This is a genomic window from Chryseobacterium sp. RU33C (assembly GCF_900156015.1).
Classification (GTDB): Bacteria; Bacteroidota; Bacteroidia; order Flavobacteriales; family Weeksellaceae; genus Chryseobacterium; species Chryseobacterium candidae.
The window spans coordinates 57,672-115,342 of record NZ_FTMT01000003.1; the positions used below are offsets into that span (position 1 = coordinate 57,672).

General features: G+C 35.2%; 57 protein-coding genes (2 of these 57 cut by a window edge). 16 read left to right on the forward strand and 41 right to left on the reverse strand.

All coding sequences use genetic code 11. From position 1 onward, the window contains the following. The 4 genes from BW946_RS03645 to tsf form a co-directional block, all read right to left on the reverse strand. Positions 1 to 781, reverse strand: partial view of a hypothetical protein gene (locus tag BW946_RS03645; RefSeq protein WP_076594880.1) — the 5' portion only. Its footprint begins 14 nt before the window's first position; the window shows 781 of its 795 coding nt (coding positions 1–781); its start codon is at positions 779 to 781; the stop codon falls past the left edge of the window. A 205-nt stretch (positions 782 to 986) separates the two neighbouring features. After that, entirely contained in the window at positions 987 to 4,385 is a 3,399-nt protein-coding gene (locus tag BW946_RS03650) for a T9SS type B sorting domain-containing protein (RefSeq protein ID WP_076594881.1), read from the reverse strand. 224 nt (positions 4,386 to 4,609) lie between these two features. Next, positions 4,610 to 7,435 (reverse strand): T9SS type B sorting domain-containing protein, encoded by a 2,826-nt coding sequence (locus BW946_RS03655; protein ID WP_076594882.1) that lies wholly within the window; start codon positions 7,433 to 7,435, stop codon positions 4,610 to 4,612. 298 nt (positions 7,436 to 7,733) lie between these two features. Beyond that, positions 7,734 to 8,558 (reverse strand): translation elongation factor Ts, encoded by an 825-nt coding sequence (gene tsf / locus BW946_RS03660; protein ID WP_076594883.1) that lies wholly within the window; start codon positions 8,556 to 8,558, stop codon positions 7,734 to 7,736. 143 nt (positions 8,559 to 8,701) lie between these two features. Here tsf and BW946_RS03665 point away from each other — a divergent pair, with 143 nt between their 5' ends. Beyond that, complete coding sequence (locus tag BW946_RS03665; RefSeq protein WP_076594884.1) at positions 8,702 to 9,484, forward strand: DUF6759 domain-containing protein; 783 nt, start codon at positions 8,702 to 8,704, stop codon at positions 9,482 to 9,484. A gap of 60 nt (positions 9,485 to 9,544) precedes the next feature. On the opposite strand, the gene BW946_RS03670 is transcribed toward BW946_RS03665, so the two are convergent. Next, positions 9,545 to 10,501 carry an acetyl-CoA carboxylase carboxyltransferase subunit alpha gene (locus BW946_RS03670; protein ID WP_062675714.1) on the reverse strand — a complete coding sequence of 319 codons (957 nt, stop codon included), beginning with the start codon at positions 10,499 to 10,501 and terminating at the stop codon, positions 9,545 to 9,547. 49 nt (positions 10,502 to 10,550) lie between these two features. Beyond that, positions 10,551 to 12,059: a glutamate--tRNA ligase gene (gene gltX / locus BW946_RS03675; protein ID WP_076594885.1), complete on the reverse strand. Its 1,509-nt coding sequence runs from the start codon at positions 12,057 to 12,059 to the stop codon at positions 10,551 to 10,553. Positions 12,060 to 12,495: 436 nt separating this feature from the next. Between gltX and BW946_RS03680 the strand changes: the two genes are divergently transcribed. The 4 genes from BW946_RS03680 to BW946_RS03695 all read left to right on the forward strand — a co-directional run bounded on the left by BW946_RS03680 (position 12,496) and on the right by BW946_RS03695 (position 16,895). Next, positions 12,496 to 12,894, forward strand: a complete 399-nt coding sequence (locus BW946_RS03680) for a hypothetical protein (RefSeq protein ID WP_076594886.1) — start codon at positions 12,496 to 12,498, stop codon at positions 12,892 to 12,894. Continuing rightward, entirely contained in the window at positions 12,831 to 13,928 is a 1,098-nt protein-coding gene (locus tag BW946_RS03685) for an MAC/perforin domain-containing protein (protein WP_076594887.1), read from the forward strand. The genes BW946_RS03680 and BW946_RS03685 overlap by 64 nt, the downstream gene beginning before the upstream one ends. A 280-nt stretch (positions 13,929 to 14,208) precedes the next feature. Beyond that, positions 14,209 to 15,609 carry an MAC/perforin domain-containing protein gene (locus tag BW946_RS03690; RefSeq protein WP_083688774.1) on the forward strand — a complete coding sequence of 467 codons (1,401 nt, stop codon included), beginning with the start codon at positions 14,209 to 14,211 and terminating at the stop codon, positions 15,607 to 15,609. 320 nt (positions 15,610 to 15,929) lie between these two features. Continuing rightward, the gene (locus BW946_RS03695; RefSeq protein ID WP_076594889.1) at positions 15,930 to 16,895 is read left to right on the forward strand and encodes a glycosyltransferase family protein; all 966 of its coding nucleotides are present in this window, start codon (positions 15,930 to 15,932) and stop codon (positions 16,893 to 16,895) included. Between the two features lie 60 nt (positions 16,896 to 16,955). On the opposite strand, the gene BW946_RS03700 is transcribed toward BW946_RS03695, so the two are convergent. The 14 genes from BW946_RS03700 to pdxA form a co-directional block, all read right to left on the reverse strand. After that, positions 16,956 to 17,837, reverse strand: a complete 882-nt coding sequence (locus BW946_RS03700; protein ID WP_076594890.1) for a hypothetical protein — start codon at positions 17,835 to 17,837, stop codon at positions 16,956 to 16,958. Then, on the reverse strand, positions 17,830 to 18,732 hold the full coding sequence (locus BW946_RS03705) for a glycosyltransferase family 2 protein (RefSeq protein WP_228402454.1): 903 nt from the start codon (positions 18,730 to 18,732) through the stop codon (positions 17,830 to 17,832). The genes BW946_RS03700 and BW946_RS03705 overlap by 8 nt, the downstream gene beginning before the upstream one ends. Further along, complete coding sequence (locus tag BW946_RS03710) at positions 18,711 to 19,751, reverse strand: glycosyltransferase family 4 protein (protein ID WP_170872049.1); 1,041 nt, start codon at positions 19,749 to 19,751, stop codon at positions 18,711 to 18,713. Before BW946_RS03710 ends, BW946_RS03705 begins: the two co-directional genes overlap by 22 nt. 98 nt (positions 19,752 to 19,849) lie before the next feature. Next, a complete protein-coding gene (locus BW946_RS03715; RefSeq protein WP_076594892.1) occupies positions 19,850 to 21,097 on the reverse strand; it encodes a glycosyltransferase family 4 protein in 1,248 nt (415 codons plus the stop codon). A gap of 78 nt (positions 21,098 to 21,175) precedes the next feature. Then, a complete protein-coding gene (locus BW946_RS03720) occupies positions 21,176 to 22,411 on the reverse strand; it encodes a glycosyltransferase (RefSeq protein ID WP_076594893.1) in 1,236 nt (411 codons plus the stop codon). 3 nt (positions 22,412 to 22,414) lie between these two features. Continuing rightward, a complete protein-coding gene (locus BW946_RS03725; RefSeq protein WP_076594894.1) occupies positions 22,415 to 23,602 on the reverse strand; it encodes a glycosyltransferase family 4 protein in 1,188 nt (395 codons plus the stop codon). A gap of 3 nt (positions 23,603 to 23,605) precedes the next feature. Next, positions 23,606 to 24,592 carry a WaaS/CpsH family glycosyltransferase gene (locus BW946_RS03730; RefSeq protein ID WP_076594895.1) on the reverse strand — a complete coding sequence of 329 codons (987 nt, stop codon included), beginning with the start codon at positions 24,590 to 24,592 and terminating at the stop codon, positions 23,606 to 23,608. A 4-nt stretch (positions 24,593 to 24,596) separates the two neighbouring features. Beyond that, positions 24,597 to 25,343, reverse strand: a complete 747-nt coding sequence (locus tag BW946_RS03735; RefSeq protein ID WP_076594896.1) for a glycosyltransferase family 2 protein — start codon at positions 25,341 to 25,343, stop codon at positions 24,597 to 24,599. Positions 25,344 to 25,723: 380 nt separating this feature from the next. Next, on the reverse strand, positions 25,724 to 26,971 hold the full coding sequence (gene rocD / locus BW946_RS03740; protein ID WP_076594897.1) for an ornithine--oxo-acid transaminase: 1,248 nt from the start codon (positions 26,969 to 26,971) through the stop codon (positions 25,724 to 25,726). Between the two features lie 324 nt (positions 26,972 to 27,295). Next, positions 27,296 to 28,651: an acetyl-CoA carboxylase biotin carboxylase subunit gene (accC, locus tag BW946_RS03745; RefSeq protein ID WP_034692971.1), complete on the reverse strand. Its 1,356-nt coding sequence runs from the start codon at positions 28,649 to 28,651 to the stop codon at positions 27,296 to 27,298. A gap of 91 nt (positions 28,652 to 28,742) precedes the next feature. After that, the gene (accB, locus tag BW946_RS03750; RefSeq protein ID WP_076594898.1) at positions 28,743 to 29,228 is read right to left on the reverse strand and encodes an acetyl-CoA carboxylase biotin carboxyl carrier protein; all 486 of its coding nucleotides are present in this window, start codon (positions 29,226 to 29,228) and stop codon (positions 28,743 to 28,745) included. 127 nt (positions 29,229 to 29,355) lie between these two features. After that, positions 29,356 to 29,559, reverse strand: coding sequence for a 50S ribosomal protein L32 (rpmF, locus tag BW946_RS03755; protein WP_002976251.1), 204 nt, complete (start codon positions 29,557 to 29,559; stop codon positions 29,356 to 29,358). A 67-nt stretch (positions 29,560 to 29,626) separates the two neighbouring features. Continuing rightward, positions 29,627 to 30,157 (reverse strand): YceD family protein, encoded by a 531-nt coding sequence (locus BW946_RS03760; protein ID WP_076594899.1) that lies wholly within the window; start codon positions 30,155 to 30,157, stop codon positions 29,627 to 29,629. Between the two features lie 84 nt (positions 30,158 to 30,241). Further along, positions 30,242 to 31,333: a 4-hydroxythreonine-4-phosphate dehydrogenase PdxA gene (pdxA, locus tag BW946_RS03765; RefSeq protein ID WP_076594900.1), complete on the reverse strand. Its 1,092-nt coding sequence runs from the start codon at positions 31,331 to 31,333 to the stop codon at positions 30,242 to 30,244. Positions 31,334 to 31,381: 48 nt separating this feature from the next. Here pdxA and BW946_RS03770 point away from each other — a divergent pair, with 48 nt between their 5' ends. From BW946_RS03770 to BW946_RS03780, 3 genes are read left to right on the forward strand one after another with little or no spacing between them, the layout of a single operon-like run. Beyond that, positions 31,382 to 31,966 (forward strand): riboflavin synthase, encoded by a 585-nt coding sequence (locus BW946_RS03770; protein ID WP_047435612.1) that lies wholly within the window; start codon positions 31,382 to 31,384, stop codon positions 31,964 to 31,966. Position 31,967: 1 nt separating this feature from the next. Next, a complete protein-coding gene (locus tag BW946_RS03775; RefSeq protein WP_076594901.1) occupies positions 31,968 to 33,422 on the forward strand; it encodes a sensor histidine kinase in 1,455 nt (484 codons plus the stop codon). After that, positions 33,422 to 34,114, forward strand: coding sequence for a tRNA1(Val) (adenine(37)-N6)-methyltransferase (locus BW946_RS03780; RefSeq protein WP_076594902.1), 693 nt, complete (start codon positions 33,422 to 33,424; stop codon positions 34,112 to 34,114). Before BW946_RS03775 ends, BW946_RS03780 begins: the two co-directional genes overlap by 1 nt. An 18-nt stretch (positions 34,115 to 34,132) precedes the next feature. Here the strand turns inward: BW946_RS03780 and BW946_RS03785 are convergent, their stop codons facing one another. Together BW946_RS03785 and rpmH are read right to left on the reverse strand one after the other, a co-directional pair. Beyond that, complete coding sequence (locus tag BW946_RS03785; RefSeq protein ID WP_076594903.1) at positions 34,133 to 34,843, reverse strand: cell division ATP-binding protein FtsE; 711 nt, start codon at positions 34,841 to 34,843, stop codon at positions 34,133 to 34,135. Between the two features lie 153 nt (positions 34,844 to 34,996). Further along, positions 34,997 to 35,155, reverse strand: a complete 159-nt coding sequence (gene rpmH, locus BW946_RS03790; protein ID WP_002976260.1) for a 50S ribosomal protein L34 — start codon at positions 35,153 to 35,155, stop codon at positions 34,997 to 34,999. 235 nt (positions 35,156 to 35,390) lie between these two features. Here rpmH and BW946_RS03795 point away from each other — a divergent pair, with 235 nt between their 5' ends. Beyond that, positions 35,391 to 36,395 (forward strand): DHH family phosphoesterase, encoded by a 1,005-nt coding sequence (locus BW946_RS03795; RefSeq protein WP_076594904.1) that lies wholly within the window; start codon positions 35,391 to 35,393, stop codon positions 36,393 to 36,395. Positions 36,396 to 36,459: 64 nt separating this feature from the next. On the opposite strand, the gene BW946_RS03800 is transcribed toward BW946_RS03795, so the two are convergent. From BW946_RS03800 to tilS, 14 genes are all read right to left on the reverse strand, one after another. Next, on the reverse strand, positions 36,460 to 37,266 hold the full coding sequence (locus tag BW946_RS03800; protein ID WP_076594905.1) for a patatin-like phospholipase family protein: 807 nt from the start codon (positions 37,264 to 37,266) through the stop codon (positions 36,460 to 36,462). Positions 37,267 to 37,337: 71 nt separating this feature from the next. After that, positions 37,338 to 38,120 (reverse strand): alpha/beta fold hydrolase, encoded by a 783-nt coding sequence (locus BW946_RS03805; protein ID WP_076595072.1) that lies wholly within the window; start codon positions 38,118 to 38,120, stop codon positions 37,338 to 37,340. 111 nt (positions 38,121 to 38,231) lie between these two features. Next, complete coding sequence (locus tag BW946_RS03810; RefSeq protein WP_076594906.1) at positions 38,232 to 38,756, reverse strand: biopolymer transporter ExbD; 525 nt, start codon at positions 38,754 to 38,756, stop codon at positions 38,232 to 38,234. Between the two features lie 288 nt (positions 38,757 to 39,044). Next, entirely contained in the window at positions 39,045 to 41,123 is a 2,079-nt protein-coding gene (locus BW946_RS03815; protein WP_076594907.1) for a protein-disulfide reductase DsbD family protein, read from the reverse strand. Between the two features lie 51 nt (positions 41,124 to 41,174). Continuing rightward, on the reverse strand, positions 41,175 to 42,227 hold the full coding sequence (locus BW946_RS03820; protein ID WP_076594908.1) for an ATP-grasp domain-containing protein: 1,053 nt from the start codon (positions 42,225 to 42,227) through the stop codon (positions 41,175 to 41,177). After that, positions 42,202 to 42,912, reverse strand: coding sequence for an NRDE family protein (locus tag BW946_RS03825; protein WP_076594909.1), 711 nt, complete (start codon positions 42,910 to 42,912; stop codon positions 42,202 to 42,204). The genes BW946_RS03820 and BW946_RS03825 overlap by 26 nt, the downstream gene beginning before the upstream one ends. Next, a complete protein-coding gene (locus BW946_RS03830; protein ID WP_076594910.1) occupies positions 42,913 to 43,422 on the reverse strand; it encodes a hypothetical protein in 510 nt (169 codons plus the stop codon). Continuing rightward, positions 43,419 to 43,784, reverse strand: a complete 366-nt coding sequence (locus tag BW946_RS03835) for a DoxX family protein (protein WP_076594911.1) — start codon at positions 43,782 to 43,784, stop codon at positions 43,419 to 43,421. Before BW946_RS03835 ends, BW946_RS03830 begins: the two co-directional genes overlap by 4 nt. 10 nt (positions 43,785 to 43,794) lie before the next feature. Further along, positions 43,795 to 44,223, reverse strand: coding sequence for a DM13 domain-containing protein (locus BW946_RS03840; protein ID WP_076594912.1), 429 nt, complete (start codon positions 44,221 to 44,223; stop codon positions 43,795 to 43,797). 43 nt (positions 44,224 to 44,266) lie between these two features. Further along, positions 44,267 to 45,181: a hypothetical protein gene (locus BW946_RS03845; protein WP_076594913.1), complete on the reverse strand. Its 915-nt coding sequence runs from the start codon at positions 45,179 to 45,181 to the stop codon at positions 44,267 to 44,269. 23 nt (positions 45,182 to 45,204) lie between these two features. Beyond that, positions 45,205 to 45,654 carry a YHS domain-containing (seleno)protein gene (locus tag BW946_RS03850; protein ID WP_076594914.1) on the reverse strand — a complete coding sequence of 150 codons (450 nt, stop codon included), beginning with the start codon at positions 45,652 to 45,654 and terminating at the stop codon, positions 45,205 to 45,207. 1 nt (position 45,655) lies between these two features. After that, positions 45,656 to 46,618 (reverse strand): redoxin domain-containing protein, encoded by a 963-nt coding sequence (locus BW946_RS21025; RefSeq protein WP_083688775.1) that lies wholly within the window; start codon positions 46,616 to 46,618, stop codon positions 45,656 to 45,658. Positions 46,619 to 46,717: 99 nt separating this feature from the next. Then, positions 46,718 to 47,272: an RNA polymerase sigma factor gene (locus BW946_RS03865; protein WP_076594915.1), complete on the reverse strand. Its 555-nt coding sequence runs from the start codon at positions 47,270 to 47,272 to the stop codon at positions 46,718 to 46,720. Continuing rightward, positions 47,269 to 48,597, reverse strand: a complete 1,329-nt coding sequence (gene tilS, locus BW946_RS03870) for a tRNA lysidine(34) synthetase TilS (RefSeq protein WP_076594916.1) — start codon at positions 48,595 to 48,597, stop codon at positions 47,269 to 47,271. Before tilS ends, BW946_RS03865 begins: the two co-directional genes overlap by 4 nt. An 87-nt stretch (positions 48,598 to 48,684) precedes the next feature. On the opposite strand from tilS, the gene BW946_RS03875 reads away from it, so the two are divergent. After that, positions 48,685 to 49,518, forward strand: a complete 834-nt coding sequence (locus BW946_RS03875; protein WP_076594917.1) for an OmpA family protein — start codon at positions 48,685 to 48,687, stop codon at positions 49,516 to 49,518. Positions 49,519 to 49,566: 48 nt separating this feature from the next. Here BW946_RS03875 and BW946_RS03880 read toward each other — a convergent pair whose 3' ends face one another. Genes BW946_RS03880 through BW946_RS03890 form a run of 3 tightly spaced genes read right to left on the reverse strand, consistent with a single transcriptional unit; the run spans position 49,567 to position 51,750 of the window. Then, positions 49,567 to 50,529 (reverse strand): HTTM domain-containing protein, encoded by a 963-nt coding sequence (locus tag BW946_RS03880; RefSeq protein WP_076594918.1) that lies wholly within the window; start codon positions 50,527 to 50,529, stop codon positions 49,567 to 49,569. Positions 50,530 to 50,533: 4 nt separating this feature from the next. Further along, entirely contained in the window at positions 50,534 to 51,106 is a 573-nt protein-coding gene (locus BW946_RS03885; protein ID WP_076594919.1) for a hypothetical protein, read from the reverse strand. A gap of 50 nt (positions 51,107 to 51,156) precedes the next feature. Further along, positions 51,157 to 51,750: a hypothetical protein gene (locus BW946_RS03890; RefSeq protein ID WP_076594920.1), complete on the reverse strand. Its 594-nt coding sequence runs from the start codon at positions 51,748 to 51,750 to the stop codon at positions 51,157 to 51,159. A gap of 786 nt (positions 51,751 to 52,536) precedes the next feature. On the opposite strand from BW946_RS03890, the gene BW946_RS21885 reads away from it, so the two are divergent. From BW946_RS21885 to BW946_RS03920, 6 genes are all read left to right on the forward strand, one after another. Next, entirely contained in the window at positions 52,537 to 52,689 is a 153-nt protein-coding gene (locus BW946_RS21885) for a CCPGW family putative bacteriocin (protein ID WP_110368149.1), read from the forward strand. A 121-nt stretch (positions 52,690 to 52,810) separates the two neighbouring features. Then, on the forward strand, positions 52,811 to 53,458 hold the full coding sequence (locus BW946_RS03900) for an O-methyltransferase (RefSeq protein ID WP_076594921.1): 648 nt from the start codon (positions 52,811 to 52,813) through the stop codon (positions 53,456 to 53,458). A gap of 84 nt (positions 53,459 to 53,542) precedes the next feature. After that, complete coding sequence (locus BW946_RS03905) at positions 53,543 to 54,259, forward strand: C40 family peptidase (RefSeq protein WP_076594922.1); 717 nt, start codon at positions 53,543 to 53,545, stop codon at positions 54,257 to 54,259. A 22-nt stretch (positions 54,260 to 54,281) separates the two neighbouring features. Further along, the gene (locus BW946_RS03910; protein ID WP_076594923.1) at positions 54,282 to 54,749 is read left to right on the forward strand and encodes a DUF1648 domain-containing protein; all 468 of its coding nucleotides are present in this window, start codon (positions 54,282 to 54,284) and stop codon (positions 54,747 to 54,749) included. Further along, positions 54,746 to 55,090 carry a cupin domain-containing protein gene (locus BW946_RS03915; protein WP_076594924.1) on the forward strand — a complete coding sequence of 115 codons (345 nt, stop codon included), beginning with the start codon at positions 54,746 to 54,748 and terminating at the stop codon, positions 55,088 to 55,090. Before BW946_RS03910 ends, BW946_RS03915 begins: the two co-directional genes overlap by 4 nt. Before the next feature lie 5 nt (positions 55,091 to 55,095). After that, positions 55,096 to 56,334 carry a 3-deoxy-D-manno-octulosonic acid transferase gene (locus BW946_RS03920; RefSeq protein ID WP_076594925.1) on the forward strand — a complete coding sequence of 413 codons (1,239 nt, stop codon included), beginning with the start codon at positions 55,096 to 55,098 and terminating at the stop codon, positions 56,332 to 56,334. On the opposite strand, the gene BW946_RS03925 is transcribed toward BW946_RS03920, so the two are convergent. Together BW946_RS03925 and BW946_RS03930 are read right to left on the reverse strand one after the other, a co-directional pair. Continuing rightward, positions 56,326 to 56,952, reverse strand: a complete 627-nt coding sequence (locus BW946_RS03925; RefSeq protein ID WP_076594926.1) for a deoxyuridine 5'-triphosphate nucleotidohydrolase — start codon at positions 56,950 to 56,952, stop codon at positions 56,326 to 56,328. The two genes, BW946_RS03920 and BW946_RS03925, sit on opposite strands and share 9 nt — an antisense overlap. Next, on the reverse strand, positions 56,952 to 57,671 hold the 3' portion of the coding sequence (locus BW946_RS03930) for a glycosyltransferase family 2 protein (protein ID WP_076594927.1). 36 nt of this gene lie beyond the right edge of the window; only the last 720 of its 756 coding nucleotides appear in the window; its start codon lies beyond the right edge, outside the window; the stop codon is at positions 56,952 to 56,954. Before BW946_RS03930 ends, BW946_RS03925 begins: the two co-directional genes overlap by 1 nt.

Genomic DNA, 57,671 nt, shown 5'->3' on the forward strand with positions numbered 1-57,671 from the left:
CAACTTCCTGAAGATGCGAACTTCTAAGTCTTTTCTGGTAGATTGGAAGGTATTTTTCAATAGGAACTTTCACAGCTTCAAAGTTGCCTGCCAGCACATAAGCCTGGATGTTTTCTGAGGAATAAACAAACTGAAGGAAGTTATCAATTAAGTTTTCCGGTATTTTAAATTTGGCAAAATAATCTTTACCCAGATAATTTTTGATCTGTGCCACAGAACTGTTCATCCTTTCATAGGCCTGATAACGCTGTTTTTTCTTTCTTTCTCCTGAAAGAATATCATAGATGCTTTCCAGACTGAAGGTAAGACCTCCATCCCGAAGTCCGGCAACAGGCAGTTCTGGAGGCGTACCGTCACCTTTTGGTTCAGGAAGACCAATTACTTTTTTAAGAGCATAAGCTTTGTCTTCTTTTCTTAAAGAATTTACATCATACCGAAGATTTCCGGTAGGCTTGAACCTGCTGAGAACAATTTCCTGAATTTCATAATAGGCAATCTTAAGCTCAACCAGATTTTTTTGTTCCATGGATTGAGGGTTAAGCTTGATATCTTTTCTTTCGGTTACAATAGAGGTAAACCGGATCACATCCCCGGTATTAGCCGGAATATTAAAATTACCATTGTAATCCGTAAGAACAGTTTTTTGTGTATTCAAGTTTGTGACATACACCTGATTGAGATATAAAATAGAGTTGTCTCTCAGAAATACCTCCCCGGAATATATTTGTGCATTAATTTTTGCCAGAAAAACCAATAGCAGCAGAGTAAACAGTTTCTTCATATAATAATGCGCAAAATTACATAGAAATAAAGCAATTATATATAGTTAGATGAAGAATAGTGGTTAAAGTTATATTAAACTTTGGGATTTAATTGTTAAGGAGTGTTAGAAACCTGCCATTCATTTAAAAAGTAGGGTATGATATAAATAACCGGAAGAAAGAGGTGCTGAATCTTCAATTGATGTTTCATTCGGCTTTCTGTTGTTATCTATGTTTTACAAGCAGCCAGCTTGTGTATTTTACCAGAAGATTGGAACCATATTCTGTCCAGGTAATAAAGTACCAGTAATTTGCTGTAGGAACATACCTGCCACCAATTCTTCCATCCCAGGTGTATCTGTTTTCAGGAGTACCTCTGAAGACTTCCGCACCATACCTGTCAAAGATACGGAATACAAGATTATCATTCTTCATTAAAGCAGAATAGTCTATTGTTTCATTAACGCCGTCTCCATTTGGAGTAATAGTGTTGATCAGATTGATAATGGCAAAGGGTTTTTTAATATCCTCACACATTTTGGAGTCCCTTACAAATATATTGTGTGCTCCTCTGGGAACATTGTAGAAAACATTAGAACTTTGCCATACTACACCATCTAAAGAATATTCATAAGGGGGTGTACCACCACTTGCTCCAACTTTTACAGTTGTTCCGTCAATTTCAATAGAGGTTATTATAGGAAGCGGCAGTTCTGTAACATTTACGGATTGCTTGTAAACACATCCATTGGAGGTAAGTTCTACCCAATAACTTCCGGGGCCGACATTGGTGATGGAAGGAGTGGTAGCTCCTGTGCTCCATAAATATTTTTCAAAACCAGGTCCTGCATTAAGTGTTGTAGTTGTTTTTGGACAAATTGCCTTGTCTTTTAGAATGTCTGATTTCTTAGGAACTTTAATGTTGATTTTCAGAGTGCCTACTTCAGGACAAATTCCATTTTTTTCAAAACGGATATAATAAGTCTGCGAAGTCGTAATATTAACAGTGGGTGAAACTGCATTCACATTATTCTGCGCATCTGCTAAAGTTACATGGAAAGTGTAGGCTACATTTGGATCTAATGTAAACTGAGGAATAAACTGAGTTAAGTTGATGTTTTTTATTCCATCTAAATCATCATCACAGATGCTTTCAGTAACGTTTTTTGTAATCAATGTTATTTTGGCTCCGATACTGAATTGTAAAGGTTTGATTACGGAAGCACATCCATCAGGAGAATCTACTCTGATATAAATGGTTGTGTTTGCTGTATAACTCCAGTTGTTTGGGAGACTATTGCTATTTCCTGCATTGGCATCTGCTAAATTTGCATAATATCTGACATTCGTAAAGTAATTAGGGTTATTCAATACAATAGGGGTAATATTGGAAAGCACAACAGTAACTGATCCATCCAGATTATCATCACAGAAAACACCATTGTAGTTATCCAATATGATAGCTTTATTAAAAAGAGATAGTGTTATTTGTGCAATATTTTTACAGCCAATATGGTCATTAACAACTGCATATATGATTGTTCCGTTAGTTGCGGTATAGGCGGTTGTGTTATTTATCAATGCCGCGACATTTTCATTCTGAGCATCCAGAAGGGTAGGGTAATAAGTAATGGTAACAGGGGAATTGCTGGTAACATTGGCTGTCGTCAGATTGAAGATGCCCTGTCCATTGATATCACAGGCAGATAATGTTGCATTCATTACCGTTAGAGGCTGAATATTCAGGGTAACGGTTACTGTTTCACAATCCGGGAAGTCGGGGTCGTTTCCGCAGAATGTATAAGTGAATGTATCTGTTCCTGATGTGCCCAGAGTATTTACAGTATAAGTAATAATACCAGTAGCAGGGTTTACAACAGCTGTACCTAATGAAGGCGCTGTTGTAATAGCTACCGTACCTAGATTGGGAGTCTGTGATGAACTGCTGAATGTAGGAATTATGGTTTTAGCATTACATACGTTATATGATGTATTGGTCAGTTTTGTACAGTTCAGAACTTTAAATTGTTCAGTAACCAAAGGTGCACAACTTCCCATTGTTACAGAGCATGTGTAGTATCCTGGTAATGTAGGGGTGATTGTCGAAGTGGTAGCTCCCGGAACAATAATTCCGTTTCTATACCATTGGTAGGTATCATAGATTAAAGGATCTACGGTAAGTATCATTCCCGGAATACAGCCGCCTCCGGATTGTAAAATAACAGGTTGTGTAGGAAAGCCCGCAAAAAAGCCTCCATACCCTACAGCATCACTTCCGGCATTGATTCCAGCCATAATTGCTTTATCTGAAACTACAGTAATCGTACCCGTCACGTTGGGTATTCCATAAGTGACCCAATTCGTTGTACCCGTCATGTTGTAAGGGCCGGTTATTGCAGGAGGACTAGCTCCGTTCACTGTAACGTTAGCTCCTCTTTCAGTAATAATATTTAGTTTTGTGGGAATATTAAGCACTCCTCCGGGGTTACCATTGGAATGAACAAAATTTTCATTGATAAGGCCAAGTTCATTAATTTGCTTTGGCAGGTAACAGTTCAAAGCAGGAATATAATTAAATCCACCGGTGGCCGTTTCATTTCCTGTATTTGCAGCTCCTGCTAAAATTTGGTAGACATAAGCATTTTTTGATGTTTTGAGATATAAGTTATAATGTCCGTTGCCCTGAAGGATGTATTTTGAGTCGGGAATTACAAAGTATTTTCCGGCATTGATGGTAGCAACAGGAAGAATTTCATTATTGACAAATATCTGAGTATTGTCTTCAGTAGCTATTACAATAGCTCCTTCCATATGGGAACCAATAGCACCATTACCTTTTACAAGAGCAAATTCATTTCCGAGTCTGTTGACAGGTACTGCCTGGTCCATTAAAATATCTGAGCTGGAAGTGATGTTTCCTGCATATTGTCCATTAAAATTTCCGTTGGTAACATTGATTGGTTTGGTTGATGTAATTTTTGAACCAATGAAACCATCAAAGTTTGATGCTATATTTCCAATCCCATCAATAATATAAGATTGGCCTTTATTTAAAATGAAAGTGATTGTCGGGTTGGTTGCTCCGGTCATTCCGTTTGAAAACTGAACGGTAGGGCTGTATCCGGAAATCGTGACGGAAGTATTATCTTCAGTTGCCAGTATACTTGTCATAAAGTTCAATATAGGATTACTTACTGTGATAGGAGCAGAAGCTACATAGAATTTTTGTCCTGTGGAAGGAATCCCTTTTGAAGTAAGGATTTCCGCATGATTGAACACAGAGAACCTTAGATTGGCATAAAAAGGAAATTCAGCTTTAAGATATAACCCTTTAGATGTTGGAGTAAATAGATCTGCCTGCAGTTTGGTAATAATATAAGTCCTTAATACATCAAACTTTTGAGGGTTGTTTTTACTGATATTTACCGTCCCGATCAGAATATTATTGTTATAAATGCTTACAGGAAAAGGGGTTGTTCTGTTTGTAGATAAGTAAAGTTTCTGGTAAGGAGAAGAAGCACCTGATCTGTCTACCATGGGAGCAAACCAATGCTCTCGGTCCAACTGGGCAAAAGCAGAAGTGAAAATACAGAACATAAACAAAAAACATAAAATTTTTTTCATTCAGCGGTGGTCTTTATCACAAATTTAGTAATAAAAAGTATTAAATTGTTGAAAATAGAACAAAAAATACATGATTTTGAAATTGTAGTTAAACAAAATTTAAGTTTATGTTATCTTTTTTCTCTTTTTAACATAATATAGTAAGCAAATTTAACTTTACAGTTTAAAAAAATGAGCCACGATCTGATGATCGTGGCTCGTTCAAAATAGTTTTAAACTAATTATTACTCTCTGTTTTTAACAAGAATCCAACCTGTATATTTTATTGGAGTCTTTTCTTTGTTGGATTCATTCCAGCTGATATGATACCAGTATGTTCCTGTTCCTAGTTTTTTATCAAAGTGTTTTCCGTCCCATCTGTAGTTGTTGAATCTATTTCCGGTAAACACCATATTTCCATATCTGTCATACACTACAAAGCTCAGATTTTCTTTGTAAGCAAGCTCACTGTAATCTATATAATCATTTACATTATCTCCATTAGGTGTAATGGCATTTAACAGATTAGGAATCGTGACTTCTACAGCAACAGGAGTACAGTTATAAGCATCTTTTACATAGAAAGTATGCTGGCCTCTTGTTAAGCCTGTAAAGGTACTTGAGTCCTGCCAGTTAGCAGTTCCGTCAACTGCATATTTGTAAGATGCTTTACCGCCGCTTACAATTACAGTTGCTGTATTATTGTTAATCTCAATAGTCTGTATTACCGGATCTTCCACTTTTTTAACTTTTACAGTCTGTGTAAGGAAACATCCGTTCTTACCAAGAATTACCGTGTATTCTCCAACACCTATGTCTCTGATACCTGATGTGGTAGCTCCTGTACTCCATTGGTACGAATCATATCCGGGACCAGCGTCCAGGCTGGTTTTTGCATCCATACAGATATACTGATCTACAAGGATTGGAGATTTTTTAATTGGAAGTACAATTAATTCAATTTTTGCATTTGCTGTACATCCTTCAGCAGTCGTTACTTTCACATATACAAATCCTCCTGTTGAAGGGAAATTTTCTGGTGTTGTGATTTCGTTGATCCCTGCTGTAAGGTCATTCAGAGTGCGGTAATATTTTTTCGTAACAGCATTATAGTCTGTTACCTTTGCTTTTGTAAGGTCAAAATAAGCATAAGGAGCCACATCATACCAGCAGGCCTTAATAGAAGTGTCAGTTACAATGAATGGCACTACCGTAAGGTTTAAAGTTACCTGCTCGCAATCTGTAAACTCAACTGAGTTTCCACAGAATTTATAAACAATTTTGTCTGGTCCTAAATATCCGGGATTAGGAGTGTACGTAATGGTTCCGTTTGGATTAACCACGGCTGTTCCCTTGGTAGGAGGAGTTATAATTACTACTGTACTTGGAACCACAGTTTGGGTGGAAGAAGTAAACGTTGGAGTAATAATTTTAGTAGAGCAAGCATTAAGTGCCTGTGTAGTTTCTTTTAAACAAGTTTGTACTTTATAGATAGGAGTTGTCACAGGAGGGCATGTTCCCATCGTTACTTTTACGGTATAATTTCCTGACTGCGTAGGAGTATAGGTATAACTGGTAGCGCCCGGAATGGCAACTCCGTCACGGAACCATTGGTAGGTTTCATATCCATCGTCTACTTCAAGAATGATTCCCGGTACGCACTCACCTGTCTTTTTCGCAATGACAGGGATTGATGAGAATCCGGCAAAGTACCCTCCGTATCCCGCAGAGCTATATCCTCCGTTGATACCTGCTGTTACAGCTTTTGTAGACGTAATCTTAATGTTTCCGGTTACACTGTTGATGGCATAGGTTACCCAGTTCGCATTTCCTGCCAGTGGATAAGGTCCTGCATCAGGTAAAAGAGGAGCATCATTTAACATGACAGTAGCGCCAGCCTCTGTTAAAATATTTAATTTTACTTTCAGGTCACTTGGTGTTGAGCTGGCTCCTCCTACCCCAAGAGGCATTTCATTGATCTTCCCGATTTCATCAATTTTTCTTGGAAGGAAACAGTTTAATGGCGGGATATAGTTAAATCCATTGGTAGCATCACTTGCTAATACTCCAATAAATTGGTATAAATATACATTTTTGGTTGTGGAAATGAACATATTTGAATGTCCTGATGTCCCCTGAGCAACATAGCTGGTTTCATTAATTCTGTACCATTCTCCGGCAGCAAGTGTAGCAACAGCAGTACCTCCACCATTTAAATATACTTCGGTATTATCTTCAGTGGCCACAATAAGACCACCCTCCATATTTAAGATAGGATCAGTAGATCTTGTTTTTACCATGGCAAAAGTATTCCCAAGTCTGTCAACCGGAACAGATTGATCCAGAACCGGGTCACTTCCTGTTGTTGAAGCAGAGAAATTGGCGTTACAGCTTCCATTGGTCAATGTTACTGGCTTGTCAGCAACTATTTTGGCACCAATAAAACCTGTTTTGTTTCCAGACTGAGATCCGGATCCTGCAAGAATGAAAGATTGTCCTTTTTGTAAAGTAAAAGTCTGAGTATTTCCAGTTGGGCTGCCGTTAATAAACACTACTCCGGCAGTTGGGTTCCATGATACTGTTACATTCGTGTTGTCTTCAGTAGCAAGGACACCTGCCGTAAAATTCTGTATACTGCTTGTATTCGTATTGGGAGCAGCAGCAACGAAAAAAGTTTTTCCAATTCCGGCCTTTCCTTTACTGGTGATTACTTCCCCATGAACACTCTGAGCGAGTCTTAAGCTGCAGTAAAAAGGTTTGGCTGCCTTTAAATAAAGCCCTTTATTACCCACATTGAATGCTTCGGTAGATGTTCCTGTGGAAATAAGGTTATTGGCAACCTTATAGGTTTGTGGATTACCTTTACTGATTGTAACGGTTGTAACCACGGTATTATTGTTGTAAATAGTTACATCAAAAGGAGTTGGTGAATCAGTAGAAAGGTATATCATATTGTTATACCCTCCAACACTGTCATAATAAGGAGCAATCCAATGCTCGGTATCCCTTTGTGCAAAGAGTGGATTAATTGTCAAAAAAATTAATACCAAACTGAGTAGAAATCTTTTCATGTGTATGGAATTAGGATTTCTACAAAAATAAAATAAAAAATGAAATATTTTTAATAAAGTTTAAATAAATGTTAAAAAAATATCGCCAATTTTTAACTAAAAGCCATCTTGGATACGAAACTGGTAATTAACTTTTAAGCTTGAGCTGTGTGATTATCTGTGGATAGTTCTTTAATGGGTGATTTTTTTAATTCTGCTAATTTTTAAGAATGTGGGGTTGTATTGATGAGTGGAATAATATTAATAAAAAAATCCCGGTGAAATTCACCGGGATTATATTTTTTTTGAAAAAGTCAGCTTATAGGCTTACTCTTACAAATCCTGTTACTTTTAAGTCTGCATTTACAGATTTTACGTAATCAGCAACTGAGATACTTCCGTCTTTAATGAAATCCTGGTGTACCAAAGTGTTGTCTTTGTAGAATCTCTGCATTTTACCTTTCAGGATGTTATCGATAATGTTTGCAGGCTTACCTTCTTCAGTAAGTTTGTGTCTTTCGATTTCTAATTCTCTGTCGATAGTTTCCTGAGAAACAGCAGTTTCATCAAGAGCAATTGGGTTCATTGCAGCAACCTGCATAGAAACAACTTTAGCCGCTTCTTCAGCTCCGTCTACTTTAGCAGAAAGAGACGTGATTGCAGCGATTTTGTTTCCAGCGTGGATGTAAGCTCCTAAGAAATCTCCCTGGATTCTTTCGAAAGATCCGATTTCGATTTTCTCACCGATAACTCCTGTTTGCTCAACTAATTTCTCAGCAACAGTGATCCCGTGGAAATCTGTAGCTAAAAGCTCTTCTTTAGTAGCTGCGAAGATAGCCATTTCAGCTAATTCGTAAGCTAGCTCAACGAAAGCTTCGTTTTTAGCAACGAAGTCAGTTTCACAATTTAAAGAAATTACAGCACCTAAAGTGTTGTCTTCGTTTACTCTTGCGATTACTGCCCCTTCAGTAGACTCTCTGTCCGCTCTGTTAGCAGCAACTTTTTGTCCTTTTTTTCTAAGGATATCTACCGCTTTTTCGAAGTCTCCTTCAGCTTCAACTAGAGCTTTCTTGCAGTCCATCATACCTGCACCTGTTTGGTTTCTTAATTTAGCTACGTCTGCAGCAACTGGTGTATAAGACATAATATCTATTATTTTTTATTTAAGATTAGTATTAATTTTTAGCTTAATTTTAGAGCAGTGCAAAGATAATGATTTTAATGATAAACTAAAAAATGACTTTTCACGTTATTAATATATTTAATACTATTTTAAAGGTTTGATTAATGAAAAAAATCTTCTTCCTTCTATTTATATGCATTTTTGCCCTGGGTTTTTCTCAAAAAAAGAAAAAAACAAAATCTAGAGCAGTTGTTGAAAAAGAAACTGTAATTATCTATACCGAACAGGAAGCCGAGATCTCAAAGGAGGCAAGAGTAATTGCCGGTTTTTTGAAACAGAACCCGGGACACGCAAAAACAGACTATTTTAAAAGAAAGCTGATTGATATTATCATGGCCGGTAATTCTCCTGAAGCAAAACCTACGATTAAACCCATCAGTAAAGAGAAAATTGAAAATATCGTTAAGAATAATGAATTGAATAGCGGAAAAACGATTGCTGCAAATAAAACTTATACTGCTAATGGAAAACCTGTTTCTAATAATACAGCCGCAGCTATTGAAGCTTTAAAAGAAGAAAGAAGGACTACCTCTTTTGCTTCAGCAGGTTCTGCCGGAACTGCAAAAACTGCGGGCGCATCAACAGCATCCAAAGCTGAACCTAGTGAAGAAGGTAAGAGGAGAGCGGCAATGCTTACCCATCTGTTTAATAACGATGTTAACAAAAGTGAAGCTTATATTAATATCAAGAACAGATCCTCATGTAACCTTATTGTTAAGATAAGCGGTAAAAAATACTATAATCTTACGGTTCCTGCAAAAGGGGAGAATTTTATACTGGTTGATAAAGGGGAGTATGTAATGACCACATCGGTGTGTGATGCAAAATATTCTTCCTTAAAAAAAATCACCCAGGATATTGAAATTGCCCTGAACGTTGCAGAATAGAATAAACAGAAGAAAACTAAAGAAAAACGGTTAAGAAGAAATTCTTAACCGTTTTATTTTTTATCCTTTAAACTGACCCATTGCAATGAATTTGTCCTGTCTCTGGGTTTCAAGCTCCTGTCCTGTAAATTTGGAGAAGGCTTTGATGTTTTGTAAAATTGAATTTTTCAGGTTCAAATAGGTTGTTTCCTGATCATAATGAGCACCTCCAAGCGGTTCCTCAATGATTCCGTCAATGAACTTTTCTCTTAAGGCATCCGCCGGAGTAAGATTTAATGCATTGGCTGCATCTTCTTTGTGATCCCAGTTTCTCCATAAGATAGAAGAGCAGCTTTCCGGTGCAATTACTGTATACCATGTATTTTCCAGCATATATACTTTATTTCCCACACCTATTCCTAATGCTCCACCACTGGCACCTTCTCCAATGATGTAAGTGAAGATCGGAGTTTTTAGCTGAACCATTTCAAAAATATTTCTTGCAATAGCTTCTCCTTGTCCTCTTTCTTCAGCTTCCAGCCCCGGATAAGCTCCCGGTGTATCTACTAAAGTTACCACAGGGATATTGAACTTTTCAGCAAGCTTCATTAATCTTAAGGCTTTTCTGTATCCTTCCGGATTTGGCATTCCAAATCTTCTGTGCTGTCTTTCTTTGGTCGTTCTTCCTTTTTGAGTCCCTATGATCATTACTTTCTGACCATCAAGGGTAATCAATCCTCCAATCATTGCCGGATCATCAGCGAAATTTCTGTCTCCATGAAGTTCTAAGAAACTGCCTTTGTCTGCCATTCCATTGATATAATCCAATGTATAAGGACGATCCGGATGACGGGACAGTTGTACTCTTTGCCAAGGTGTAAGATTTCCATAGATTTCTTTTTTCTTTTCTAGAATCTTATCCTCAATCTGGCTGCATGCTAATTTTACATCAACACCACTTTCCTCTCCTACTAAAGAACACGTCTGGTATTGATCCATCAATTCTTTGATAGGAAGCTCGAAACTTAAATATTCCATTTCTTGAAGTAAATTAAATCTTTCAAATGTATGAAAAATTATGATTATTCTATTTAAAATTATTTATAGCATTGTTTATTCTGGAGATACTTTCCTCTTTACCAAGGGTTTCCAGAATGTCCGGAACATCTGGTCCTTTCAGTTCTCCTACTAAAGATAATCGTAACGGCATCATGACTTTACCCATTCCTAATCCTTTGTTTTCGGCGAAATCATGCATTGTCTGCTTTAAAGTTTCACCCACAAAGTCTGTCGTTTCAAAAGCAGCGGCCAATTCACCTAAAATTACTGATGTTTCTTCATTCCATGCTTTTTTTGATGCTTTTTCATCATATGAAGTAGGAGCTTCAAAAAAGAATTTTCCATTTTCATAGATGTCTTTCGGGAAAGTGGCTCTTTCTTTCATCAGATGAATTACTTTCAATAGTTTTTCATCAGAAGCACCGGAAAGATCAAGATCTGTGTTTTTCAGAATCTGAAGAAGTTCTTCATCAGATTTCATCTGAATATATTGATGGTTGAACCACTCAGATTTTTCTTTGCTGAATCTTGCTCCCGCTTTATGTACTTTATGAAGATCGAATTCCTTAATCATTTCATCTAAAGGAAGTATTTCTTTATCATCTGCAGGAGACCAGCCTAATAGTGCCACCATGTTGATGAAAGCATCAGGAAGATATCCGTTTTCTCTGTATCCTTTAGAAACTATACCTGTAGTGGGATCTTTGAAATCTAGAGGGAATACCGGGAATCCGAATTTATCTCCGTCTCTTTTGCTTAATTTTCCTTTTCCTTCAGGTTTTAAAATTAAAGAAAGGTGGGCAAACTGTGGTGCTTCCCACTGCATTGCTTCATATAATAAGGTGTGAAGACCTAAAGAAGGCAGCCATTCTTCACCACGGATGACGTGAGAGATTTCCATTTCATGATCATCAATGATATTCGCAAAATGGTAAGTTGGCATTCCGTCATTCTTTACCAGAACTTTATCATCTAAAGTATTGGTATTGACTGAAAATTTTCCACGGATGATGTCTTCAAGATTCAATACTCTGTCAACAGGCATTTTAAATCTTACGACATAAGGCGTCTTTTCGTCTAATAACCTTTGAACTTCTTCTTCAGAAAGGGCAAGACTGTTTCTTAAACGGTTTCTTGTTTTATTATCATAAGAGAAAACATCACCTTTCGCTTCATATTCTGCACGCATTGCATCCAGTTCTTCCGCAGTATCAAAAGCAATGTAAGCATAATCAGTCTTTAGGATCTGTTCTGTATATCTGTCGTAGATATCTCTTCTTTCAGACTGTCTGTAAGGAGCAAATTTTCCTCCTTTCTTAGGACTCTCATCAGGAATGATTCCGCACCATTCTAAAGCTTCTTCAATATATTCTTCAGCTCCTTCTACATATCTGGCCGTATCTGTATCTTCGATTCTCAATACAAATTCTCCACCTTGATTTTTGGCAAAAAGATAATCATATAATGCAGTTCTTACGCCTCCCAAATGTAATGGTCCTGTAGGACTTGGAGCAAAACGTACTCTTACTTTCTCCATTTCAATTTTAATTTTTGCAAATTTACTTAAAATTATGCGTTTAAGAGATGATTTCTGACGGTGTATTGTTTTTTAACCCTGACTTTTTTACTTATTTCCATAGATTTTCGATAAATACGGTTTTTAAACTCCCAATTTTATTTTTAGGATAATAATTTTTTATTCATTGATTACAATCCATGAACTGTGGTTATGAATAATATACTGATAGGTAATAATCATTGGGTTTTATTTATGAGTCTGTTTATAAATGAGGGTAAGCGTATTTTGATAATTTGAGTTTTTTAATTAATTCATAATGAGTGATTGTTAAAGTATTTATTCATAATATTTTAATTGTGTATTAAAATCACTAATAAATGATATATATCAGCTGTTGTTTTGTATTTCACATATTGTTGAATTTTATAATTGTTGAAAATTTTTAAATAATACTATGAAAAAACAAATTTTATTTAGCTTCAGTACAGCGTTGATGCTTTTCATGGGGTCATGTTCTTCAGAAGATCTGAATAATAATGAATCTACGCCTGATAGCCCGGCAAAAACTAATCGTTTGTCAGCAGCAAAATTTGCAGGAGATGGAGTGTATGATGTCTTGGGACACGGTTTTGATGTGGCGGGGGAATATGCCAATGCTAATTCTGCAGGATTTAAAGTAATTGATATTGATCGCTTTAAATCTGAACAGGCAGCAAGATTACTTTCAGAAAATACCAATACACAACAATATGTTGAAGAATATGGAGAGAATGCGGAAACTATTCTAAAATGGTTTCCACAAAAGTTGATGCTACTGCTGGTATTCCTTTATTTAAAAAAACTTTATCAGTAGGATTTAATTCTGCATTTACTACCAACCATAAATTTGATGCCAAATATATTTATGGCAGTTACAATCTTATCATTAAGCAAAAAAGATTAAGATTTAATGCTACCACAGATATGTTAGCGGATTATGTAACTCCGGAATTTACCCAGGATCTGCAAACAAAAACTCCTCAGCAGATTGTACAGGATTACGGAACCCATGTTATGATCGATATTTATACAGGGGCTAAGATGGATATCATGTTCCAGTCTGAAACAAGTAATGAAAGCCGTGACCGCGCTGCCAGAATTGGAATAAAAGTAGGGGTGAAATCTATCTTTGATTTGGATGTAACCAATGATGTGAATACTTCGGAATCATCTATGAATTACTCTAAGAAATTATCCTATAGAACAAGAGGAGGAGATCCTTCAAAAGGTTTGGTTGGCGAATTGAATCTTGATCAGACTACTCCAAAAATTAATATTACAAACTGGCAAAGCAGTTCCAATGCTAGCAATTCTGTATTAGTGGAATTTGGAAATAACGGACTTGTTCCTATCTATAATCTGGTAAAAGATGCTGCGAAAAAAGCTCAGCTTAAGACGTATGTTGATCAGTATTTAATTGATAACCAAATTTCATTGGAGTATAATACTACAATGTTATATGGCTACCAAAATCAGGCAGACAGTAATCATTATTTCACTTTCAATACAAACCTTCAGCCATCTTCTTACTGGACTAATGAAGGACCGACATTTAAAGTATTTCAGTATAAAGCACCTGATACAGTTCCTATTTACTGCTATAAAAGTACTTCAGGAGCAGATCATTACTTTACACAGGCAAGCACATTACAGCCATCTTCTTATTGGAATGTTTATATGAGAGTAGCATTCTATGCTTATAAAATTCCGGGAGCTGGAAGAATTCCTGTATACAGCTATAAAGCTAAAAACGGATCGGATCATTATCTTTCAGTGTCACCTAATTTAGGTCCTGTGAACTATTGGAGTATCAGAGAAGGTATTGCTTTCTATATTCCAGCTAATTAATTTTTGGATTTATAAAATCAATTTGGTAATACACTATGAGTGGGGTTGGTAATTCTGGCTCCACTTTTTATTTTAAATTAAAAAAGGTTAGATTGAATATGAAAATAGTAATTAAAATAGTTTATGGTAATTAATTATTGCATTTTGTGATATGGAAAGTGTTCATTAAATGTATTTTAATCTACTGTTAAATTCACTTATCGATGATATATATCATTAGTGATTTGTCCTTTCACTTGATGATGAATATTATCTTTGCAGGAAATTTTTAAATAATACTATGAAAAAACAAATTTTATTTTGCTTCAGTAGTTTACTGATGCTTTTTATGAGTTCGTGTTCTTCTGAAGATCTGAATTCAGAGGTAACGCCTGAAAGTCCAGTGGCAAAGGCTAATAACAGAATGTCTGCAGCTAAATTTGCAGGCGACGGAATTTATGATGTCTTAGGACATGGCTTTAATGCTGCAGGAGAATATGCTAATGCTAGTTCTGCAGGATTTAAAGTGGTTGATATTGATCGTTTCAAAGCTGAACAGGCAGCAAGACTGGTTTCTGAAAATACAAATACTCAGGAGTATGTTGAAGAATATGGAGAAAATGCAGAAACTTACTCCAAAATGGTATCTACAAAAGTAGATGTGACTGCAGGAATCCCTTTATTTAAAAAAACACTTTCGGTAGGATTTAATTCTGCGATTACTACCAATCATAAATTTGATGCCAAGTATATCTATGGTAGTTACAATCTTTTGATCAAGCAGAAAAGATTAAGATTTAATGCAACAACAGATATGTTGGCTGATTATATTACACCTGAATTTGCACAGGATTTACAGGTAAAATCCCCACAACAAATTGTACAGGATTATGGGACTCACGTAATGGTTGATATTTATACCGGGGCAAAAATGGATATCTTATTCCAGTCTGAAACAAGAAATGAAAGTCGTGACCGTGCTGCAAGAATCGGAATAAAATTGGGAATGGCTAAGATTTTTGATGTTGATGTTCAGAATGATGTCAATACATCAGAATCTAGCATGAACTATTCTAAAAAATTATCATACAGAACAAGAGGAGGAGATCCTTCAAAAGGTTTGATTGGGGAACTTAATCTCGATCAAAACACTCCCAAAATCAATATAGCAAACTGGCAGAACAGTTCTACACCCAATAATTCCGTATTAGTGGATTTTGGAAATAACGGGTTAATATTTATTTTTAATCTGGTAAAAGATCCTGCTAAAAAAGCAGAACTTAAATCATACATTATCCAATACCTTATCGATAATAAAGTAATGCTGGATTATATTCCGGTTCCAATTTATGGATTTTATAGCGGTTCAGATAGAGATCACCTGCTTTCTACATGGGCTGGAACTCCTAATAATTATCAGGCGGAAGGCGAGCAGTTTAAAGCGTACAGTTATAAAGCACCTAATACAGTCCCTGTTTATCAGTTCTATAGTGCAAATGACAGGGATCATTATTATTCCACTTATCAGGGAACACCATGGAACTATACCTATGAAGGAATAGCTTTCTATGCAACAATGGATAGCACAAAAAAACCTATTTATCAATTTTACAGTGGGAGCGAAAGAGATCATTACTACAGTACTTATCCGGGAACACCCAATAACTATGTTGCAGAAGGAATTCCTTTTTATGCTTATTAACTAAATAATATTAATATTTTACAACAAAGAAATCGCCTCAATTTTGAGGCGGTTTCTTTTATATAGTAAAGAAAAAGATATTATTTGTGGAAAATTTTATAAGTAATATTAATTTAAGACTAATGTTTTCTATGTTCTTATAGTTGAAAATCTACTTTCTTGTAGTTAAAAATGTATTTTTGTAACTTATAAGTTTAGTTGATCAATGAAAAGCTTTTTTGCTTGTCAGAATTTATCTCAGAAAATACAGGAATAAGATTATATATTTTTATTACTGCTATGGAGAAAGGGTGAAACTAAATAATTTAACGTACTAACAAATGAAAATTATTTTCCACGAAAATCAATTATGCTATAGAGGGACTTCTAATGCTCTTTTTGATTATGCTTATTATAACGAGGAAATGCTTGGCAACGAGTCAATGATCCTTTATCCTAAAAATAGTCCGAATAACGCTGAAGAAGCCATCAGACGTTTTAAAAAAAGATTTAGCGTTGTTGGATATAGCGATATCAAGGAAAGGGATGAAATTATTAAAAAGGCAAATGCAGATCTTTTTTATGCAATAAAATCCGGAGAAAGAGAAACAGATACTCCTCATGATCTTATTAAAACGGCTATTCATGCGGTTTTTAAATATAACGAACCTTACGGTGATGTTTATGCCTATGTCTCTGAATGGCTGGCCAAAACAATGAGCGGCGGAAAACTTCCTTTTGTTCCTCATATTGTAGATCTTCCTGAAGTGAGTGGGGATCTTCGCGCTGAGTTGAATATCCCAAAAGATGCCGTAGTATTCGCGAGATATGGCGGAACTGAAACTTTTGATATTGGTTTTGTGATGGAAGCTGTAAAAAAGACAGCCCTGAAAAATAAAAATATATACTTTGTTTTTATGGGAACTGATGAATTTGTAAAGAGAAATTTTTTCAGGTCTTACAAGAATATTATTTTCCTTCCACCGACAACTGATGTAGAAAGGAAGGTGAAATTTATTAATACTTCTGATGCATTTTTGCATGCCCGCACGCAAGGAGAGAGTTTCGGAATGGCTGTAGGTGAGTTTTCTATTAAAAATAAACCTATTATAACATGGTCCGGATCTGATGAGAAATCACATCTTGAGATTTTGGGAGATAAAGCCATATTATATAGCGACAAACAGGATATCATGCAAATTCTGAAGGATTTTCGACCGGATGCAGGTAAAAACTGGGATTGCTACTCAGAGTTTTTCAATCCTCGGGTAGTCATGGAGAAATTTGAAAATATTTTTATCAGATAATTTAGAAAAAAGGCTAGTGTTACAACAAACATTAGCCTTTACTATTTTGGTCTGAAAGAATTAAAAAAGACTTCTAATTCTCATCTTTATTTTTTTTGTGAAAGATAAATTCAGATTGAGTTTTTGCTGAGGATATTTCTTTGAAAAGGAAAGAATAAATTTATCAATGTTTTTTGCGGGGAAAAAGGAAAGCTCTTTCCAAATGCCTTTATATAAAGGATGGAAGTCTATAAATGTCTTATAATTGTCAGCATTCACCGTTTTCCAGGAATTTAAAAATGTTGAAGTGTCAAAATCATTTTTATGTCCCCAGTTATTGATCTTTTCTGAAATTTCACTTTCTTCCCGTGCCCATGACTGGTGTATTAAGTAAAAATCCAATGGGAGAATTCTGCCTTTATTTGTATTTCTGGCATATTCATAGTGAGGATAGTTTGTAATTAGCATACACTTTTCATCAAAAGGAGTAATGACAAAGAATCCCTCCGTATTATGTTTGAATAATGTCACAAAATTTACCTGAAAATTAAAAGGATTTTTAGCCGGGTTATTTAATAAAAATTTATTCCTTTTCAAAAATTGGGCTAATACTCCGAAGTCATAAGCATATTCATCACCATCCATCTGGATATGCCATCCGCCGGAACCCATTTTTTCCGCCATCATGTTCCTTTGTCTGGTTTCCAGCTCCATTGGCTGCATCCCTTCAATGAAAAAAGTGTCTTTGTAAAAGATGATTTTATTCTGAGTATCCAATTTTTTGATAGCACTGAAAACACTTTCTGGAATATGAATGTCATTTCCTGCCCAGGTTTTATTATTGGCATCATAACTTATTACGATACAGTCTGCATGCTCATAAATATGCTGAAGAGATGTAAAGATGTAACAGTAGTCATATGATAGAAGATATCCTACTTTAATAATATTTTTTTTACTCATTTTTTATTTTATCTAAATTGGAATAAAGACCGTCTAATATACCTTTTATGTACGCTTTCGCCATGGAAAATTTTCCTTTTTTAAGTGCTTTTCTTGCAAACTTCCATCGCTCTCTGGTCACATATTTTAAATTTCCGTCATACAGCCTGCACATCCAGATCCGGTTTCTGGTAATATAATACTCATAAAAACTACCTTTATCGCTGGCAAGATTGAAAGCTTCACATTGTGTATTGACCGCAATTTTCCATTGGGTGTTTTTAAGAAGCCGCAGACACCATTCAGACTCTTCATAATACATGAAAAAGCTGGTGTTCATTAAGCCTACATCATCCAATATTTCTTTTCTGAACATCAAGGCGCTTCCATCTACATATTTTATATTGTAGTTATAATGAGGTGCATTTACATGGTTTTTATCCTGTTCAGAATGGGTGTGTCCACCCTGAAAACCTTCCTCTGGAAATAAGAGTCCTCCGTCTGAGAATATTCTGTCACGAATATTTCTGTAACAGATTCGGGGGCCAATGATTCCTATATCTGGAAATTCTTTTAAATCGTTATATAACTGACTAATTGTGCTGCGGGATATTTCAATGTCCGGATTTAACAATAAAAAATAATTCTTACCATCTTCAATCGCTTTTTTAATGGCTAAATTATTACCGAAAGCATAACCCCCGTTATAATCACTTAAAATAAAGTTGATTTGCTTTTGTAAGCCAAGTTGCTCTATTTCCTTTCTGTCTTTTGAATGATTATCTACTACATAAATAGATTGTTGCGAAATGCCTTCGTTTAATAATGAATTAACTTCTCGCTGGGTATCTTCAAAAGAATTGTAATTCAGTATGATAATGGCCAGGTCATCCATTAGTGTAAAATCTTTTTCCATTTTTCAATTGCTTTTTCTTCAGAAAAATTATTTTTAAAATATTCCTCAGCCTGTATTTTCATATCCTGATAATAAGATTGATCCAGCAGTAAAGACATGATCTGATCTTTAAAAATTTCAGGATGATCACTTACCAGACATCCATTTGAAGTTTTTGAAGGGAACCCATCAATTGCTCTTTCTGTTCCCACCATAGGAAGACCGTAAGATAATGCTTCTATTACCTTGATTTTGATTCCTGTTCCCTCCAGCATCGGGCAAATTGCAATTTTTGACTGGTGGTAATATTCCTCCAGGCCTTCTATAAATTCTATCAAGGTAACACCTTCTCTTTCTTTAATATGCTTGCAAATTCTCCCGATAATTACAATGTTGATATTTGGAGGAAGCAATGGATATGCATGGTCAAAAAACCACTGTATGGATTGTATATTGAAAATGTTTTCAGACCCCACAAAAATTAAATCATACTTTTTACCAAGATCACTTTTTTCAAAATGAGTGGGGAAAGAAGGTGGTATATTGATTACCTTTTCACCCAGGAATCTCTTAAATACAAGATGCTCATCTTCTGAAATGGTGATTATTTTATCAAATTTTGAGAGATTGTTGATTTCCTCATTGAAACGTTTTCCAATATCTAATGATTTGTTTTTGTAAAACTCATTGAGGGTAATCCAATCATGGGTATCTATGATCTTTAAAGTGTTTTTCATAGATTCATGATCAATTAATCCTGCCCAGAATTCATAATTGATGATAACGGCATCATATTTTTCCTTATTGAAGATATCAGTAAATTCTTTCTTTGCAAAATCTGTCAATAAGTGGTTATACTCATTAGGTTTCTTATAGAATTTTGATATTTTGTGCTTCCAATAATCTGTTGATGTTTTTACTTTTAATGGTCTGTGTTTAATTAAGAACAGATGGTCAACAATATTCTGATCAAAATCTGTAGTATCGTTTTGGCTCTTATAAATCTCAGCGGCTCCTACCAGATCAATGTGATATCCCATTTTTTTTAAAACAGTAAGGGTGGTTTTTGCTCTCGTAGTATTTCCTGCCCTGTTTGAAAATGGATTTTCAGGAAAAAAAAATAGAATTTTTTTGGTCATTATAAAGATGTAATGGCGGAATTAAATTTTTTGATGATGGTATCCCATGAATAGTTTTTTAAAACATAATCTTTTGCTTTGATGCCTTCAGAAACAAGATCATCCTGTGACTGCTGCATATAAAACGTTAATGCCTGGGAAAATTCTGTGCTGTTTGTAAAGCTTTTCCCGGTTTTACTCTTTTCAACATGAGAATACAAGACCTCACAGTTTTTATTTACAATGATAGGGATTTTCAGTAACATAGCCTCTAAGGTAATCAGTGAAAGACTTTCATAGAATGAGGGCATTATAAGTGCGCTGGCATTCTTCAGTAAAGTATTTTTGAGGTCGTGATCTACAAATCCGGTAAGGATAATATCATCTCCCTGAGTTATTCTTTCCTCAAGAGAATTTTTGCCTGCCATAACTAGCTTTACATCACGATATTTAGGATGTTTTTCTTTGAAATCTTTAAAATATTCAATCATCATGACACAGCCTTTGTCTTCAACAATCCTTCCTATATAAATAAAATATTTGGTATGATAAAGATCCTTGGGCAGTGCACCCGATGCTGTATCATAATCATCAAAACCAATCCCCACAATTTCTGATTTTAGCTTTCGTGCCTGTGGATAAACTCTTTCTACAAAATCTTTTTCAATTTGTGTATTGTACATGATGAATTTTGGAAGAGAAAACAATTGTGCATAACCATCAAGATAAAATTGAGGCTCGTCGTGTGCTGTTGGGATAAGAATGCTTTTCTCAGCAACTTCTCTAATCCCGATATTGGTAGGATGATATAAATAAGTGAAGAAAATAAAAGCCTTATAATCTTCTTTTTTGTCTTTTATAAACTGAATTAAATCATTGGAAAATGGTCCCTGTACTTCTAACCATTCATTAAAATTGAAGTCTTTTTTGCTGTATTTAAATCTCTTATAAAGCAAATAAGGGAAGTTTACAAAGCTTAGTCTTCTGCTGTGATATTTATATAAGTTACGAGCTATTTTACTTAGCCCATTAAATCTTTTTAAATCCTTTTTTAAAGTTTTAAATCTTCTTACTTTAATATCATTGATGATTTCAATCCCTTCCGGATAATGATTATCCCAACGTTCGAATTCTATAGCACATGTTGTGATAATTTCAATATCATACTTAACAGACAATTTTTCAGCTAATAATCTTGCGTGAAGTTCTGCACCTCCGTTAATTTCCAGCCCATATCTTTGGACTACTATTGCAATTTTATCTTTCATCTGAAATATTATGAATTCATCTTTAAATCTGGTGATCTTCTCATAAGCTGATAAACCAGAAAATGAGGTAGATTAAAATTATTTTCTGCTTTTTTTGAAAAATGCGTTTACTTTTTTTCTTATTTTATTATAAAGAGTTCGCTCTAGATAATTAACTCTGTTGTTTAACCTTTCAATCTCGCTCAAATAAAAAACATTATTGACATCACGGCCTCCGCTGCTTTCTTTTTTAACAAAACCATCAATGAAATTCAGTCTTATTCTGAATAGCTCCCCAACAGATGGGATAGAAAAATTCTCTGCGATTTGTAATTTTGCTTTTTCTCTCATCGGGGTCAGACTGTCAAAATTGTTTTTGATGTATTGGAGCTTTTCAACAGCATCTTTGAGACTTGGCCTGGCAAGCGTTAAGCCTTCGTCAATCAATCCTTTTGTATTGGATGTTTTGATGAAATCATACTGAATAAGAAAGCTGTTATTTACATTCATAAAGTCCAGATTCCCGGAATAACCCGTTCCGACTACAATTTTTCCATAGGCCATTGCTTCTGCCATTGTCAGTCCGAAACCTTCTGAACCGTGGAGAGAAATCAGAACATCAGCCTGCTGGATCAGGGAATGTAATTTCTCCTTTGAAAAATGCTCATTAATGATGATGACGTTCGGAATATTATTGTAAGCTTCCAGCGCTTTCTGGGCATCTTTGCTTCTTTCAAGATTATGCGTTTTCACGATAAGAACGCTGTTTTTATCTTCTTTAAAAACTGTTGTGAATGCTTCCAGCGTAGCTTCCGGATTTTTTCTGATGGTAGTACTCAGAGAATCGAAAATCGTTAGATAGATCCTGGAATCCGGAGAAATATTATATTGGCTTAGCTCAAAATCCTTAGACTCTGCCATTTTTTGAATCGGATGAGAAAATCTGATCACCGGAATGCCGGTATACTTTGTAAAGATATTCACACAGAAATCACTTGGTACCCACAACTCATCAAAGACATTTAATATCTCAACAACTTTATCAGAAACTTCCGGAAATTCCCAGGCCCAGTAAATAATATTATAATGATCCTTAAGATTCAGATCCTGATTCTTAGAAAAAAAATTGTTAATAAAATTGATATTAATATGGAAAACATTGATTGAAGCTGATGCTTCGGAATCCGTATCCATTTTTTCAAAAGTTTCACTGGAATAATTAATCCGGTTTACTTTGATTCCCATTGCTTCTAATGCTAAAGCATTTAATCTGGTCGCTTCGGAAATTCCGAAATTTCCGTCAAAAAAGCCATGGTAATTTACACTTAATGACATGGATTATAGTGTTTTAAGTTTTTCTTTTACTTCTTCAGGTGAAAATACTTTCAGGCTGTCTACAGAATTTCTGCTTAATGTATTCCAAAGATCTTCATTATTATTTAGCTGAATAATAGCCTCTGCAAAACGGGTTTCGTCATTGGCAATCAGTACATTCTTTTTATCGGTAAGCATCATTCCTTCTGCCCCAATATCCGTGGTAACCACAGGGAAAAAGTATTCAAAAGCCTGCCCGATTTTTCCTTTTACCCCAGCTCCAAATCTTAGAGGAGCTACCATAATTTTTGAATTCATAAAATGCTCTTCAATGCTTTCCACAAAGCCTAAAAAATTAAACTTAGGATATAATTTAAGATCCAGCTTTTCTGAAACATTTCCGATAATGCTTACCTCAATCTCAGGATTGGTTTTCCAGACAATGGGCATTATTTTTTCATATAAAAACTTTACCGCATCAATATTCGGTTCGTGAATAGATCCTATGAAGGTAATACCTTTACTATCAATGAAATTTTTTCTTTCAGAAATATCAATTTTTGGATAATGAATATTAGATACCGTAATGATCTTATTTTTATCTGCATACTGGCTCATAATTTCTTTTTCCTTATCAGATATGGCAATTATATAATCCAGTTGCGGTGCAACAACTGTTTCCAGGCGGAAAAAATGTTTGTAATTTTTCTTTAATGAAATACGCGTCGGTTCCAGTTCTATGGCTCTTTTAAACCTTAAAAAATGAATATCCACCATATCATAAATAAATTTGGCAGAAGGTAAAATGGTTTTCATTTTTTTATAAAAAAGATTCAGAGCCAGAGGGCCGTTAAGCCAAACGTAATCTATCTTTTTAAAAGAAGACAGGAAATCATAGATATTTCTGTACTTATTATTCTCTGTATAAACGATAATATTGTGCTGCTGATAAAACTTCACATAAGAATCATCTTCAAACATATGGGGAGCAAATAAAATGCAGTTGTATCCTAATTCTTTGTAAATAAATATAAGTTCTTTCAATCTGTTAGCCCCGGATTCTTTATCATGGGCAGGGAAATCTCTTGATGCAAACAGGATTGTTTTTTGGGAAGCGTCATACAGATTAATGTTGACTATATCTTTAGACTGAAGATATTTAAGTTTTTCTTTTCTTTCGAAGTGCTTTTTTATTTTTTTTAAGATTCCCATTTGTCAGTTTTTAGTATCAAGTTCAAAAACTTTATTCACCCAACAATCCAAAGTGTATCTGTGGTAGATTTCTTCCGGAATTTTCTCGTAAGGTTTTTCAAAAAAAGATTTGTCAAGATTACTAATATTTTTGTTTAAAATCAAAATATTATTGGGATTGTAAAAATCATAGGTTTTAATGGCTTCATTATCAGTAATGATTTTCTTTTCCAGAGATATGGCTTCAAAAACTCTGAAGCTGAGACCATATTGCCCTTCACGCATCAGATCCAGCAGAACTTTTGAATTTTTATAATATTTTGGAAGATCGTTATGCGGAATTTTTTTAATACTGAAAATCAGGAAAAGATTTTTAGGTACTGTCATGAAAATATTGGTCAGTTGATGTTTCCATGATTTTTTTCCAATAATCATAATCTGGAATTTTAATCCCTGTTCAATAAGCTTTTTAGCCAGTAATTTTATAAGTGAGACTCTTCTGTTATCATAAGAGGTGATGTAGAAAAGATCCATTTCAGGCTGTTGGTTTTCTTTTGGACAGTACGGAAGGTAAATGTAATTGGTTAATTTTTCGAATCCGTGTTTTTCGACATCAAAATAGTCAAAGGAAAAGACTTTGTCAAAAAGATACAGTTTGTCTTCCACCGGAACTCTTTCAAGATTATCATAAAGATAGGTGACCATACGGTCTGTAGATTTTCGGATTTTTTTAAGCGTAGAAAGGTCAAATGTATCCGGATTCATCACCAGGATCTGATCCTGATGTCCTAATTTTTTCAGAGAATCCAGAACGTATTTCTGTCTTTTTTCAGTCTTAAGATTTTTATTTAAAAAAGTTTTACTTAAAGCATTTACGGCTCTTTCGTTGAAATTGGAATGAGTAACAGTACTGATCTTTATATGATGAGCATCAATACCTCTTTTGCATAATGTTTCAACAATATACTTATCATAATTCCAAAAATCATAACTAATGATACAAATCTTCATTCAACTAATTTTGCTCTTTTTTTAATGATTCATAGGTTTCGTAAACGCTTAAAGATTGCAGGTAGGATAACTGATAGCCTTCTTTTCCGTCTAAAATACCTAATCTCATTATATAGGCTTTAAAAAATTTAAAAGCAGTTTTAAGATATTGAACCCCAACACTGTATTTTTTTCCTTTAGCAGCCAGTTCTTTCCCCTTTAAAATTCCGTAGTGAATCATTTTTTTTCTGTAAGATTCATAATCTGAAACGGAGTAATGGAGTAATTTATTTTTTAAAATCCCGATGGTTCCGTTTACCTCAAGAGTTTCATGTACTTTTTTTCCTGCCATATATCTGGCCTTCGATTTTCTGAACAGCCTGAAATTTTTGTCAGACTGTGTTCCTGAAAAATGAATTGGTTTCTGGGCAAAAAAGAATTTCCTGTAAAAATAGTAGGCATCCTTTTGCCCGGGTTTGTTAAGCTCTGCAATAATTTCCTGCTTCAGTGCCGGAGTAATTCTTTCATCACCATCCAAAAATAAAACCCAGTCGTTGGTTGCATGATCAAGAGCCAAATTTCTTTGCTTTGTAAAATCCTCAAATTTATTCTGAATCACCTTTACATGCGCGAATTTTTTCGCAATTTCTACAGTTTTATCCGTACTAAAAGAGTCTATCACTATTATTTCATCACAGAAATCGAAAGACTCAAGGATATCCTGTATATTTTTTTCTTCATTATATGTTATGATCAAACCACTTATATTCATCACAATGATTTGTTTGATAAGGAAATATGTATTATCTCTCCTAAGGTCATTCTAAATAGTTTTAATCTTTCAAAGATAAGTTTAAATTTGAATTTTATAGACGAATCTTTGTCATTTATCTCTATTATGCAGATTCCGAAAAATACCACCTTTGAAGAATACACTTTATTGTAGCCGGATGTATATAGCAAATACAATTCCTAAATTTTTAAAAAGTGAAAAAATATGATTTTTTTATGTTTTTAAAGTAACCTCTGATGGTGTAATACACGTATTGATGATACATTAAAGGTATGACTGTTGACTGCCATACCCATTAATATTTTCCGGAATCAACAGTTAAAATATTGATCGTGTTGAAATAACCGATGAATATCCGTTTATTTATACTCAAGAATAGTCCTTTCGATAATCTTCACGCAGTCCAGCAGTTGTTCTTCAGTAATGACCAATGGTGGAGCTAATCTGATGATATTGCCATGGGTAGGTTTTGCCAGAAGTCCATTTTCCTTTAATTGTAAGCAAAGATTCCATGCGGTAGAGCTTTCAGGCGTATCATTGATCAGAATAGCGTTTAGAAGACCTTTTCCTCTTACTTTGGTAATAAGATCTGTTTTTTCAATAAGCTTGTTAATTTCAGCTCTGAAAAGTTTCCCTAGTTCTTCTGCTCTTTCAGATAGCTTTTCGTCAGCTACTACATCCAATGCTGCTACTGCTACGGCACAGGCGATAGGATTTCCTCCGAACGTGGAACCATGCTGTCCCGGTTTAATAACATTCATGATGTTGTCGTTCGCTAAAACAGCAGATACAGGATACATACCTCCGGAAAGTGCCTTTCCTAAGATCAGGATATCCGGTTGTACATTTTCATGGTGGCAGGCAATCAATCTTCCTGTTCTTGCGATACCCGTCTGAACTTCGTCAGCAATGAAAAGAACATTGTATTTTTTACATAGTTCAGAAGCGTTTTTAAGGAAGTTTTCATCCGGAACATACACTCCGGCTTCTCCCTGAATAGGCTCTACAAGGAATGCTGCAATATTTCCAGCTTCTCTGTTTAGAACTTCTTCTAATGCTGCGATATCATTATAAGGAATTTTGATAAATCCTGGTGTAAAAGGTCCGTAGTTCTGGTTGGCATCCGGATCATTAGAGAAAGAAACAATAGTGGTTGTTCTTCCGTGGAAATTGTTTTCACAAACGATAATTTTCGCTGCATTTTCTGCAATTCCTTTTACTTCATAACTCCACTTTCTGGCTAATTTTACGGCAGTTTCCACAGCTTCTGCTCCGGAGTTCATTGGTAAAACCTTGTCAAACCCGAAAAGAGTCGTTATTTTCTGTTCGTACTCTCCTAATTTAGAGTTGTAGAAAGCTCTTGAAGTTAAAGCCAGCTTTTGGGCCTGCTCCACTAAAGCGCCTACAATTTTAGGATGAGAATGTCCTTGGTTCACAGCAGAATATGCTGAAAGAAAATCATAGTACTTTTTACCTTCCACGTCCCAAACGAAGACACCTTCTCCGCGGTCCAGAACCACTGGAAGCGGATGATAGTTATGCGCTCCATGTTTGTCTTCAAGGTCAATAAAATACTGTGAGTTTTTTGTTTGTTCTGCTGTTGACATATTGTTGTTTTTTACAAATTTACACAATATTAATGATATGTATAAACAATTACCAAGTGACGTTTGAGGGGAGAATTGAAGTAGATTTTAGGGTGGAATAATGGAGGATTAGAAAATATTTTCCCTGTTGACAGACTGTTATAGGTAATATATCTTTATAAGGGTGAAATTTTATTTTCAGTTTGTTTATTAATTTTTATTCATTCCTCGGCAATAAAACACGGTTAGAACTGCTTCGTGCTTTGCATTAAAAATTTAAAATTTACAGGTTAAAATAAAAACTGCCTCTTTTTGAGGCAGTTTCATTTTTATTAAAAAATAATCTTAGTGATTATCATATTTTCTATCCATTACAAAATCCTCCATGAATTTTGTAGTGTAGTTTCCTGAAAGGTAATCTTCATTATCCATCAGTTGTCTGTGGAAAGGAATCGTTGTTTTTACTCCTTCAATATAGAATTCTTCAAGCGCACGTCTCATTTTTGCAATTGCTTCCTCACGCGTTTGAGCAGTAGTGATAAGCTTAGCAATCATAGAGTCGTAATTAGAAGGGATTGTATATCCTGAATATACGTGAGTATCTACTCTGATTCCGTGTCCGCCAGGGATGTTTAATCCTGTAATTTTTCCCGGAGACGGTCTGAAGTCTGCATAAGGATCTTCTGCGTTGATTCTACACTCGATGGAGTGTAATTTAGGGTAGTAGTTGATTCCTGAAATAGGAGTTCCGGCCGCAAGAAGAATTTGTTCTCTGATCAGGTCATAATCAATTACCTGCTCAGTAATAGGATGTTCTACCTGGATTCTTGTATTCATTTCCATGAAATAGAAATTTCTGTGTTTGTCTACAAGAAATTCAATAGTTCCCACTCCTTCATATCCGATGAATTCTGCAGCCTTTACAGCAGCGTCACCCATTTTCTCACGAAGTTCGTCAGTCATAAACGGAGAAGGTGTTTCTTCCGTTAATTTCTGATTTCTTCTCTGTACAGAACAGTCTCTTTCAGAAAGGTGGCAAGCTTTACCGAATTGGTCACCCGCAACCTGAATTTCGATGTGTCTAGGCTCTTCAATCAGTTTTTCCATGTACATACCTCCGTTTCCAAAGGCCGCTACAGCTTCCTGAATGGCAGATTCCCAGTGATCTTTAAGGTCTTCAGCTTTCCAAACAGCTCTCATCCCTTTACCTCCACCACCAGCAGTAGCTTTGATCATTACAGGGTAACCTGTTTCTTCAGCTACTTTTACAGCGTGTTCGTAAGATTCGATCAACCCGTCAGAACCTGGTACACATGGTACACCTGCTGCTTTCATGGTAGCCTTAGCGTTTGCTTTATCTCCCATTTTTTCAATCTGCTCAGGGGATGCACCAATAAATTTGATACCATTCTTCTGACAGATTCTTGAGAAGTTAGCATTTTCAGATAAAAATCCGTAACCTGGGTGAATAGCGTCCGCATTGGTAATTTCCGCAGCAGCAATAATGTTAGGGATTTTAAGATATGAGTCTTTACTCATAGCAGGGCCAATGCATACCGCTTCGTCAGCAAATCTTACGTGAAGACTGTCTTTATCAGCAGTAGAGTATACTGCAACGGTTTTGATCCCCATTTCTTTACAAGTACGTAAAATACGCATTGCAATTTCGCCACGATTGGCTATTAATATTTTTTTGAACATCTCCGAAATTTTAAATTATAAATTTTGAATTTTAAATTATTTTAAATGAAAAAGATTCATCTAAAATTTATAATCTTTAATCTAAAATTCCTTAAGATGGATCTACTAAGAATAAAGGTTGGTCGTATTCTACAGGAGTAGCGTCATCAACCAAAATCTTAACGATTTTTCCGCTGATTTCAGATTCAATCTGATTGAAAAGTTTCATTGCTTCAATAACGCAAACTACTTTACCAACAGAAACTTCGTCACCTACATTTACAAATACATCTTTATCAGGAGATGGTTTTCTATAGAAAGTACCGATCATTGGAGACTTAATCGTTACATATTTGCTGTCATCAGATGCCGCTTCAGCTTTTTCAGCAGCAGGTGCAGCAGCAGGAGTTGCAGCAGGTGCAGGAGCAGCTACTGCTTGAGGTGCAGTGTGGTATACTGCAGGTTGTGCATAAACAGCATCGCTTCCAGCTAATGGAGTTTTAATAGTGATTTCGAAATCTTTAGTTTTGTACTTCACTTCTGATACTTCAGCCTTAGATACAAACTTGATAAGATTTTGTATGTCTTTAATGTCCATAAATTTGATATTTGATTTGATGCCAAAGATACCAAAAAAACGTAAAAAACAACAAAAAACCGCCAAATTTTATCAAAATTGGGCGGTTTTTGTATTAAAATGAGGCTTTTTCAGCGAAAAGCGACTCTTAGTTTTCTTCAGTAGCAGCTACTTCTTTTTCCAATACTACTTTACCTCTGTAGTACAATTTTCCTTCATGCCAGTGAGCTCTGTGGTATAGGTGAAGCTCTCCTGTTGTTGCATCTTTAGCTAATTGAGGAACTACAGCTTTGTAGTGAGTTCTTCTCTTATCTCTTCTTGTAGACGACTGTCTTCTCTTTGGATGTGCCATTTTCTAATAACTTTTTTAATTGATGAGCGATGAGATTCATCATCTCATCATATTTAAATTATTCTATTTAATTATTGTCTTTTAATTTTCTTAAAGCATCCCATCTAGGGTCACTTTCATGTTCTTCTTCTTCAGTTACCTCAATATCTTTAGGACTGAACTGGTCAAGAATTTTAAGATCATCATCACTTACATTGGGTGAAATCTTTTTCATCGGGATAGAAAGCATTACATTTTCATAAATCAAATGTGCTACATTGAAAGCATGCTCTGCGGTAGGAATGGTAATGACATCTTCATTGCTGTCATCATATTCTTCCCCGAAATTCACCAAAATTTTGATTTCATTCTCAATAGGATAGTCGAAATTTTCATTTGTGATGTCACAAACCAATTCAACCCATCCATTAATCTTAATCTCAAATTCTAAAAAAGTAGTGTGTTTATCAAGTGATACATTCACTTCTATTCTAGGATTTGTAAATTCCTGCTCAGTGTCAAATAATTGAAAGAACGTTTTATCTATCTCAAACTTGAACTCGTGTCTTCCGTTTTTAAGTCCGGAAAAGCTTACGTCATAGTTTCTTAACTTGTCCATAAAATGAGTGTGCAAAAATATGCATTTTTTTTATAATAACAAATAAAATCTGAAACAAATTAATTTAAAATTTGTTTTAAAGATTTATGCTTCAGTTTCCTCCGGTAGATCTTCATCTATTCCGTTGTCTACAGCCATTTTTCTAGGCTGAAGGCGGTTGTTCATCAGTTCGCTGTACTCACTTCTGTTCTTGAAGACCTTGATCGCTGTGAAGATAGCTTCTGTAAAACTCTGCTCATCGGCCACATTTTTTCCTGCAATATCGTAGGCAACTCCATGATCCGGAGATGTCCTGATAAAAGGAAGTCCGGCAGTATAATTTACTCCTTCTTCATAGGCTAATGTTTTAAAAGGAGCCAGCCCCTGATCGTGATACATTGCTAACACAGCATCGAAATTTTTGTATTTAATCGGTTGGAAAAAACTGTCTGCAGGGAAAGGGCCGAATGCCAGTATTCCGTTGTCAGAAAGTTCTTTGATGGCCGGGCTGATGATTTCAATTTCTTCATGACCAATGACGCCGCCATCTCCTGCGTGAGGATTTAATCCTAATACGGCAATTTTAGGTTTTTGAATGCAGAAATCCTCTATTAACGTTTGATTTAATACTCTGATCTGTTTCTTTATCTTTTCTTTGGAAATATTTTCTGCTATCTGAGCAATAGGAATATGATGCGTGGAAACGGCTACTTTAAGCTCTTCAGTGACAAGGAACATCAGTCCCTTTTTATTGAATTTCTCTTCAAAATACCCTGTATGTCCGGCATGCTTAAAGCCCATTTTTACCATTTCATCCTTGTTGATGGGAGCGGTTACCAATACGTCAATATCTCCTTTCATCAAAGCTTCAGTAGCTGCTTCTAAAGAATCAATCGCCATTTTGGTGGATTCTTCAGTAGGAACTCCTAATTCTACATTCACATTTTCTTTGGTAAGGTTAACCATATTAAGTTTCCCTGCCTGAGCCTGTGAAGCTTCGTTAACGTAGTTGAAATTAAGATTCAGCTTAAAAATATTTTTCTGATAAGTGAATAATTTTCCCGAACCAAAAATTACAGGCGTGAAAAAATCTGTAATAGTTTTGTCTTTCAGAGACTTCATGATGATCTCCGGACCGATGCCGTTGAAATCACCGATTGAAATTCCTACTCGTACTTTATGGTTTTTTGGGCTCATTTTGATTATCTTTGAAGATTATAATTTACAAATTTAGCAAAAAATAATATGTTCACAGGAATTATTGAAGCAGTTGGTGTTATTGAGAAGATTGAAGAAAAAGGAAGCAATATAGATTTTACCCTCACATGCCCTTTTACAAACGAACTGAAAATTGATCAGAGTCTTGCGCACAACGGCTGCTGCCTTACCGTTGTTGAGATAAAAGACAATCATTATGTAGTTACAGCGATCAATGAAACATTGGAAAAAACGAACCTTGGAAAATGGGAACTGGGAACTGTTGTAAATCTTGAGAGATGCATGAAGATGGATGGAAGACTGGATGGCCATATTGTTCAGGGACATGTTGATAAAACCGGTGAAGTGGTGAGTATCGAAAATAAAGACGGAAGTTATTTTATTACCATGAAATATGAAAATGACGGAACTTTTGTAACGGTACCTCAGGGTTCTATTACGGTAAACGGAATCAGTCTTACTGTTGCTAAAAGTGAAGATAATCAGTTTTCCGTAGCTATTATTCCTTATACCTGGGAATTTACGAATATGAAACATTTGAAAATTGGTGATAAAGTAAACCTGGAATTTGATATCATTGGTAAGTATATTGCTAGGTTAATTAAAAAGTAGAATGTCAATAAATAAGTATAAAGGATATAGTTTAAGGAATCGTGTGTTTTTCGGTTTCCTGCTGGTATGTTTTTTAAGCGTGGTTGCTACATCACTTGTTCCTTACTTTGTATTGAGAAATCATTCTTTACAGCAGAGTAATATCGATATGCAGGATAAAACCAATGCTGTAATGCGATATCTGGACTATGCCGTAAGCCAGAAACTTATAGAAACAAAAGATCTTCCGGAGGTTTTGGGGAATAAAATCTTTGAAATAGCGGATATCAACCAGCATGACATTTTTATTTATGATCTGAAAGGAAACTATTTGCTTTCCAACAAAGATGAAGGATTGGTGGAGCAGAAAACAATTCCTCTGGAAATCGTTAATAAGATCCTCTCTACTGACGCAAGAGTAGATATGGTCAATTATGATGCTGCTAAGGATGCTAAGCTTACCTCTTCCTACCTTTTGCTTAAAAACAATGAGCTTGAACCCATCGGAATTGTTTATATCCCTTTATACCATAATGAATCTGCTTATCTTGAGGTTCTTCATCAATATGTAAAATATATTCTTTTAGTCGATATATTCCTTATTCTTTTCAGTATCTGGATCAGTTGGGTGACGTCTAACAGTCTTGCAAAAACCATCACCAAGTTTTCTGATATGATTACCCGTATTACCTTGTTTGAAAACGAAATGCGTCCTATCAGATATTATAAGAATGATGAGCTTAATGCTTTGGCCAGGGCTTATAACAGGATGATTTTACAGATTCAGGACCAGAAAGAAAGACTTAGATTCAAAGCATCGGAAGAAGCTTGGAGAGAAATGGCCAAACAGGTGGCGCATGAGGTGAAAAATCCATTGACGCCAATGAAGCTGACCATTCAGAATTTTGAAAGAAAATTTGATCCTGAAGATCCGAATATCAGAGAAAGAGTAAAGCAAATGAGTAAAACTATTGTGGATCAGATTGATCTTATTGCTACAGTAGCTTCCGCATTCTCAGAATTTGCCAAACTTCCTGAAAAAAATAATGAAGTGATCAATCTGAATACGGAAGTTGAAGATATTCTCCGTGTATTCAATGATGACAGTATTTTCATGCATGCCAACAAGACGAATATTATGATTAATATGGACAGGATTTATCTTTCCAGAATTATCACAAACCTTGTTACCAATGCAAAACAGGCAGAAAGTGACCAGAGAAAACTGATCATCAATGTAGATGTGGAACAGCACCAGAGAAGAGTGATTATCTCTGTTCAGGATAACGGAATCGGGATTCCTGAAAATATGTACGAAAGAATTTTCGAACCGAATTTTACTTCTAAAAGCAGTGGGATGGGGCTTGGTTTGTCTATGGTGAGAAAAATGATCGAGGATTATAAAGGTGAGATCTCTGTGAAATCAGAAGTAGGGAAGGGGTCTACATTCATTATTACACTACCTACCAATTTATAGTGAAAGCCTTTACATTTAAACAATTTGAAATTCAGCAGTCTAAAGACGTCTTCCGTGTAGGAACAGACGGAGTTCTGCTTGGAGCTTTGGCTGACATTGAAAATGCGTCCAATGTTTTGGAAGTGGGAACAGGAACCGGATTAATTTCTCTTATGCTGGCACAAAGAAATTCACAGGCATACTTTTTAGGATTGGATATTAATGAAGAAGCAGCAAAACTTACCCAACTCAATTTTGAAAATTCTCCTTTTCATGCCAGGTTGAAAAACGCTCATCAGGATTTTAAAACTTTTGAAACGAAAGACCGGTTTGATCTTATTGTGTCCAATCCTCCGTATTTTGAAGAATCAGGATCTGAAAAAGATAAGATTGCACGTCAGACTGTAGAGCTCAACTTTAGACAGCTAATCAGTAATGCGGCAGAATTATTGTCTGAAAACGGAATCTTTTCTGTAATTATACCGGTGGAAGCAGGAGAGGTTTTTGTTTCAGTAGGTAAAGAAAACAGTCTGCATCTGAACAGAAAAATTAATATCAGGGGAATTGAAAATGCAAAGGCAAAAAGATTGATTCTTGAGTTTTCGTCACATGAAAAAGAAATCAGGGAATCTGATTTTATCATAGAAAAAAGTCCGAGACAATACTCGGACCAATATCTTGAACTCACGAAAGAGTTTCATGTCTTTAAGTAAGGCGTTTGAGAATAATTCTTATTCAAATAATTCTGAAGTATCCAATACTGAAACTTTTCCGTCCTCACATCTGATCGCTTCACCCGGGAAGTTCTGAATCATGTGATAATCATGGGTTGCCATTACTACTGCAGCACCATTTTCAAGGGCAACCTGCTTTAATAGCGTCATAATTTCATTGGAAGTTTCAGGATCAAGGTTTCCTGTCGGCTCATCCGCTAAGATAAGATCCGGGTGGTTAAGAAGAGCTCTTGCGATGGCAATACGCTGCTGTTCTCCTCCCGAAAGCTCATGAGGCATTTTGTGCTTCTTGCTTTTCATGTTCACGCTTCCTAAAACCTCGTTGATGCGATCTTCCATTTTTACTTTGTCATTCCATCCTGTTGCTTCAAGAACAAACTTCAGGTTTTTTTCAACCGTTCTGTCTGAAAGCAGCTGGAAATCCTGAAAAACAATTCCTAGTTTTCTTCTTAAGTTTGGGATATCGGACGGCTTTAGTTTTGCCAGATCAAATCCTACAACAGCTCCGTGTCCTGACGCCAACGGAATGTGTCCGTAAAGCGTTTTCAGAAGGGAACTTTTTCCGGAACCTGTTTTTCCGATAAGGTAGCAGAATCTCCCTTTTTTAATGTTAAGATTTACATCAGAAAGAACAGTAAAGTTTTTTTGCGCAATCTTTGCGTGTTGTAAACTTATAATATTGTCTCCGGAGATATTGGTATGTGGCATAATTTAATTTTAAAGGCTGTTTCTTATAAAAATATTTCAACTTTTAAAAATAGAAAAAAGATGTTGATTCAGCCTAAATTTTAGTAAATTTTAACAACAAAAAATGCCTGAAAAGGAACTTCTCAAGCATGTTTTGTATATGATAATTAGAAATTATCTCTTAGCGCGTGCAGCACTTACAGTTAATCTCTTTCTGCCTTTAGCTCTTCTCGCAGCCAAAACTCTTCTTCCATTTGGCGTAGACATTCTTTCTCTGAAACCGTGTTTGTTTCTTCTCTTTCTTTCTGATGGCTGGAATGTTCTTTTACTCATTACTATATGTTTAAATCGTAATTAATCTATTAATTTTCAGGTTGCAAAGATATATAAATTTTTATAAGTTACAAACTTTAATTATCTTTTTTTAAAATAAAATTTATTGTTTTTCGGTTGGGTATTTACAAACCCTCACGGGAAAACCGTTTTCCGGTGCAAAAATAATATTTAAATGATTTATATAAAAGCTCTATCTTTGAAAACTTTAATTTTAACGAAAAATAAACACCGGATGTTTACACCAACAGAACTTTCAGATATTAATACATTACTTACCCAGGAGAGCAGAATAGTGATTCTTACCCATTATAATCCGGATGGAGATGCTATTGGTTCAAGTTTAGGATTGAAACATTATCTGAAAGCCAAAGGAATTCATGCAGAGGTTATCGTACCTAATGATTTTCCGAAATTTCTGAAATGGATGCCGGAATCTAAAAAAGTTATTATTGCAGAATATAAAAGAAAGCTTGCTGCGGATATGATTGCCGGAGCAGATGTTATTTTCTGCCTGGATTTTAATTCTCCGTCAAGAATCGGATTGTTGGGAGACTGGCTAATAAAAGCTCCCGGAAAGAAAATCCTTATTGATCATCACCAGCAGCCGGAACAATTTGATTTTGTTTATTCCGATACAGTAATTCCTGCCACTTCACAGATGATTTATCATTTTATTGAAGCAATGAATGATGAAAAACTGGTGAACCAGGATATGGCAGAATGTCTTTATACCGGAATAATGACAGATACAGGAGGATTCCGTTTTCGTTCCACCAGTGCTACTACGCACAGAATTATTGCTAATCTTATTGAACACGGCGCAGATCCTGCTATGATTACTTCCAATACATGGGATACCAATACGGTTTCCCGACTGCATTTACTGGCTTTGGTTCTGGGAAGAATAGAAGTGGTGAATGACGGAACAGTAGCCATTTTAAGCCTGACAAGAAATGAACTGAAAGAATTTGGTTTCCAGAAAGGAGATACAGAAGGCTTTGTAAATTATGGTTTGAGTATTGCCGGTGTAAAAATGTCTGCATTCTTTATGGAAGATTTGTACGAAGATTTCGTTAAAATTTCTTTCAGAAGTAAGGATGATGTGGATGTGAACCAATTCTCAAGAAAATATTTCAACGGTGGCGGACACATTAATGCAGCCGGAGGAAAATCTTTAGATTCTTTAGCCGGAACAATAGTAAACTTTAAAGAGAAGGTAAAAGAAGATGCCTTGTAGAAGCGCAAAAAGAATAAATTGTGAGAAGGTAAATAGGTTGTAAATCCTTTTTATCTCAAAACTCCTACATCTTTTTCCGGAATCCTTTTTCTTCCAATTCCTGGCAGGTATAATCGTAAACCTGTTGAAATATTTCATCCATATATCTTTTGTTGAAAAGACTGTATTTCGTCATTTTGGGAGGATCTAAAAATATATTACAGTATTTCGCTTTAGAATACACAGACTTTGCAATGGCTAAGTGAAGGATTCTGTCAAATTCCTTCATCAGGCTCATTTTGTTTAATTCATCATAGCTGATGGAATTAACATGAGAAGCAATCAGGAAATTACATTTATCCAGGATAGGTTCAATAGGAAGATTATCAAGAACGCCGCCATCCACATAAATTTTCTCTCCAATTCTTACCGGAGGAAGAATGAACGGGACACTGGAAGATGCCAGTAATGGCCCAAAAAGTTCTCCTTCAGAAAAGAAATCTACGATGCCATGAGTCATTTCTGTTGCAGCCACATACATAGGAATTTTTAAAATGCTGAAATTGTCTTCCGGAAAATAATCTTTGAACAGTTTTAAAATAAAATTAGAGCTGAAAATTCCGTTTTTTGACAATTTTAAGGATGATCTGGAGAAAAAAGAAGTCTGTTTTACAATTTCCATCATTTCGTCCGGCGTTTTTCCAAAAGAATAAAAAGCGCCAATGATAGAGCCTGCACTTGTTCCTGAGATTATGTGCGGTTTCAGATGATATTCTTCCAGGGCTTTCAGAACAGCAATGTGAGCAATCCCACGCATTCCTCCACCTGAAAGTGTAAGCCCGATAACCGGTGGTGCCGGTGGTTTCTTTTTTTTGAATGAAAATAAAGCCATTACCAAAATTATCCTCTACTAATATACAGGATTTTTTGTTATGCACGGTTTAATTTGTCAGGTAACCTGTTTTATAAAACCAGTTTTTTTGGAAGATTGTGAAGAAGTTCTGTGTTGATGATTTCTGCACAGATACCGGGTTTTTCCCAATGTCCGTTATGTCCGCAGTCCAGAATGTAAGACTTGATATTTGTTCTGTCCGGAAGATGTTTGATCATCATATCTGTTTTTACGGCATTGTCGTGTTTGCCTGCCAGTACTAATATTTTAGCTTCCAGATTTTCCAGTACATGTTTTTTGTCGGTTCTTTCCACCATGCCTTTTACACAGGCAAGTGCTCCCATATTGTTGGTGGAAAGGGCGGTTTCAAGAGCAATTTCAATTTTCCCTTCCAGAATATCTCTTTCATTGGGATTAAATAAATTAGGAACTCCGGCTCTTGCATAATGGGCAAAAGCATCTTTAATGATTCTATAGCTTTTAATACGCTGCTGCTTTTTCTCTTCATCATCCGCAAAGTAAGTAGAGAAAAATAAAGTGAGACTTTTTAAAGAGCTGGGATATTTTTCTGCAAAAGCAAGCGATGTATATCCTCCCATAGAATGTCCCAGAAGATGTACTTTTTCCAAATGCTGATGATCCAGAACTTTTTTTACTTCTTCAGCAGTTAATTCCATGGTATGAACTTCAGCTAAAATTTCAGACTGACCGTGACCGGGAAGATCAATTTTGAGTAATGAAAAATCTTTGGAAAGATGATGCTCCATATCACTCCAGATGGATAGATTTTCCATAAACCCGTGAAGAAGTACCAAAGTTTCTTTTCCGTTTCCTTTTCTTTCAAAGTTCAGCATGATTCTAAAATTTAGAAGGTTAAAAATAATACAGCAGGTGAGATGCTGCAGATCCGTTTCTCCTTTCAAATTTAATCAAAAAAAGAGCATTTAAAAAAATGCCCTTGTCTTTTATTGAACTAATTCCTTGTAAATCTTTGTTTCCCAGGGCTTAATGTCTGTTACCCCATATCTTTCCTTTTTAGAAATAGCAAGGTTGTCCAGCATATCTACAAAATTTTTGTAACTGGCTTCATCTGTCGGCTTTACAATAACTGTGAATTTGTTAGGAGCCGGAGCTTTCTTATAGGCATCGGCAATAATCTTTGAAATTTTGATTCCACTGAAATCGGTTTCCTTAAGGTTTTCTGTATTCAGATCTTTCTGATTACTCTGATGATAAAATACCCGGTTGTCTTTCCCAAGGATAAATGTAATCTGGTTTTGATCCCCAATTACAGGAATATCCGTAGGATGAGGATTTGGATCTTTTGCTGGTAACCCTAAATCCATTACGTTAGGTTTTGTAAAATTAGTTGTGAACATAAAGAAAGTGATCAATAAGAATCCCAGATCTACCATAGGAGTCATGTCTACCCGGATCATTTTTTTCTTTTGTTTGCTGCCCTGTTTCTCTTGTGCAATTACTTCTGCCATGATTAAAATTTTTGAATGTTAGACTATAATTTTTTTAAAGAATTCATACAAAACATATGCCTTGATTATTGATAAATCTATAAATTCATGAATCTATTGATAGTTTTGTAATTTATTTTAAACATTTCTGTTTCTTTTAATACATTTTTTATAATCGGTTAATCATGGTGGTGTTTTTTTAAGTTTTTTTATCTGCGGGACATATAGTAAATATGTATGGAATAAGCTCAAGATCCAATAAAAAAACTCACACGATAAAGTGCGAGTTTTAAATGATATGTGAATAATTTATTTATTCTTTTTATAGAAATTCACTCCGCATTCAAGGAATTTTTTGAAGTCCTCTTTAGGCATATATCCTGAAACAGGTGTATTGATTACTTTTCCGTCCGGAGTTATTAAAACATAGTGAGGCTGAGAGTTATTGTTAAAGTTAACCTGCTGGAATAAACTCCATCTGTCCCCAATTGTTTTTACCTTTTTGATCTGACCGTCTCCAAGATCGATTTTTGTTTTTTGATCTTCAGGAAGCTCTTCTTTGTCATCCACATACAGAGATGCTAATACAACATCATTCTGTAGGATTGGCAAGATGTCCGGTTCGCTCCATACAAATTCCTCCATTTTTCTACAGTTTTCACATCCGTATCCTGTAAAGTCGATCAGGATTGGTTTATCTTCTTTTTTAGCCAGTTCTATTGCTTTGAAGAAGTCGTGTTCCGGATGCATTCCCAAAATTCCGTCATTTTCATCATGGAAATAACTTACATTCAGTGGAGGCAAAATTCCGCTTAATAACTGAAGTTTAGGACGCTCAGACGGAATTAAACCTTGAATAAGGTAAATCACAAAACCAATACCCAATACCCCTAATATCTTTCTTGTGACAGAAATTTTAGGTTTTTTATCATCATGCGGGAATCTGATGAATCCTAGTAAATATAATGCTAACCCTAATGCAATAATAATCCAGATGGCAATAAAAAGCTCTCTTTTTAAGAAGAATGTTTTGGAGACAAGATCTGCTTTTGATAAGAATTTTAAAGCCAAAGCCAATTCTACAAATCCTAAAACAACTTTTACCGTATTCATCCATCCTCCGGATTTCGGAAGGCTTTGTAATGCCTGCGGGAATAACGCCAGCAATCCAAAAATAATTGCCCATGCCAGCCCGAATCCTGCCAAAGCAAAGGTCAGCAGCATAGGAACATTGGATGAACCTGTGACAGCGCTTCCTAATAAACTTCCTAAAATAGGTCCTGTACATGAGAAAGAAACAATCACCAGCGTTAATGCCATGAAGAAAATACCGATAATTCCTCCTGCCTCTTCTGCCTTCGAAGATTTGTTGGCAATTGAACTTGGCAGCGTGATATCATAATACCCGAAGAAACTTCCGGCAAAGAAGATGAATATGATAAAGAACGCAATGTTCAGCCATACGCTTGTAGAAATTTCGTTGAAGATATTTCCGGCAATACCATCAATAATGTGGAAAGGAATACTTAGTAAAACAAAGATCAGAAGAATGAAAAACCCATAGATCAGCGCATCTCTTTTTCCTTTTGCTTTGTTTTTATTTCCTTTGGTAAAGAAAGAAACCGTTAGTGGAATCATCGGGAAAACGCATGGCGTAAGCAAAGCAATTAATCCTCCGATAAATCCTAAGAATAAATACGTCCAGTAATTTTCATCCACTTTAGTAGAAGCAGTCCCACAATCTGTTAATGGTTTTTTGAAATCGATGGTTGCAATTTTCAGCTGCTTTGGATCCAGTTTTGATGTCTCTGTAATCGTAGCTTCTGTTTTTGCAGGATTTTCAGTAACGGTCTCGGAAACTTTCACAGAATCTTTTACAGGGGCTGCTGTTTCCTCGGTTGAAACCACTTCCGTTGCCCCTTTTGGGGTAACTTTTTGATTGAATTCTAATGTGTTGGGAGCAAGACAGACTCTGTCATCACAAGTCTGATAGGTAATCTCAGAAGTGACATCTGCAGGCTTGGTAGGATCTTTTAATTTAAACTTCTGCTTAAATCCAGCCGAATTGGAGTAGAAAACAATGGTACCTCCAAATGCTTCGGAAAATTCTTCATGTTTTTTACCCACTTCGGAAAATTTTCCGATCAATTCAATATTCTTTCCTGTAACTTTATATTCTGTCGGAATTCCGGTATCTTCCGGTAAATCTTTAGAGTAAATATGCCATCCGCTTTCCATGGTAGCATTCAATACCGCTTCGTATTGATTGTTTCCCAGATCGTTGATGGTGAATTTAAACTTTACAGGATTCTTGATCTGTGCAGAAAAACTAAGAGTAAGAAAAAAGAAAAAGAGAAACGAAAGTTTATGAATCGAAGAGAGTCTCATATTTTTATTTTAGGTAAATACTGTTATACAAAAGTAATTGTTTTTTATAGATTAATCAATTAGTGAAACTTTTCTCAGCTTTTTTTCTATTTTCAAATTGTTTTTTAGAGCCATAAGCCCTTCTATTACATCTAAGTGAGGGAAACCTGTTTCATGATTTTTTCTGCTGATTTCTGCCATTATTTTCCAATGTCTTGCAATTTCTTTCCATGCAAAAAATAAAGAGTGCTTCGGGTCGTACATATGCGTAGGCTCACTTTTAGCGCCATTTATTTCTATGATTTTAAAATTTTCCCCTTCCTGCAAAAAAAATGGATTTTCATACATTATATCTAATCTTCCGAAATAAAAACCATTAACTTTGGTGCAGATTTCATTTATTTTTTTCTCTAACTTTTCCGTAACCTCGGTTGAAATATCAATAAATTTGGCTCCTCTGGTGTGGCTTCCGAACGGAATCAGCATAATCTCTTCATTTTCGGGAAGAATTTTCTGCATCTCGCTGCCCATTTTTTGTTCTATGGCTTTGATCTGAAAGGCACTTCTGGGGTTTCCCATCACCAGTTCTCTCAAGGTATTTTTGCCATTTCCTTTTACAGAAAGAAATTCTTTTTTCACCATTCCTGTAATTTTTCCTTTGCTCTCGTTAGGAAATCTGTGATAAAAAATGCCGACCTCATTTTGATAATTTATTTTTTCCTGAATCAAAAAATCATAATTGTTGTTTTTTTGATAATTATTTAATTCATTTAAATCTTCAAGCTGTGTAACCCCTAAACCTTTCAAACCAATATTGGGCTTTACAATAATGGGAAATTCTATTTTTTTTGATTGTAACTCAGATATAATTTCCTGAAATGAGATCTCTGAAGATACTAAAATAGTTTTCGGAATCCAATCTTTGGGAATCAAATCATAGATTTCTTTTTTGCTTTCCATAGCCATACCTCCATATTTTATAGAAGGATTAGCCCCATGGAAGAACAAGAGCGTTCTTGCTTTCCATGCACAGTAAAGCCATACTGGAAAAAGCGGCAGATAAATGGAAAATGTGGACCAGTATTCCCAATGTACAATTTTATGAAATTGATGTTTGAGTTTCATTTTTAAGGAGAATTTTTTCAGGTTTTGAAAGTGGGTTGAGCCGGTCATAATGCTTCATTGTAATTTCTTCGGAAATTACAACCTGTGTCGTACTGATGGTTTGTATCGTATTTTGCCTTTTTATGGTAATTCCGTTTTCCAGATCATTGGTTTTCTGATGATGAAAACTCCAGATTGTTTCTTCTGAAATTGTTTCTTTCCGCAGAAATTCCTGAAAAATCTGTTTTCTTTCTTCTCTTGCAGTTTCATCATACAAAGTAGCGGAAGACCAAATATAAGGACGGTTAATGTTTAACCATTTAAAATGTTTTTCCGAACCGTCCCAACGAAATTCTGCCAATTGATTTTTCTGTACAATAACCAGCGTAAAAGGTTCAATATTTAACAACTGAATCAGTTGTAAGGCACTGGTTATATTTTCTTGTGCTATTAAATCCAGAACAATGAGGCCTCTGCTTTTCCTGTATTCTGTTTCTCTTTGATGATTTTCAAAAGCGCCGTTTAGTAAAACGATAGCATTTCCGCTTGCTGAAACCACAAACCAGGTTCCGTTTTTGGCGGTATCTTTCGGATAAAAAAGACCTTTTTCCTGATGGATTTTCTGGGCAGCACGATTGGGCTTTTCGTCCCTGTTAGAGGTCAGTACGATTTTGTCTTTATGCGGAAAATAGGTTACGGTACACATTTAGGTTAGATTTTGAGTTTCTCTGTATTGAATGGTAGAAGGCGCAATTCCGAAATTTTTATGGAGTAAATGACTCATTTTAATCTCTTTAAAAGCTACCTTTATCAATGCCTGATGATGAATGCAGTGCTCTATGTTGTACAGCAGTTCCCGATAAAAATTGGTGGGAATTTCTACAGAAATATTTCCTGCAATTTGCTTCAAAGTCAAATTTTTATTCGGCAGATCGATAGCAGAAAGTATTTCAGTAATTACTTTCATTGCCTTTTCCGGGTTTTCTTCTAATTCCAGATTTCTTTGTCTTCCATCATAATTAATTTGACTCATATGATAAGAGTTCAGTAAAATTTCAAGAAACTCAATAATATGCCTCGTATGACCACCAATGGTAGAATCGTCTAAAGATGGGATTTTGTGAGTATATATTTCAGTAGAAATTTTTTGCAAAAGCTCTTGTTGCCCGGTAAGAATCTCGCGTAAGATGGCATAAACCGACTCGTCTCTGTTCATACTTTATTTTTTTTTAATTTAAGTAAAAGAATCACACAAAAGACAAAAACGATGAGAGCAAGATAAAATAATTTTCCGCCATCATTATTGGTTGCAATTCCTAAAATAAAAATGTGTGATGCTATAGCTCCTATCATTGTGAAGAATCCTAAAACGGCTCCCCAAAAAGTGGTTTTTGGATTCAGAATTAATATTGCTGTAATAAGTTCTAAAATTCCGGAAAAAATCCTTCCGTACGGTTCTGCATGTAGTTTTGAAAAAATAGCAACCGAATCAGGATGAGCAGTAAATTTGAAAAATAGAGTCTGGAGTAGAATGATGGCGGGAATTAACCGTAATGCCCAATTGATATAGTTTTTCATAATGATGTGATTATGGTTTCTGAAGTAAAGCGTAAGAAAATAAATGATTATACTGTTGGCAATGAACGACTGCGTATTTATAGTCGTCAAAATTCACTGAACCAGTAAAAGTATAGATTTGTCCACCGTTTACAGATTTCAGTTTTCCTAAAGAAATAAATTGTGATGGTTGCTGTTCTTTACTTACATAGACATACAGATCCGGCCCGTTGCTTATGGTGAAATTGTTATTAAAAACCAGGGTCTGAATTCCGTCTTTTTCATAGATTTCCGCTTTTCCGTTCACGTTATTTCCGTAAGGACCCTGCATAAAATCTCCTGAATATTTTAGCATGGCATTTTCCGGTACCATTTCCATTAAATCTTCTGTTGATGTGTTTTCCCTGATGCAGGAAGCCAAAATAAAGGCTGTAAAGAATGCCATAATAATTGTTTTCATAATTCCTGATGTTTTTTTGTTGTAAAGTTTCCAATTAAAGGAATCAGAATTTTATTCTGTATTCTACATTAGCAATAAAACTTCTTGTCAATCCGTCGGGTCTGGATTTTCTTACAAGAAAAGGAACGCCTACGTTGAGCTGAATACTGTTTCTCCTGTTGATCTCGTAGTCCAGATAAGCATTTCCGTTTAATGTAAGACCTTCTGAATTGTTAATCTCTTGTTCTACATTGTTCTGGTTAGTAAAACGATCGTTTTTCAGGTGATAAATCGGCAAGATACTTGGTGTAAGTCTTATTTTTGAATTAATCATTAAAGGATAAGAAACCCTGAGCAAAATATCACCGCTTCTTTTAAATTTGTTGGTAGATAAAAATCCTCTCAATGCTGAACTTGCTGGGTATTGTGATGCCAAAAACTGATTGTCATTTTGTGTTAAAGGCTGCTGAAGAGCGGCAACCAGCTGGAGTTTTTTTATTTCGTAGCCAACGCCTACAATTAAATCAAACGTTCCTAAGCTGGATTGATAATCCATTGGCAAAGGCAGATTTTCTCTGGAGTTTCCTGCATCTGACAAAGGAATTTTTGCACCCAAAGTAAATTTCAGGTTTTTATTTGCCTGATAATTTGCATTCAGGAAAATATCAGAAAGTCCAAAAGTGGAAACATCATTGCCATTTTGTGCCAAAGTAGTAAGTTTTGCATCCACACCCAATTTTTCGTTGATTTGTCTGTTGTATTCAATATAATTTCCAAAAACAGAAATAGAATTGTCTGCTTTTCCAAAGAAAATCCCGGTTTTAATCTGATTGTGATACGCTTTTATACTGTCGTTATTATTTGGCTGGAGGCTGTTAATTGTACAGAATCCGGCATCACTGCATCCTTGAGCAGATAAGTAATTGCTTTGCAGAAGCAGTAAAAGCGCTGTTCCTAATAAAGTTTTAAATATTTTCATAGCGTTTTTTTTAGATAAATTGTTTATTTTTCTGTCAGTTTTTTCCAGTTTTGGTCTGCATTTTTTTTCAGTGTTGTTTCATTTTTATTCCAGGAATTCAGCGTATTGTTGAAAAATTTATTGTAGAATAAATGGGTTTTATGGTCAATTATTTTAAAAGTTGTAGGGTTAATTTCTACTTTTTCGCCATAATCTCCCAGTGCAAAAGCGCACCAACCACCATAAACAGGTTCGTATCTGGCAGGATCTTTTTTCAGGAGCTCTCTGTTTTTTTCCGAAGAGGTGTAATAAATTGCCCCGTTTACATTAACCGCAAATTCCTTTTTTCCTTTTATGGCCTTTTTCTGTTCAATGTAAGAAACAGGATCATATCCCTGAATTGCCAGTTTGTTTTCTAAATTCCGGTGTTCGGTTTTTTGTGAAAATGCTGTAAATGAAAACAAAAAAGACAGTATGATGATGATATTTTTCATATTAAAGTTGTTTTAAAATGTCCTCTAAAGAAGCTCTCTCTTTGTAGTCGGGATTAAAATGCCTCCAGACAATTTTCTGATTTTCATCTAAAATGTAGGTAGCAGAAACAGGCAGTCTTCCGGATTCATCAGAACGGCTCTTCCTGAAATCGTCTCCCAAATGTTTTTCGTAGAAGTCAAGAGTTTTTTTCTCAGGCGTGTAAAGCACATCAAAAAGTTCAGCGATTCTGTAGTTTTCATCATATAAAACAGAATATGCGGTTTTGGTTTTGCTTACAGTTTTTTCTATAAATTCCGGTTTTTCAGGGGAAATGATGACCAGCCTTACATTTTTGGATTCTAATTCAGGTGCGATATTTTGAAGACTTTCCACATACTTATTGCAGTATGGGCACCATTGTCCGCGAATGAAAACCAAAATGGTTTTCTTTTTTCCCTGAGACAAAGAAAATGTTTTTTCAAATTGATCTTTTGCCGTAAAATCAGGAATGGATTCGCCCACTATTTTACCTTTCACTTCACTTAATGTGTGGGTTTTCTTTGTTGTATTTCTTTTTTCTAAGACCGATTGTCCTACATTTAAAAATTGTGCAGCATTGTAATATCCATATTCATACTGCACCAATTCGCCGTTGTGATCTAAGAAAAGAAAGGAAGGATAATTCACAATTTTGAATCTTTTGGCAAGTTCTGTTCCTTCTTTTTCGGCATCAATGTAAAGGCTGATGAAGTTTTTGTTGAAAAACTCTCCCAATTCTGGATTTGGAAACGTATTCTTTTTCATCAGTTTGCACGGACCGCACCAGGTGGTGTACAAATCAATAAAGATGAGCTTATTTTGCTGTTTTGCCAGTATTTTGGCCTCTTCTACATTTTTAGCCTGAAAGCTGATTCCTTTTGTGCTTTGCGCATTAAATGAAATTGAGACTAAAAATAAAAATGTATAGATAATTTTTGTGAACATAAGATAAAGTATTTATTAAGAAGTTCCCCAAAACAAAAAAAATCACCCAATGAAAAGGTGATTTTTTTTAAATTTTATTTAAAGTATTGATAATCAGTTTTAAATATTGTCGTCTTTTTTTATTTTACGGATCTGCTCTACACATTTGTGCTTTTGGTTTTGGGCATTATGCTTGCTGGAATACTTGTATTTTTTCTGAATTTCTTCTATATTTTTGTTCTTCATAAAAATATCCTGGATGAGGTTTTGGCAGTGTGATGAGATTTTATTGATATAATCGTTGAGTTTATCCCAATAATCTCTTTCATTTTCTATAGCCTGGTTGATTTCTTCTTTGTTTTCAAAATAATAGCTTTCATGCATTTCCACAAAAAAATTTCGGTTGCGCAGCTTTTTCAGCCAAAGGTTTTTAGAAATTCCGGTTACATAATTAGCAAGACAGGTGTAGGCTTTGAAATCGTCATCATACAATTTCTCATACAAAATAATCAAGGCATCCTGAAAAACATCTTCTGCGTCTTCCAGATTCCCTTTGTTGGCAAGAACAAATTTTCGGGTGTAGCCGAAATATTTTTGATACAGAATACCAAAGGCAACGTTGTTGTCTTTCTGGAAATCTTCAATTGCTAAAGTGTTTGTTGCTCTTCTGTTCATGTAATCGTCAGAACTTTTTTTGTGTCTTTTGTTGCTATAAATCTTCTATCCTGTCTGAAAGGAATAATTCCCAAAACGGAATTTTCACGGTCTGTTAAGATCCAGATTTTTTGCCTTACTAAAATAGATAATTTTTCGTCCCTGAAAAATTTAGAAACTTTCTTCTTCCCTGAAAACGCTGTTGGATAAAATTCATCCCCATCCTGTTGTTTTCTCAAAAGAAGAGGGAACTGAAGCTTTTCGGCATCGAAATCCCATTCAAATTCTTTATTGATTCCGGAAATACTTTCAATATGATCTACAAGATCGAGGATCATCTGGTTTTTGGAAAAATCAAAGTGTTCTATCAGTAGTATTTCTTCCGGAATTGCCTTTTTTTCGCTTTTATCAATAAAAATGAGCTCATCCCGGTTAACAATCAACTGATATTCTTTTGAAAAAAAAGAACTGTTATTTTCGGCTTTAAAAATTTTCGGAATTTCTTCCTCCTGATTGAATCCGTATTTCTTTAAAATTTCAAATTTTACAAAATCACTTTCACTATCCAGCTTTTCCTTTGATAGGATTTTATAGTTTTGGTTAAATACCGTGAGACGATTTTCTATTTCCTGGATCTGTTGTTGTACAAAATCTTTGGTTTGATTCAGATATAAAGAACTCTTTCTGAAGTTTTCCAGAAAGTGGTTGTTGGTTTCCATCAGCATCGGTACAATCTCATTTCTGATCTTATTCCTCAGATAATCATTCTTCTTATTGGAAAGGTCTTCCCGGAATTCAATAGTATGCTGCTCGGCAAACTGATAAATATCTTTTTTGGAAAATTGTAAAAAAGGTCTCAGAATATCATTATCATTTGATGGGATTCCGCTCAATCCATTGATTCCCGAAGCTTTGGATAAATTGATGATGAAAGTTTCCAGCTGATCATTAAGATGATGGGCTGTAACAAGAAATTCCAGTTTTTCTTTTTTCCTGATTTCGTTAAAAAAACGGTACCGAATTTCTCTTGCCCAAAGCTGGATTGAATTGTCAGGCTTCTGATCTTTTTCCGAAACTTCATACAGATGAAATTTTATATGATTTTTCTCACAAAAATCCTGCACTGTTTTCTGGTCCAGATCCGAATCATTTCCCCGAAGTTTATAATTGATATGAGCAACCTGAAACTGAAACAACGGATCTTGATTTTCAAGCGCTAAATCCCTGAATAAAGAGGCCAGAACCATAGAATCTGCCCCTCCGCTTACTGCTAAAAGATAGGTGTGATTTCCCGGCTCGTGAACGAGATTTTTTAATTGATTTGTAAAGGTTAATTTATTCAACATAGATGTTGAGAATTTCTTTTATGCAAAGATAACCGATATAATTCAATTGAATTTTCCTAACTTTGAGTAGTCTAAAAATGATTATTTATGAAGATTTTAAAAATTTTAGCAGTTTCTGCAATGGCGCTGGGGATGACATCTTGTGTCAGCAAAAAGCAGTATGATGCTTTGAGCACAAACTATAAGCAGTGTATTGAAAATATCGGAGAAAGACAGAGAGAAATTCAGGATTTGAAATCTCAGAACTCTGCATTGACAGGGGAAAACAACTTATTGAAAAGTCAGCATGATGCTTTAAAATCATCACTTGATGCATGTCTGTCCAATACTGGAAAAAGTTCTGCAAACATTGATAAACTGGTAGGGGAAATCAATGCTTCCAATTCCTATATCAAGCAATTGATCTCCAGTAATGCTAAGAACGACAGTCTGAACCTTGCACTGTCTAATAAACTGAAGAGATCTTTGGATAATGTATCAGATGAGGATGTACAGGTGAAAGTATTGAAAGGAGTTGTAATGATCTCTCTTTCAGATAAAATGTTATACAAAACCGGAGATTACAATATCTTACCTGCAGCTCAGGAAGTGTTAGGAAAAGTAGCAAAAGTAATCAACGATTACGATAAATACTCAGTATTAATTGAAGGTAATACGGATAATGCTCCTCTGAATTCTCCAAATCTTCCGAGAGACAACTGGGATCTTTCTGCATTAAGAGGGACTTCTGTAGCTAAAGTTCTTCAGACTCAGTTTGGTGTAGATCCGGCGAGAATTACAGCTGGCGGGCGTTCTGAATACAACCCGAAAGCGACTAATATGAGCGTTTCAGGAAGATCAGAAAACAGAAGAACAGAAATCATCATCATGCCTAAACTTGATGAGTTTATGAAACTGATGGATATCGCTCCTAAGAAATAATGATTAAACCCTATATCATCAAAAATCCCGAAGCAATTCGGGATTTTTTTATGAATCAATTTGATTGGGAAGATATTGCGCCGATATTGTTTTCTTTGTGGAGAAGACTTTTTTATTAGCGGTTTGTTCAAAGTAAAAATTCGTGATATTCCAGATGATCATAATTGCTGAGAAGTAATATAGATTGAGAACGAGAGCAATTCCTATGTGCATGGAAACCGTTAGGTAAAGCCATGTTTTCTGTGTCGGTTTGTGCCAGATAAAAAATGGGTAGCACATCTCGATAATAATCGTACTCCATCCGATAAAGCTTAAAATATAAGAATGTTCTGCCAGCCAGCTGAAATCAATATTCAGATCTCTGTTGGAGTAGGGCAGATGGATCGCTTTCCAGATAGATTCGCCGTTCCACCAGTTGAAACCTAAAGCTTTGTCGAGTCCTGAAAAGAAATAAGCAATAGAAATATGAATCTGAAATAATCTTTTGACCGGAGTGAAATTGCTATCTACAGGATTTTTGCGGAAAATAAAATTTCTCAGTGAAAAATGCTGATCAGCAGGGAAAAGAATCAGATAGAATAAAGACATACTCGTAAAAAAGTCTGCGCCATAGGCAAAGAAAGAACTTCCCTTAAGCAATGCAATCTGCAGGATAAGTAAAAGAAAGGCAGCAATTCTGGAATAAAATCCAGTAATAATAAAAGTACACAATGTGATAAATGAGACTTTGGTCATCAGAATCGTTGTGCTTTCTTCAATTCCGCAGCTTTGTAAGAAACTTACAATTTTTGAGAAAGTAATCATCCAGTCGGGAGTAAAAACACCCATAATATCCTGTGGAATAATACTGCTGCTTGAAAATAACTGATCAAAATCCGGCATCACTGCCATAAACTGTAATAGAATAACCGTTCCTATGGCAACACGGAAGAAACCCAGGAATTCCGTCTGGTTATCCTGTTTGAAAAAGAAATTTTCAACACGGGTATAGAATGCATTCAGATATTTCATCACTTTAATGTTTAAATTCGTCAATAAGAATTAAATTTTCATTCGTTTTTCCCTTTTTGAAATCAGTAATTGAAGGGTAATCATACAGATAAAGTTTTGTGGTAACGCTCACCGCTTTTGAATTCTCTGTCATCACATGTTCAGCGATCTGTCTGATAATAATATCCAGATACTGATAATATTTTTTGTCGTATATATTTTTACTTGAAATTTTATCTAGAAACATATTGAAGACAGTAGTAAATCTTACTCTGCTTTCCTTGTTATTAAAATATGGAAGTGTCTTTTGTTCCAGAATTTTTCCATTCTTGTCTTGTAATTCAAAACTCATGACAAAATCACTGGCAACATTGGGGGCATAGAAGCCATATCCTGTATCAAAACCTGTATATGAAGTAAATATATTGACAGGCTTTAACTGGGCAATATTTTCTGACATCGCATAAACCAAATGCTTGTCATACTTTTTGTTTTCATAGTAGAAACCGTAATAGCCATCAAATGTTCCTTTCAGACCAATAGTGAAGACTATTAGAAGAATAATGAAAATTCCGGATAACTGTAGCTTTCTTTTCATGGCATGAAAATTTTAAAAGGCTGTCTTAAGACTAAAAACAGCCTTTGAGTTTATTTGTAATTCACCAATACATTATTCAGTTTTACATTGATTCTGGGATCAATAGCTGTATTAACTTTGTAAGATTTTATAATCACATTGGTAAGATTCCTTCTTCCCATCGTGGGCGGGCAGATGGTATATTCTTCTGCACCTTTAATAGTCAATCTGCTTAAAGAGGAGATATCTTTCTGGCTTAGTAAAGCTGCATTGGTCGCAACTTGGTTATTTTGAATCGCATAATAATCTGTTCCAAGCTCTTTAGCACCATATTTTTTCAGGATGCCCTCTACTTTTGCTCTCATATCACCATATTTTTTCCAGTCGATATTAGCTTTCATTAAACATCCGCGGATTATATACTGCCTGTTGATTTTGTATACAATGAAATTGGTGCCCAAACTGTTCTGATGAATTTTCTGAAGGCTTAATAAATTTTTCATGTCTTCATCCGAAATTTTTTTGACCTCTTTAAGGAGGTAATTGTTGTCTACAATGTAATTGCCTTTTTCTTTATAAAAAGACATTTCCTGAGGTTTTAGCTGGGAAAATATCATAACAAGTCCCACTATTGCTCCAATTAATAATAAAGTCTTTGTTTTCATGCTGCTGTTTTTAAAATATCCCTACTCTTTTTAGGATTTTCGGGTTCCTCCTTGTTTTGAATGTTTCATGGTTGGAAAACTTATCTCAAAGGTAGAGGCATATGGGCACTTAAATACAGGTGTTTTTCCTGTTTTTTATGAGGGTTTTGACTTTTCAGGAAGGAATTTTAGTGAGAATTTCTGAAGAGTACTAGCTGCTCATGAATATTTGAAGCCGGTTTGGCAGGCTTATAAAGATGAGTTCTGATAAAATACTTGTAGAATGAACTTAGTAAGTTCTGTTGAATGGATGTTGGGATGATGGAAATAAAATTCCACAGTTTAAAACAAAAATAAATCCCGAAGGTGGCCGGGATCTATTCTTAATCAAATTAATTCTTCCTTTTTCAGGAGCGAAATAATTCGTTGCAAAAATGAAGTGGATATTTCTGTCTTACTTTTTGCTGCAGAAGCATCAGTTCTACTTTTCAGTACAACTTTTTTGTGATTCTCATGGTTAGTTTGTGTCTCTCCTGCAATCATCTTGTTTTCTCTTAGTGTTTTTACCCCTTATTTTTATTACAAACTTATAACTAATACAACAAAAATAACATCCGTGTTTTCACGGTATTTTATATGGGGTTTTCACTGATATGGAAATTTTAATACATTTTATAAATAATTTATTAATGTATAATGGGTTGATTAATAAAAGAATATGTATATTTAAATCTCTGTATTGGGAAATAATAAAAGAGGTATCCGAAAATCTAAAGAGTAGGAAATTAATACTAAACTAAAATCATTATGAAAAATTTAAAAAAGATCTCAAGAGAAGCTATGAAAAATGTACAAGGTGCTGTCCTGGACTGCAATCCTCAGATAATCTGTCAAAGAACCACTGACTGCTGCCCGGGATGGGTTTGTGCTTCAATAGGACAATATTGTGTAGCCTTATAATAACTTTTTAAAGTGACGATAGATGCATGTAAGAGGGATTCATTTCTCTCTTTTTTTGTATCTTCTTCCTGAATTAAAAAAGTAGCTTTAAAATCCTTAAATTTGTTTAAATTAAAATGGTATGAGTTTTTTTGAAGAAAAGAATCCTGAAATGGACAGATATTTGGAGGCGCACGCTTCTTCGGAATCCGAAATTCTGAAAAAGCTGAGAAGAGAGACTTATCAGAAAACCACACAGCCCCATATGATTTCCGGATATCAGCAGGGAAGACTGCTGACAATTATTTCCCAGATGCTGCAGCCGAAAAATATTCTCGAAATAGGAACATTTACCGGATATGCTACTTTATGTCTTGCATCAGGATTGGCAAAAGATGGAAAAATTACCACATTGGATGTGAATGAGGATCTTGCCTATCTTCCTGAAAAATATTTTGAATCCAGCGAATATGCCGGTCAGATCGATTTTAAACTTCAGGACGCCAAGGAATATTTAAAAGAAACAGATGAGTTTTTTGATCTGATTTTTGTAGATGCCGATAAGGAAAATTATGCCGAATATTTCAGATTGATTAAAACTCATACAAAATCAGGAACAGTGATTTTATTTGATAATGTATTGTGGTATGGAAAAGTGCTGGAAGAAAATCCAAAGCTGAAATCTACTCAGTCTATCCAGGAATTAAATGATTTGGCAGCAAAAGACGAAGATTTTGAAAATCTTATTTTACCTTTGCGTGATGGAGTCAACTTTCTTCGCAGAAAGTAACTGAAATATTCAAGGATTAAACATTTAAAGAGATATACATTGTATTGTAACCTTTAAATTATTCAATCTTTAAATTGAAAATTAATGAATAAAGGAGTTTGTATTGTTACAGTAGCGCCGGTTCGTGCAGAAAATTCTGACAGAGCTGAAATTGTTACGGAAATATTGTTTGGGGAAAGTGCAGATATTTTGGAAGTAAATAAAAACTGGACCAAAATAAAAATGCATTATGATGGCTATGAAGGTTGGATGGATACCAAGCAGCTTAAACCTGTGACAGACGAAGAGCTGGCCAAAAGAAAAGTGACTGTCGTAACCGAAGATTTTTCTTCTGTACTCATGAACGATGGTAAAACTCTGCTTTCTATGGGTTCCGAAGTGGAATTCCCGGTAGTCGCTTCAAGGAGAAGTCATGATGTGCGTGAAAGTATCGCTCTGACAGCAAAAGAGTTCCTGAACGTACCTTATCTGTGGGGAGGGAAAAGCTTTTTTGCAGTAGACTGCTCCGGATTTACCCAATTGGTTTATAAAATTCACAACATAAAAATACCCAGAGATGCGTCACAGCAGGCTGAGGTAGGAGAACCGCTTACTTTCGTAGAAGAAACACAGCCTGGAGATCTTGCATTCTTTGAAAATGCAGAAGGAAAAATTATCCATGTAGGAATTATGCTGGAGAATCAAAAGATCATCCATGCTTCAGGAAAAGTGAGAATAGACACGCTGGATTCTACGGGGATTTTCAATAAAGAGATGAATAAGCATACTCACAAATTGAGAGTGTTGAAAAGTGTAATTTAATCATCATTCAATCTCATCTGGAATGGAAAATATTCTTTATATAATTTTTGATATTTTAAATTTTGGATGGGTCGCTTTCTTATGGGTATTTACTCTGAAGAACTATAACACTTTGCCAGAGAGAATTCCCGTCCATTTTGATATGGAAGGAAAAGCGGATGGATTTGGTGGGAAAATATATGCCTTTCTGATCCCTGTAATTGCTCTGGGATTGTATGCAGTATTCACTTATGGAACAAGACATCCCGAAGACACAGATTTTCCTGTAGAAATTACAGATCAAAACATGACTACTCAGTTTTTAATTATGAAAACCGGACTGAGAATTCTTTTTGTTCTGCTGGCAGTGGTTTTTCTGAATCTTCAGGACTATATGTTCAGATATGCGGTTGATGATAAAGCTAAACCCAGAATTTCATTGGCAACTCTATTTTTATCAGTTATTTTATTTACTCCTGCATTACTCTTTATCGCTCATCTATTTAAATGATACATTCTAAAAATAATTCAGAACATTATACGTGGGGAAACCAATGTGACAGCTGGATTCTTAAAAATACGCAAAACTTATCCATAAAGCAGGAGAAAATGCCCGCGGGAACTTCAGAGAAACTTCATTATCATAAAGTGGCAGAACAGTTTTTCTATATTCTGAAAGGAGAAGCGGTATTGTATATTCGTGGAGAAAAATTTCTGGTTGGGCAGGGAGAATCTATATCTGTTGAGCCGGGATCGAAGCATTTTATTTCCAATGAATCGACTGAAGAAATCGAATTTTTAGTGATATCTAACCCTTGTACAGATCATGACAGAATTGAAATTAAAGAATAAGTAAAATGGCTTTTTTATACAATATATTGATCAGTCTCCTTACCCTTGGAATGAAGACATTCGCATTGGTTAATAATAAAACTAAAAAAGGCGTTGAAGGAAGAAGAAAGTCTTTGGATAAAGTAAAATCTGTATTTTCAAAAACGGATAAAGTCATCTGGATGCATGCGGCAAGTCTGGGTGAATATGAGCAGGGATTACCTGTATTAGAGAGGCTTAAAGAAAATTTTCCTCAGCACAAAATATTGGTAACTTTCTTTTCCCCGTCAGGATATGAAAATGTGGTTAAGAAGAAACACATTGCTGACGTTATCTGTTATTTGCCTTTCGATAATAAAAAGACTGTAAAAGAATTTACAGATCAGTTTAATGCTGAACTATTTTTTACGGTTAAATATGATTATTGGTACAACCTCCTTGCAGAATTAAAGAATAAAGGGACAAAAGTCTATGTGATCTCAGCATTGTTTTACGAAAGACAGTCTTTCTTTACTTCCTACGGAAAATGGTTTGTAAAACAGCTTCAGAAAAATGTAGATTGGTTTTTCCACCAGACTCAGTTTTCATTGGCTTTGGCGAAAAGTGTTGGATTAACGAAGTCTTCCGTAACAGGTGATACCAGGTTTGACAGGGTAAAACAGCTCCGCAAAAGAAATAATCATGTAGATTATATTACAGAATTTATCGGAGGGAATAAAGCTGTTGTTTTCGGAAGTTCGTGGCAGGCGGAAGAGAAAATAGCAGAAGTGGTTTCGCGTAAAAATAATACGGTAAAACTTATAATAGCACCTCATGATCTGAAAAGAGTAGAGCATCTGAAAAATATATTCCCGGATGCTTTACTGTACAGCGAAATACAAAATACTCACATATCAGCTTTCAATACTCAGATTCTGATCATAGACAGTATTGGTTTATTATCGAAGCTTTATTCTTATGCAGATGTAGCTGTTGTAGGAGGTGGGTTTCATGAGGCGGGACTTCATAATATTCTGGAAGCTGCTGCTTTTGGTGTTCCCGTGATTTTTGGGAATCATTATAAAAAGAATCCGGAAGCTGATGACCTGATCTCTGCTAATGGTGGAAAATCTTTCTCGGATGAGTATGCTGCCTCAGAATTTGTGTTATTTCTCGCCAATGACGATAATAAGGAAGAGCTGTTCGCAATGTCTGAAAATGCCGGGAAATTTGTAGATGAAAAACCAGACTCTACCAAAATGATTCTTCAGAAAATTCTATCTTAAGAATCCCTGGCTTTTAATGTCTTTCATGATCTGATCAATGTTATCAGGAATCCTGTCACATTCAAACCAGTTGAAGTCAAGACCATTGTTGATACAGAGCTTTTGGAGATAATGATTTTCTAAAATTTTATCCAGAGTATCACGAAGATATTCATCAATTTCTATCCAGTAATCCTCATCCAGCTTCTTAACAAGGGTCAACGATTTAAATATTTTATTGATAATGTAAATATAAAGTTTGTAGACATTGTCAAACCTTTGTCTGCTGAGGTCACTGTTGTTTTCCAATACCTTGTTAACGAGAAAAAGATTCAGAGAAATCTCTCCGAATTTATCGGTGGTAACTTTTGTGTGTTCTGTGATTTCAGCACTTATTTTTCGTACAGCAGACAGAAAATATTGGGCATTTCCCACATATTTTGAAGCCAGAAGAACCTGTTCTTTTATATGTTCTTCCATGGCATTTCTTTTATCATCGGTAGTTTCGGGATCTATCAGTTCAAAGTAGAGCTTTTTGGACAATAATTTATCCTTTCTCAGAAGTCTGAAAATAAGTTTATCCTTCTCTGCTCCGGAAAAAGCACTCAGAGCAGCTTTAAACTCTTTAGAATATTCCATTAATTAAAAATTTTCGAGTACTTCAGGAATCCGTTGAGTGCCCAGTTAGCGGTATAATACAATGATTTTACTGTTGAGAATCCCATGAAGTCTTTATAGACAAGATACTGATCTTTGATGATATTTTTCTTATTTCTGGAAACACTGTTTTCACGCATTCTGTATTTTGCCATTGTCTTTTTTACAGGAATCCCTTCCGGTATTACTTTTAAAAGATTCAGCCACATCACATGGTCTTCACGCTTACTTTTTACAGGGAACATAAATTTCCCGGCTCTTTTAGTATCATACATCGTAGAAACCGGTGCAAGACGGCATGTTTTCAGCAGATTGGAGAACGTAACTGTCTTTTCCGCCAGAAAATCTTTCAGAATAGGCTCAAGCTGTTCATTACATCTTGAATAATTACAATAAACAAGTTCTGCTTTATGCTTCTGCATATAATCCGTCATCGTTTCCAGATACTCAGGATACCAATAATCGTCAGAATCCAGAAAAGCAATATATCTTCCCTGTGCTCTTTCCAGACTTTTGTTTCTTGCATTTCCTGCACCTCCGTTTTTCTCCAGTACCAATAGTTTTATTCTGGGATCATTATATTTTCTGATGATCTCAACAGTATTATCTTGAGAAAGATCATCTGTGATCAGCCATTCCCAGTTTTCATAGGTTTGGTTAAGAACAGACTGTATGGTTTCCTCGATAAATTCCGCTGAATT

Bases quoted from the DNA above. Each gene is read 5' to 3' on its own strand.
- BW946_RS03810 (WP_076594906.1), bottom strand. From the start codon at position 38,756: ATGGCAGAAGTAATTGCACAAGAGAAACAGGGCAGCAAACAAAAGAAA.
- rpmH (WP_002976260.1), bottom strand. From the start codon at position 35,155: ATGAGTAAAAGAACATTCCAGCCATCAGAAAGAAAGAGAAGAAACAAA.
- BW946_RS03915 (WP_076594924.1), top strand. From the start codon at position 54,746: ATGATACATTCTAAAAATAATTCAGAACATTATACGTGGGGAAACCAA.
- BW946_RS03785 (WP_076594903.1), bottom strand. From the start codon at position 34,843: ATGCCACATACCAATATCTCCGGAGACAATATTATAAGTTTACAACAC.
- BW946_RS03705 (WP_228402454.1), bottom strand. From the start codon at position 18,732: ATGGAAAAAGATTTTACACTAATGGATGACCTGGCCATTATCATACTG.
- BW946_RS03815 (WP_076594907.1), bottom strand. From the start codon at position 41,123: ATGAGACTCTCTTCGATTCATAAACTTTCGTTTCTCTTTTTCTTTTTT.
- BW946_RS03875 (WP_076594917.1), top strand. From the start codon at position 48,685: ATGAAGATTTTAAAAATTTTAGCAGTTTCTGCAATGGCGCTGGGGATG.
- BW946_RS03760 (WP_076594899.1), bottom strand. From the start codon at position 30,157: ATGGACAAGTTAAGAAACTATGACGTAAGCTTTTCCGGACTTAAAAAC.
- BW946_RS03720 (WP_076594893.1), bottom strand. From the start codon at position 22,411: ATGTCATTAAGTGTAAATTACCATGGCTTTTTTGACGGAAATTTCGGA.
- BW946_RS03775 (WP_076594901.1), top strand. From the start codon at position 31,968: ATGTCAATAAATAAGTATAAAGGATATAGTTTAAGGAATCGTGTGTTT.
- BW946_RS21025 (WP_083688775.1), bottom strand. From the start codon at position 46,618: ATGTTCACAAAAATTATCTATACATTTTTATTTTTAGTCTCAATTTCA.
- BW946_RS03700 (WP_076594890.1), bottom strand. From the start codon at position 17,837: ATGAGTAAAAAAAATATTATTAAAGTAGGATATCTTCTATCATATGAC.
- BW946_RS03830 (WP_076594910.1), bottom strand. From the start codon at position 43,422: ATGAACAGAGACGAGTCGGTTTATGCCATCTTACGCGAGATTCTTACC.
- BW946_RS21885 (WP_110368149.1), top strand. From the start codon at position 52,537: ATGAAAAATTTAAAAAAGATCTCAAGAGAAGCTATGAAAAATGTACAA.
- gltX (WP_076594885.1), bottom strand. From the start codon at position 12,059: ATGGAGAAAGTAAGAGTACGTTTTGCTCCAAGTCCTACAGGACCATTA.
- BW946_RS03770 (WP_047435612.1), top strand. From the start codon at position 31,382: ATGTTCACAGGAATTATTGAAGCAGTTGGTGTTATTGAGAAGATTGAA.
- BW946_RS03845 (WP_076594913.1), bottom strand. From the start codon at position 45,181: ATGAAAATATTTAAAACTTTATTAGGAACAGCGCTTTTACTGCTTCTG.
- pdxA (WP_076594900.1), bottom strand. From the start codon at position 31,333: ATGAGCCCAAAAAACCATAAAGTACGAGTAGGAATTTCAATCGGTGAT.
- BW946_RS03805 (WP_076595072.1), bottom strand. From the start codon at position 38,120: ATGCTGAACTTTGAAAGAAAAGGAAACGGAAAAGAAACTTTGGTACTT.
- BW946_RS03685 (WP_076594887.1), top strand. From the start codon at position 12,831: ATGGTTTCCACAAAAGTTGATGCTACTGCTGGTATTCCTTTATTTAAA.
- BW946_RS03885 (WP_076594919.1), bottom strand. From the start codon at position 51,106: ATGAAAAGAAAGCTACAGTTATCCGGAATTTTCATTATTCTTCTAATA.
- BW946_RS03680 (WP_076594886.1), top strand. From the start codon at position 12,496: ATGAAAAAACAAATTTTATTTAGCTTCAGTACAGCGTTGATGCTTTTC.
- accB (WP_076594898.1), bottom strand. From the start codon at position 29,228: ATGGACATTAAAGACATACAAAATCTTATCAAGTTTGTATCTAAGGCT.
- rpmF (WP_002976251.1), bottom strand. From the start codon at position 29,559: ATGGCACATCCAAAGAGAAGACAGTCGTCTACAAGAAGAGATAAGAGA.
- BW946_RS03825 (WP_076594909.1), bottom strand. From the start codon at position 42,912: ATGTGTACCGTAACCTATTTTCCGCATAAAGACAAAATCGTACTGACC.
- BW946_RS03835 (WP_076594911.1), bottom strand. From the start codon at position 43,784: ATGAAAAACTATATCAATTGGGCATTACGGTTAATTCCCGCCATCATT.
- tsf (WP_076594883.1), bottom strand. From the start codon at position 8,558: ATGTCTTATACACCAGTTGCTGCAGACGTAGCTAAATTAAGAAACCAA.
- BW946_RS03900 (WP_076594921.1), top strand. From the start codon at position 52,811: ATGAGTTTTTTTGAAGAAAAGAATCCTGAAATGGACAGATATTTGGAG.
- BW946_RS03820 (WP_076594908.1), bottom strand. From the start codon at position 42,227: ATGAAACTCAAACATCAATTTCATAAAATTGTACATTGGGAATACTGG.
- BW946_RS03850 (WP_076594914.1), bottom strand. From the start codon at position 45,654: ATGAAAAATATCATCATCATACTGTCTTTTTTGTTTTCATTTACAGCA.
- BW946_RS03890 (WP_076594920.1), bottom strand. From the start codon at position 51,750: ATGAAAACAAAGACTTTATTATTAATTGGAGCAATAGTGGGACTTGTT.
- BW946_RS03735 (WP_076594896.1), bottom strand. From the start codon at position 25,343: ATGAATATAAGTGGTTTGATCATAACATATAATGAAGAAAAAAATATA.
- BW946_RS03880 (WP_076594918.1), bottom strand. From the start codon at position 50,529: ATGAAATATCTGAATGCATTCTATACCCGTGTTGAAAATTTCTTTTTC.
- BW946_RS03670 (WP_062675714.1), bottom strand. From the start codon at position 10,501: ATGGAATATTTAAGTTTCGAGCTTCCTATCAAAGAATTGATGGATCAA.
- BW946_RS03725 (WP_076594894.1), bottom strand. From the start codon at position 23,602: ATGGGAATCTTAAAAAAAATAAAAAAGCACTTCGAAAGAAAAGAAAAA.
- BW946_RS03695 (WP_076594889.1), top strand. From the start codon at position 15,930: ATGAAAATTATTTTCCACGAAAATCAATTATGCTATAGAGGGACTTCT.
- BW946_RS03905 (WP_076594922.1), top strand. From the start codon at position 53,543: ATGAATAAAGGAGTTTGTATTGTTACAGTAGCGCCGGTTCGTGCAGAA.
- BW946_RS03730 (WP_076594895.1), bottom strand. From the start codon at position 24,592: ATGAAGATTTGTATCATTAGTTATGATTTTTGGAATTATGATAAGTAT.
- BW946_RS03690 (WP_083688774.1), top strand. From the start codon at position 14,209: ATGAAAAAACAAATTTTATTTTGCTTCAGTAGTTTACTGATGCTTTTT.
- BW946_RS03715 (WP_076594892.1), bottom strand. From the start codon at position 21,097: ATGAAAGATAAAATTGCAATAGTAGTCCAAAGATATGGGCTGGAAATT.
- accC (WP_034692971.1), bottom strand. From the start codon at position 28,651: ATGTTCAAAAAAATATTAATAGCCAATCGTGGCGAAATTGCAATGCGT.
- BW946_RS03840 (WP_076594912.1), bottom strand. From the start codon at position 44,223: ATGAAAACAATTATTATGGCATTCTTTACAGCCTTTATTTTGGCTTCC.
- BW946_RS03910 (WP_076594923.1), top strand. From the start codon at position 54,282: ATGGAAAATATTCTTTATATAATTTTTGATATTTTAAATTTTGGATGG.
- BW946_RS03655 (WP_076594882.1), bottom strand. From the start codon at position 7,435: ATGAAAAGATTTCTACTCAGTTTGGTATTAATTTTTTTGACAATTAAT.
- BW946_RS03710 (WP_170872049.1), bottom strand. From the start codon at position 19,751: ATGGGATATCACATTGATCTGGTAGGAGCCGCTGAGATTTATAAGAGC.
- BW946_RS03925 (WP_076594926.1), bottom strand. From the start codon at position 56,952: ATGGAATATTCTAAAGAGTTTAAAGCTGCTCTGAGTGCTTTTTCCGGA.
- BW946_RS03920 (WP_076594925.1), top strand. From the start codon at position 55,096: ATGGCTTTTTTATACAATATATTGATCAGTCTCCTTACCCTTGGAATG.
- BW946_RS03795 (WP_076594904.1), top strand. From the start codon at position 35,391: ATGTTTACACCAACAGAACTTTCAGATATTAATACATTACTTACCCAG.
- BW946_RS03665 (WP_076594884.1), top strand. From the start codon at position 8,702: ATGAAAAAAATCTTCTTCCTTCTATTTATATGCATTTTTGCCCTGGGT.
- rocD (WP_076594897.1), bottom strand. From the start codon at position 26,971: ATGTCAACAGCAGAACAAACAAAAAACTCACAGTATTTTATTGACCTT.
- tilS (WP_076594916.1), bottom strand. From the start codon at position 48,597: ATGTTGAATAAATTAACCTTTACAAATCAATTAAAAAATCTCGTTCAC.
- BW946_RS03800 (WP_076594905.1), bottom strand. From the start codon at position 37,266: ATGGCTTTATTTTCATTCAAAAAAAAGAAACCACCGGCACCACCGGTT.
- BW946_RS03865 (WP_076594915.1), bottom strand. From the start codon at position 47,272: ATGAACAGAAGAGCAACAAACACTTTAGCAATTGAAGATTTCCAGAAA.
- BW946_RS03650 (WP_076594881.1), bottom strand. From the start codon at position 4,385: ATGAAAAAAATTTTATGTTTTTTGTTTATGTTCTGTATTTTCACTTCT.